53 protein-coding genes and 1 tRNA gene (2 of these 54 cut by a window edge) are annotated in these 55,573 nt (G+C 63.5%); 32 read left to right on the forward strand and 22 right to left on the reverse strand.

Annotated features, from left to right (window positions below; all coding sequences use genetic code 11):
* Positions 1-421, reverse strand: the 5' portion of a protein-coding gene (locus tag M3465_RS09585; RefSeq protein ID WP_249501497.1) for a very short patch repair endonuclease. It extends 44 nt beyond the left edge of the window; only the first 421 of its 465 coding nucleotides appear in the window; its start codon is at positions 419-421; its stop codon lies beyond the left edge, outside the window.
* Between the two features lie 67 nt (positions 422-488).
* On the opposite strand from M3465_RS09585, the gene M3465_RS09590 reads away from it, so the two are divergent.
* Positions 489-2,033 carry a DNA cytosine methyltransferase gene (locus M3465_RS09590; RefSeq protein ID WP_249501498.1) on the forward strand — a complete coding sequence of 515 codons (1,545 nt, stop codon included), beginning with the start codon at positions 489-491 and terminating at the stop codon, positions 2,031-2,033.
* 1 nt (position 2,034) lies between these two features.
* On the opposite strand, the gene M3465_RS09595 is transcribed toward M3465_RS09590, so the two are convergent.
* Genes M3465_RS09595 through M3465_RS09625 form a run of 7 tightly spaced genes read right to left on the reverse strand, consistent with a single transcriptional unit; the run spans position 2,035 to position 13,157 of the window.
* Positions 2,035-2,922, reverse strand: coding sequence for a DUF2971 domain-containing protein (locus M3465_RS09595; protein WP_249501499.1), 888 nt, complete (start codon positions 2,920-2,922; stop codon positions 2,035-2,037).
* Between the two features lie 20 nt (positions 2,923-2,942).
* Positions 2,943-4,748, reverse strand: coding sequence for an AIPR family protein (locus M3465_RS09600; protein ID WP_249501500.1), 1,806 nt, complete (start codon positions 4,746-4,748; stop codon positions 2,943-2,945).
* Between the two features lies 1 nt (position 4,749).
* Entirely contained in the window at positions 4,750-5,754 is a 1,005-nt protein-coding gene (locus M3465_RS09605; protein ID WP_249501501.1) for a PD-(D/E)XK motif protein, read from the reverse strand.
* On the reverse strand, positions 5,738-8,605 hold the full coding sequence (locus M3465_RS09610) for a Z1 domain-containing protein (protein ID WP_249501502.1): 2,868 nt from the start codon (positions 8,603-8,605) through the stop codon (positions 5,738-5,740). The genes M3465_RS09605 and M3465_RS09610 overlap by 17 nt, the downstream gene beginning before the upstream one ends.
* The gene (locus M3465_RS09615) at positions 8,602-10,068 is read right to left on the reverse strand and encodes an ATP-binding protein (protein WP_249501503.1); all 1,467 of its coding nucleotides are present in this window, start codon (positions 10,066-10,068) and stop codon (positions 8,602-8,604) included. Before M3465_RS09615 ends, M3465_RS09610 begins: the two co-directional genes overlap by 4 nt.
* A gap of 40 nt (positions 10,069-10,108) precedes the next feature.
* A complete protein-coding gene (locus M3465_RS09620; RefSeq protein ID WP_249501504.1) occupies positions 10,109-12,313 on the reverse strand; it encodes a sigma-70 family RNA polymerase sigma factor in 2,205 nt (734 codons plus the stop codon).
* A complete protein-coding gene (locus M3465_RS09625) occupies positions 12,297-13,157 on the reverse strand; it encodes a BrxR family helix-turn-helix transcriptional regulator (protein WP_249501505.1) in 861 nt (286 codons plus the stop codon). Before M3465_RS09625 ends, M3465_RS09620 begins: the two co-directional genes overlap by 17 nt.
* Before the next feature lie 445 nt (positions 13,158-13,602).
* On the opposite strand from M3465_RS09625, the gene M3465_RS09630 reads away from it, so the two are divergent.
* From M3465_RS09630 to M3465_RS09655, 6 genes are all read left to right on the forward strand, one after another.
* Entirely contained in the window at positions 13,603-14,157 is a 555-nt protein-coding gene (locus M3465_RS09630) for a DUF2478 domain-containing protein (protein WP_249501506.1), read from the forward strand.
* A complete protein-coding gene (locus M3465_RS09635; RefSeq protein WP_249501507.1) occupies positions 14,154-14,642 on the forward strand; it encodes a hemerythrin domain-containing protein in 489 nt (162 codons plus the stop codon). The genes M3465_RS09630 and M3465_RS09635 overlap by 4 nt, the downstream gene beginning before the upstream one ends.
* An 88-nt stretch (positions 14,643-14,730) precedes the next feature.
* Positions 14,731-15,261: a ubiquinone anaerobic biosynthesis accessory factor UbiT gene (gene ubiT / locus M3465_RS09640; protein ID WP_249501508.1), complete on the forward strand. Its 531-nt coding sequence runs from the start codon at positions 14,731-14,733 to the stop codon at positions 15,259-15,261.
* Positions 15,258-16,256, forward strand: a complete 999-nt coding sequence (gene ubiU / locus M3465_RS09645; protein WP_249501509.1) for a ubiquinone anaerobic biosynthesis protein UbiU — start codon at positions 15,258-15,260, stop codon at positions 16,254-16,256. The genes ubiT and ubiU overlap by 4 nt, the downstream gene beginning before the upstream one ends.
* Positions 16,257-16,259: 3 nt before the next feature.
* A complete protein-coding gene (gene ubiV / locus M3465_RS09650) occupies positions 16,260-17,171 on the forward strand; it encodes a ubiquinone anaerobic biosynthesis protein UbiV (RefSeq protein WP_249501510.1) in 912 nt (303 codons plus the stop codon).
* A gap of 90 nt (positions 17,172-17,261) precedes the next feature.
* Positions 17,262-18,527 (forward strand): peptidoglycan-binding domain-containing protein, encoded by a 1,266-nt coding sequence (locus tag M3465_RS09655; RefSeq protein WP_249501511.1) that lies wholly within the window; start codon positions 17,262-17,264, stop codon positions 18,525-18,527.
* Positions 18,528-18,596: 69 nt separating this feature from the next.
* Here M3465_RS09655 and M3465_RS09660 read toward each other — a convergent pair whose 3' ends face one another.
* Together M3465_RS09660 and M3465_RS09665 are read right to left on the reverse strand one after the other, a co-directional pair.
* Entirely contained in the window at positions 18,597-19,967 is a 1,371-nt protein-coding gene (locus M3465_RS09660) for a hypothetical protein (RefSeq protein WP_249501512.1), read from the reverse strand.
* A gap of 75 nt (positions 19,968-20,042) precedes the next feature.
* A complete protein-coding gene (locus tag M3465_RS09665) occupies positions 20,043-20,804 on the reverse strand; it encodes a SpoIIAA family protein (RefSeq protein ID WP_249501513.1) in 762 nt (253 codons plus the stop codon).
* A gap of 200 nt (positions 20,805-21,004) precedes the next feature.
* On the opposite strand from M3465_RS09665, the gene M3465_RS09670 reads away from it, so the two are divergent.
* From M3465_RS09670 to M3465_RS09685, 4 genes are read left to right on the forward strand one after another with little or no spacing between them, the layout of a single operon-like run.
* On the forward strand, positions 21,005-21,982 hold the full coding sequence (locus M3465_RS09670; protein WP_249501514.1) for an SLAC1 anion channel family protein: 978 nt from the start codon (positions 21,005-21,007) through the stop codon (positions 21,980-21,982).
* Between the two features lie 29 nt (positions 21,983-22,011).
* Positions 22,012-22,452 carry a DsrE family protein gene (locus tag M3465_RS09675; protein WP_249501515.1) on the forward strand — a complete coding sequence of 147 codons (441 nt, stop codon included), beginning with the start codon at positions 22,012-22,014 and terminating at the stop codon, positions 22,450-22,452.
* A 55-nt stretch (positions 22,453-22,507) separates the two neighbouring features.
* Complete coding sequence (locus M3465_RS09680; protein ID WP_249501516.1) at positions 22,508-23,821, forward strand: NAD(P)/FAD-dependent oxidoreductase; 1,314 nt, start codon at positions 22,508-22,510, stop codon at positions 23,819-23,821.
* A 12-nt stretch (positions 23,822-23,833) separates the two neighbouring features.
* Entirely contained in the window at positions 23,834-24,199 is a 366-nt protein-coding gene (locus M3465_RS09685; RefSeq protein WP_249501517.1) for a DUF5368 domain-containing protein, read from the forward strand.
* On the opposite strand, the gene torT is transcribed toward M3465_RS09685, so the two are convergent.
* Positions 24,196-25,200 (reverse strand): TMAO reductase system periplasmic protein TorT, encoded by a 1,005-nt coding sequence (gene torT, locus M3465_RS09690; RefSeq protein WP_249501518.1) that lies wholly within the window; start codon positions 25,198-25,200, stop codon positions 24,196-24,198. The genes M3465_RS09685 and torT overlap by 4 nt on opposite strands.
* Here torT and M3465_RS09695 point away from each other — a divergent pair.
* Entirely contained in the window at positions 25,169-27,949 is a 2,781-nt protein-coding gene (locus M3465_RS09695) for an ATP-binding protein (protein ID WP_249501519.1), read from the forward strand. The two genes, torT and M3465_RS09695, sit on opposite strands and share 32 nt — an antisense overlap.
* On the opposite strand, the gene M3465_RS09700 is transcribed toward M3465_RS09695, so the two are convergent.
* Complete coding sequence (locus M3465_RS09700; protein ID WP_249501520.1) at positions 27,919-28,623, reverse strand: response regulator; 705 nt, start codon at positions 28,621-28,623, stop codon at positions 27,919-27,921. The two genes, M3465_RS09695 and M3465_RS09700, sit on opposite strands and share 31 nt — an antisense overlap.
* A gap of 115 nt (positions 28,624-28,738) precedes the next feature.
* On the opposite strand from M3465_RS09700, the gene M3465_RS09705 reads away from it, so the two are divergent.
* From M3465_RS09705 to M3465_RS09725, 5 genes are all read left to right on the forward strand, one after another.
* Positions 28,739-31,408: a molybdopterin-dependent oxidoreductase gene (locus M3465_RS09705; RefSeq protein ID WP_249501521.1), complete on the forward strand. Its 2,670-nt coding sequence runs from the start codon at positions 28,739-28,741 to the stop codon at positions 31,406-31,408.
* 81 nt (positions 31,409-31,489) lie between these two features.
* Positions 31,490-32,746, forward strand: coding sequence for a molybdopterin molybdotransferase MoeA (locus M3465_RS09710; protein ID WP_249501522.1), 1,257 nt, complete (start codon positions 31,490-31,492; stop codon positions 32,744-32,746).
* A gap of 7 nt (positions 32,747-32,753) precedes the next feature.
* On the forward strand, positions 32,754-33,761 hold the full coding sequence (moaA, locus tag M3465_RS09715) for a GTP 3',8-cyclase MoaA (RefSeq protein ID WP_249501523.1): 1,008 nt from the start codon (positions 32,754-32,756) through the stop codon (positions 33,759-33,761).
* A 60-nt stretch (positions 33,762-33,821) separates the two neighbouring features.
* Positions 33,822-34,139 (forward strand): carboxymuconolactone decarboxylase family protein, encoded by a 318-nt coding sequence (locus M3465_RS09720; RefSeq protein WP_249501524.1) that lies wholly within the window; start codon positions 33,822-33,824, stop codon positions 34,137-34,139.
* A gap of 82 nt (positions 34,140-34,221) precedes the next feature.
* A complete protein-coding gene (locus M3465_RS09725; protein ID WP_249501525.1) occupies positions 34,222-34,884 on the forward strand; it encodes a rhomboid family intramembrane serine protease in 663 nt (220 codons plus the stop codon).
* Between the two features lie 50 nt (positions 34,885-34,934).
* Here the strand turns inward: M3465_RS09725 and M3465_RS09730 are convergent.
* Positions 34,935-35,024: transfer RNA gene (locus M3465_RS09730), tRNA-Ser, on the reverse strand.
* 151 nt (positions 35,025-35,175) lie between these two features.
* Here M3465_RS09730 and M3465_RS09735 point away from each other — a divergent pair.
* From M3465_RS09735 to M3465_RS09775, 9 genes are all read left to right on the forward strand, one after another.
* Positions 35,176-35,997, forward strand: coding sequence for a DUF2059 domain-containing protein (locus M3465_RS09735; protein ID WP_249501526.1), 822 nt, complete (start codon positions 35,176-35,178; stop codon positions 35,995-35,997).
* Positions 35,998-36,272: 275 nt separating this feature from the next.
* The gene (locus M3465_RS09740) at positions 36,273-36,956 is read left to right on the forward strand and encodes a 50S ribosomal protein L21 (protein ID WP_249501527.1); all 684 of its coding nucleotides are present in this window, start codon (positions 36,273-36,275) and stop codon (positions 36,954-36,956) included.
* Positions 36,957-36,969: 13 nt separating this feature from the next.
* Entirely contained in the window at positions 36,970-37,239 is a 270-nt protein-coding gene (gene rpmA / locus M3465_RS09745) for a 50S ribosomal protein L27 (protein ID WP_249501528.1), read from the forward strand.
* Between the two features lie 114 nt (positions 37,240-37,353).
* Positions 37,354-37,896, forward strand: coding sequence for a GNAT family N-acetyltransferase (locus tag M3465_RS09750; RefSeq protein WP_249501529.1), 543 nt, complete (start codon positions 37,354-37,356; stop codon positions 37,894-37,896).
* A gap of 34 nt (positions 37,897-37,930) precedes the next feature.
* Complete coding sequence (locus tag M3465_RS09755; protein WP_249501530.1) at positions 37,931-38,488, forward strand: GNAT family N-acetyltransferase; 558 nt, start codon at positions 37,931-37,933, stop codon at positions 38,486-38,488.
* The gene (obgE, locus tag M3465_RS09760) at positions 38,485-39,519 is read left to right on the forward strand and encodes a GTPase ObgE (RefSeq protein ID WP_249501531.1); all 1,035 of its coding nucleotides are present in this window, start codon (positions 38,485-38,487) and stop codon (positions 39,517-39,519) included. The genes M3465_RS09755 and obgE overlap by 4 nt, the downstream gene beginning before the upstream one ends.
* Positions 39,507-40,613 carry a glutamate 5-kinase gene (gene proB, locus M3465_RS09765; protein ID WP_249501532.1) on the forward strand — a complete coding sequence of 369 codons (1,107 nt, stop codon included), beginning with the start codon at positions 39,507-39,509 and terminating at the stop codon, positions 40,611-40,613. Before obgE ends, proB begins: the two co-directional genes overlap by 13 nt.
* A 51-nt stretch (positions 40,614-40,664) precedes the next feature.
* Complete coding sequence (locus tag M3465_RS09770; protein ID WP_249501533.1) at positions 40,665-41,930, forward strand: glutamate-5-semialdehyde dehydrogenase; 1,266 nt, start codon at positions 40,665-40,667, stop codon at positions 41,928-41,930.
* An 81-nt stretch (positions 41,931-42,011) separates the two neighbouring features.
* Positions 42,012-43,115: an ABC transporter ATP-binding protein gene (locus M3465_RS09775; RefSeq protein ID WP_249501534.1), complete on the forward strand. Its 1,104-nt coding sequence runs from the start codon at positions 42,012-42,014 to the stop codon at positions 43,113-43,115.
* On the opposite strand, the gene M3465_RS09780 is transcribed toward M3465_RS09775, so the two are convergent.
* The 3 genes from M3465_RS09780 to M3465_RS09790 all read right to left on the reverse strand — a co-directional run bounded on the left by M3465_RS09780 (position 43,112) and on the right by M3465_RS09790 (position 44,949).
* Entirely contained in the window at positions 43,112-44,176 is a 1,065-nt protein-coding gene (locus M3465_RS09780) for a flagellar motor switch protein FliG (RefSeq protein WP_249501535.1), read from the reverse strand. The two genes, M3465_RS09775 and M3465_RS09780, sit on opposite strands and share 4 nt — an antisense overlap.
* A 132-nt stretch (positions 44,177-44,308) precedes the next feature.
* Entirely contained in the window at positions 44,309-44,467 is a 159-nt protein-coding gene (locus tag M3465_RS09785) for a carbohydrate-binding module family 14 protein (protein ID WP_249501536.1), read from the reverse strand.
* Between the two features lie 56 nt (positions 44,468-44,523).
* Entirely contained in the window at positions 44,524-44,949 is a 426-nt protein-coding gene (locus M3465_RS09790; protein ID WP_249501537.1) for a DUF6314 family protein, read from the reverse strand.
* A 106-nt stretch (positions 44,950-45,055) separates the two neighbouring features.
* Here M3465_RS09790 and purB point away from each other — a divergent pair, with 106 nt between their 5' ends.
* Entirely contained in the window at positions 45,056-46,360 is a 1,305-nt protein-coding gene (gene purB, locus M3465_RS09795) for an adenylosuccinate lyase (protein WP_249501538.1), read from the forward strand.
* 66 nt (positions 46,361-46,426) lie between these two features.
* On the opposite strand, the gene M3465_RS09800 is transcribed toward purB, so the two are convergent.
* The 4 genes from M3465_RS09800 to M3465_RS09815 form a co-directional block, all read right to left on the reverse strand.
* Entirely contained in the window at positions 46,427-47,560 is a 1,134-nt protein-coding gene (locus M3465_RS09800) for a saccharopine dehydrogenase family protein (RefSeq protein WP_249501539.1), read from the reverse strand.
* Positions 47,557-48,609, reverse strand: coding sequence for a saccharopine dehydrogenase (locus M3465_RS09805; protein ID WP_249501540.1), 1,053 nt, complete (start codon positions 48,607-48,609; stop codon positions 47,557-47,559). The genes M3465_RS09800 and M3465_RS09805 overlap by 4 nt, the downstream gene beginning before the upstream one ends.
* A gap of 119 nt (positions 48,610-48,728) precedes the next feature.
* A complete protein-coding gene (locus M3465_RS09810) occupies positions 48,729-49,388 on the reverse strand; it encodes a histidine phosphatase family protein (RefSeq protein WP_249501541.1) in 660 nt (219 codons plus the stop codon).
* An 84-nt stretch (positions 49,389-49,472) separates the two neighbouring features.
* The gene (locus M3465_RS09815) at positions 49,473-49,787 is read right to left on the reverse strand and encodes a DUF1476 domain-containing protein (RefSeq protein WP_249501542.1); all 315 of its coding nucleotides are present in this window, start codon (positions 49,785-49,787) and stop codon (positions 49,473-49,475) included.
* A gap of 184 nt (positions 49,788-49,971) precedes the next feature.
* On the opposite strand from M3465_RS09815, the gene purC reads away from it, so the two are divergent.
* The 5 genes from purC to M3465_RS09840 all read left to right on the forward strand — a co-directional run bounded on the left by purC (position 49,972) and on the right by M3465_RS09840 (position 54,888).
* Positions 49,972-50,733, forward strand: coding sequence for a phosphoribosylaminoimidazolesuccinocarboxamide synthase (gene purC / locus M3465_RS09820; protein WP_249501543.1), 762 nt, complete (start codon positions 49,972-49,974; stop codon positions 50,731-50,733).
* 84 nt (positions 50,734-50,817) lie between these two features.
* Positions 50,818-51,048 carry a phosphoribosylformylglycinamidine synthase subunit PurS gene (purS, locus tag M3465_RS09825; RefSeq protein WP_249501544.1) on the forward strand — a complete coding sequence of 77 codons (231 nt, stop codon included), beginning with the start codon at positions 50,818-50,820 and terminating at the stop codon, positions 51,046-51,048.
* Positions 51,048-51,716 (forward strand): phosphoribosylformylglycinamidine synthase subunit PurQ, encoded by a 669-nt coding sequence (gene purQ / locus M3465_RS09830; RefSeq protein ID WP_249501545.1) that lies wholly within the window; start codon positions 51,048-51,050, stop codon positions 51,714-51,716. The genes purS and purQ overlap by 1 nt, the downstream gene beginning before the upstream one ends.
* Positions 51,717-51,785: 69 nt before the next feature.
* Positions 51,786-53,549, forward strand: coding sequence for a sensor histidine kinase (locus M3465_RS09835; protein WP_249501631.1), 1,764 nt, complete (start codon positions 51,786-51,788; stop codon positions 53,547-53,549).
* 4 nt (positions 53,550-53,553) lie between these two features.
* Complete coding sequence (locus M3465_RS09840; RefSeq protein ID WP_249501546.1) at positions 53,554-54,888, forward strand: sigma-54-dependent transcriptional regulator; 1,335 nt, start codon at positions 53,554-53,556, stop codon at positions 54,886-54,888.
* A 66-nt stretch (positions 54,889-54,954) separates the two neighbouring features.
* On the opposite strand, the gene M3465_RS09845 is transcribed toward M3465_RS09840, so the two are convergent.
* Both M3465_RS09845 and M3465_RS09850 read right to left on the reverse strand, forming a co-directional pair.
* Positions 54,955-55,398, reverse strand: a complete 444-nt coding sequence (locus tag M3465_RS09845) for a disulfide bond formation protein B (RefSeq protein ID WP_283255021.1) — start codon at positions 55,396-55,398, stop codon at positions 54,955-54,957.
* Positions 55,399-55,418: 20 nt separating this feature from the next.
* On the reverse strand, positions 55,419-55,573 hold the 3' portion of the coding sequence (locus tag M3465_RS09850; protein WP_249501548.1) for a YqaA family protein. 424 nt of this gene lie beyond the right edge of the window; 155 of the gene's 579 nt are visible here — the last part of the coding sequence; its start codon lies beyond the right edge, outside the window — the gene reads right to left on this strand; its stop codon occupies positions 55,419-55,421.

A 55,573-nucleotide genomic window follows, 5' to 3' on the forward strand; every position in this document is an offset into this window, starting at 1 on the left:
CTTCTGTTCGCAGCCAGATCGACAGGCTTTCCGTCGAGGCTTCTACCTGTTCCGGCTTCCGCAAGGCGCACTCCCATACCGTCGCCACGCGCCACCCGTCTTCGAGGAGTCTTGTGCGAACGGCACTGTCTCGAGCGGTGTTCGCATCGAACTTCGCCCGCCAGAACTCCGGCCGGGTTGCCGGTACGGTCGCGTAGCGGCACCCTTGGTGTCGGTGCCAGAAGCAGCCGTGCACGAAGACCACGGCCCGGTGCTTCGGAAGGACAAGGTCCGGTCGACCGTGAACCTTGCCGGAATGAAGCCGGAAGCGGAAACCGCGCGCGTGCAATGCCCGCCTGAGGGCCAGCTCGGGCTTGGTGTTCTTTCCCCTGATCCCAGACATCATCCGGGAACGGGTCTGCTGGTCCACAATATCGGTCACATCCGTCCTGGTTTTCGTCCCTGAACCTGGTATACACCGGCTGAATGAAATTCGTCAGGAGCCTTATTTGCCTTCCACTTTCGGTATTGTCGATCTGTTCGCCGGCCCGGGCGGACTTGGCGAGGGGTTCGCTTCCCTCGTCGAGGACGGCCATGCGCCGTTCCGGATCGGCATTTCAGTCGAGAAGGAGGCGTCGGCCCATCGGACCCTGACACTGCGTGCCTTTCTGCGCGAGTACCGTGCACGTCATGGCGTCTTGCCGAAAGAGTTCATCGATTTCCATGCCGGGCTGGCATCCGAACCGGACTGGTCAGCCGTCGATGCCGAAGCGTGGCGGCATGCCATCGACGAAGCCCGCGCGCTTGAGCTCGGCACCGGGGCTGCGGCGACCGCCATAGATGGCGCCATCGCGACGCTGAAAGCAAAGTACGACGACACGATCCTGATCGGCGGCCCGCCCTGTCAGGCCTATTCCTTGGTGGGGCGCGTCCGCTCCAGAGGCAAGGTCGGCTACGTCCCGGAGAAGGATGCGCGGCACTACCTCTTTCGGGAGTACATCCGGGTCCTCGACAAGCTTCGCCCGGCCGCCTTTGTTATGGAAAACGTCAAGGGCATGCTTTCGTCCACAGTCGAGAGCCGACTTGTCTTCGAGATGCTGATGGAGGATCTGTCCTCGCTCGGCACGGGTCACGCCCATCACTACGAACTTCGTGCCGTCCGGGTAGAGGATGGCAAGGCCAGCCTGCAGGAGGCGGCGCAGCCCTCGGATTTCATCGTGCGCGCCGAGGCGTTCGGAGTCCCGCAGCGTCGCCACAGGGTGATCATCGTCGGCATCCGTTCGGACATCGCAGGACAGGCAGCCGATGCGGAGATCGCTGTATCGGGGATCGCGCGGACCGTCCGCGATGTCATCGATACGATGCCCGCCTTGCGAAGCGGCATCAGCCGCGGGCGCGACGACGCGGCTGCCTGGCGAGGAGAAGTCCTCGACGCCGCAAAGCTGCTGGCCGGCATCTCCAGGGGGAAGGAGAAACGTCCGCTCCGCGAAGCGTTCCTGACCGTTTCGGAGCGAGTGAAGGAAAACCCGCCTATTGTTCGGGCCGCGGCACGGTTGCCAGACGGCTACGGCACTTCGAACGATGAGTTGCTGCAGTGGATCGAGCGACCCGAACTTCGCGCGATCGCCCAGCACGAGACGCGCGGGCACATGGCATCGGATCTGGGTCGCTACCTGTTCGCTGCCGTGTTCGGGACCGTCCGTGGCTACAGCCCGAAGGCCGCCGATTTTCCTCTGGTGCTCAGCCCCGATCACCGCAACTGGCACAGCGGTGTGTTCAATGACCGCTTCCGGGTTCAGCTGGCGGACGAGGCATCGACCACGGTCACGAGCCACATCTCCAAGGATGGCCACTACTTCATCCATCCCGATCCGATCCAGTGCCGCAGCCTGACCGTGCGCGAGGCAGCCCGCCTGCAGACCTTCCCCGACGATTACCTGTTTCTCGGCAATCGGACACAGCAGTATGTCCAGGTCGGAAACGCCGTGCCGCCGTTCCTTGCAAAGCAGATCGCGCGCCTAGTGTTTGAAAGCCTTCGAGCTAGCAATAGGTAGGTTAATCGATAACCAAAGTGTAAACACCTTTCGCACGACGAGCCGTCCTCAGCGGAACTCCAGGGTAGCGTTTCTTCATCAAGGCCAGAATTTGCACTCGATAGTGGTCCACCATGCGCTCTCCCAGAATGACTTCCTTGATCGCCTCGCGAGGGTACGGCCGAAGGATCGGTGCGGTGTCGCTCTGCGGCGATTGAACCAGAAGACGTCGCTCTCCCTCATATTTCCATTCCGTGGGCTTCGCAGCGAAGACAAGTTGCCATATCTCTTGCATCTGCCGTAACGCGACTGCACCAGCCTGTTCGTAAATTGGGATCCAGCTCATTTCGTCCGTCTTCCCCAAATGCTGGATTCGTGTTTCCGTCTCCTCGATTGCCATCTGATGATACCAGTCTTGGTCCCGAGCGATCGCGTAGACGAAGCTGTCCAAAGTTGGTGGCGCATCGATGTAGGCCACGTCCACAACATAACCTTCTGGCTCGGCTTTGGTGACCAAGTTCTCATCAAAGACAATGCAAAATCCGCGAAGCCCGTCTGCGTAGTGAGACCACATAAGCAGGTTGTCCCGTTGCGAGCCAAAACATGCAATTCTTACTCCGTCTCTCATCTCTTGGAATGGTGGTTGGTAATCCTTGCATTCATTGAAGTATGCAATCACATCCTCGTCCTCGGGTGAACAACCTTCCATGCCCCACGCCCTCAGCGCCGCCGCAAAGCGCTCAGGTTCGCGCGAAGCGTCGGGAATTCCCTCGTAGATGTTGCTCCAGAACTCAAACGGGTCATTATAGGCTGAATAGTGCTGACAATAGATCACACCGTCTGCGAGATTCCTTAGGGAGTATTCCGTCGGACCACAAAACTTTAACAAATCCTGCTTCGATTCTGGCATGCTAGTGCGCCGCCTTCGATTCAGAGAGACTTGATCTCAGGAATAGACAACGAATGAGGCGGGTAGTCAGCCGCTCTGACCTTTGCCCAGGTGTCCGCACGTTTCGCGACTTCTGAAATCTGCTGACCCGGAGCGATCCTGTTGAATTCGGCGTTCACGATCACTGCCCAGTCCCAGAGCAGGTCCCGCAAACCACCCGAAATCCCTTGCCGCATCCATATCTGCTCGAGGTCGAGCCTGTCACCAAGTCGATCGGCAACCACCGATACAACGTAAGTCGCGATGTTGACCCATCCCTGGCGGAACACCTCTTTCGCCTCCTTCGTCTTGATCATGCTCTCGATCGCCTTGAACAGAATGACCTTGGCGATCATCGCCCGATACCAGCGGGCATCGAGCGGGCTTGGGACAATGGTCGGATCGTCATCGAGAGCAGCCATGAAGGCCGCGAAGTTTTTCTCGCCAGCCATGGCGACCTGGTTCGGCTTGCAGCGCCACGCTTCATGGTACTTGGCGATGTCGTTCTTGGTCAGCTTGCGTTTCGGCGGGATCATCTCCTTCAGGTTCCGCCTCTTCGCGGGCGTGGTGCCTTCCCTCAGCAGCATGACGTTGTAGGCGCCAGCTGCGCGCTCGTAGAACCATCGCGTTGCACCGTCGGGGCACCACGTGTCGTTCGCGAGTTTCTCAAGCTCTCGATGGAACGGGCGGTTTGCCGACAGGTCGGACATCTTCACCGCGTTTTGACTGTTCGCATACCGTGAAACGTTGCTGATCAGTCTCTCGCGCGCTTCGTCCTGCGATCCCTTGAGGATGATGATCTTGGCCGGGACCATGACATGGCTTAGATCGATCGTGCGATCATCGCGGGATGAGAAGTAGATGGTCGAGGTCGTCTGGCCGCCGTTCACGATCTGCAGACCTTTCAGGAAGGACAGGCCCAGATTCCCGTCGTCGGTCCGCTCGAAGGCCGCGTCGTCGCAGACAAGCACGAGGCCATTGTTGAAGGCGAGGAAGTGCTCCGGTTCCTTTCGCAGTGTTTCGACGATGCCCTTGTTGACCGCGCGCTTGTTTCCCAGAAAGGTGCGAATATTGGCTTCGAGCAGCGTCGTCCCGTAGCGCAGATAGAGATCCCGAATGAGCTGCCCGGGAATGGCGGTTAGGGCATACTCGTAGTCAGCGTCAGGGTCTGGGACATGTACGCAGGGAAGCGCCCGACCGATCGACTGGACGAAACTTACGGCCAGTTCGTCTCGCGGTTTGCCCTCGGTGTGGCGGAACAGCCTCTCCATATCCATGGCCTCGACAGCCACCATCTTCTGGTGAACCTCTTTGTTCGAGAACCGCTTGGTCTTGGTCTTGCCATCGGTGATCACGAACACACGAAGTCGGTCGATCTCGCCCCAGCGAGAACGAATGGTCGCAACCAGATCCCTGACCGGATGCGTCGGATCGATCCTTGCATCGAGGTTGCCGCTTGCCGCTCGAAACAGAAAGCGAACGCCTTCGCTTGCGGTTGCGGTGGCATCCGAGTCCCTGAGATCGTTCAGTTCTTCGGTCCCGAAATAGTGGGTCACGAAGAGGTCGAGAGCCGTTTCATCGGAGCTGAGCGCATAGCCTGTAATGCGGAGTTTCGCGTTGCCGACCTTGCCGCTCCAGTGGCAAACGGTTGGTGCCTCGCAGATACCGGTTTCTGCAACATGCTCCATGACCATTTCCGCAAAAACGAGCTCATCCGAAGGAAATGGGCCTTCGCCGGCCTCTACGCGCTCGGCGATGATGGTCTGCAGATCGGAACGAAAGTTGCGGTGAAAATCATCGAGGCTCATGTCAATCCAGTCCAAATTCGTTGATCAGCTCCGAAAGTCCGATCGAGGGAACTTCGAGCGCGTCGAGGTCGAGCACATAGGCAGCTGAGCGGATGGCAGCTGGAAGCGCTGCGCGCGTGAGACGCGGCATGTCACCTTCCGCGCGGAACGCCCTTGCGTCCTTCAATGTAAGTGTGCGCCCGTAGAGCGCTGCATGCTCGTCGAGGTACCCCATCACCATGAGCAGTGCTTCGAACCCGCGTTGCACTCCAGCCAGTCCGAACCTTTCTCGGAGTTCAGTCACAAGACCGACGAGCGAGACCCCATCGGTATTCTCCTCGAAGCGAAAGGCGCACAGGAAGTTGGGCGCCCGGTCACCATCCAGCTGTTCGATGCTGTTGATCCGCGCGAGGAAGCTGCCGGTCCGGACCGTGCTCTTCACCTCTATCGCGCCACCCCGAACGTGGAAGTCCTGTGCAGCCCGCAACGGCCCCTGCCAGCAGTCGAGAGCACCAGCTCCGAGGGAAGTGTCCGTGAGCAGCCTGAGCATCCAGAGTTCGCCGAGCAGGCCGATCTGCGCATCGGACGAAAGAGGACGGTGCGTTCGGGCCATGAAAGCCTGCCATTCCCTGACCCGTTCGAGGAAGGCCTCCACAACGTCGCGGCTCGCGCTGTTGGCTGCAGTCTCCAGCGTTCTCAAGACATCCACGACCATTATGGCGAAGATGTCGGGTGAGCCCTCTGGCCGCCTCACGAGGGCGATCGCCGTCTTGCCCGCGAACACGGTTTGACCCTCGATGCAGGAGACGTCGAAACCCTTGCCTTCGGGCAGCCGCGCCGGATTGACCGGCCACGATCCGGGAAAGGAGACGATCAGGGCTTCCCGACCGAGCGGAAAGTGACAGCCTGCTTCAACCGAGACGGCGCCCATCCCAGTGAGGTGGACAAATCGCCAGTCTTCCGCCGCTTCCTGGCGCGCGAGCGCTCGCCAGGCACGCGCAATTCCCTCTTCAGTCCACCCACTCATTGAGGCCTCCCCACAGTACGCTGTTGGCGATGTACCTCGAATTGGAGACCCTTCTCTCGGAGTTGCTTGACGGAAAACTGATTGCCCAGGCGACGACGGGATCGGCATCCTTTAGCTCTTCGACCTCGGCACCCTCGGGATCGAGCAGATAGAGCATCAGGAGACCACGCTCCCGGCGCGCCCGAACGCCTGCTTCGGTGTCTCCTTCCCCGAGAATATGACGGATCTGCGGACCTCTCGGCTCTGACGGAGGCTCCTTGCCCTCATTGCGATCTGTATCGTTGCGCCACGTTTTCTGGCTGAGGTCGAGCGCAGCCTTCCATTCTGCTTCCGTCAGATCGATGGCCTGATCGCGAGGCGAGATGAGGGTCTTGATAGAATATCGATCTGCATGTTCGGTCGTTCTCCTCCGCTTCAGCATGTTGACCGAAGAGCCGCCGACCTTGCGGTACTTGTCGTCCGGGCCCGTATCCTTTCCGATCAGCGCAACTGTCCAGCTCGTGAGCTCGCTATCCTTGTTCATCTCCTCGATGAAGTCCGCAATCAGCGGACTCATGATCCGGAAACTGGCAGGGTGGGTTCTGTAATCCCGCAGGAACGAGATGACGCTCAGGGCCGGCACATCTCGCCAAAGGTGACCGTTCCACTTCTGGCCTTGTGGAACGAAATGCTGATCATTCAGATCCGTCGATGGACCGAGTGCGTCGATGAACCGATCCGTGGCCTTGAAGTTCGCCGTGATGTCGTCCTTGCGGTTGGGGAACACGATAGTTTGCAGAAGGTCGCCCGAATAGGTCAGCTGCATCGCTCGAGCGTTTCTCATCTTGGCCCGAGAGGTCACCGTCAGCACCGAATGCGATTTCACCCGCAGACCGAACTGTTTTGGCGTGGCGCCGGCCGCGACCATGTTGTCGAACTCCTGGCGCAACTCTTCGGCGGCATCGGCGATATGGCCGAACCACTCCACCATTTCCTGCGACGTGTAGAGGCGGCAGACATCAAGGTAGCCGTCGCGGTAGCCGAACCAGCGCCCCATCTGCATCAGTGTGTCGTACATGCGCGCGGTCCGAAGGAAGTAACTTGTGCAGAGACCCTCCAGCGTCAGACCGCGCGCCAGCTTGTCGCCGCCGATGGCAATCACCTTGAGGCCGGTGCCATCATTGTCGGCGTAGTCGAGTGCGTCCTTGGCCGTGCCGTTTATCTCGCGGACGCGAATGTCGGACAGCACGTCTGGGAGGACGGCGCGAATGTCGGCCCACGAGAAGTCCTCCAGCGCTTCGTCTTCGACGAGGGCGGAACGGATACGCTGCATCCCCGGCAGAAAGGTTTCCTCATACTCCGTGCGCATGGACGCCTCGAGGTTGTCGAGCTCGATGCCGCGTGTGTAGCGGCCCTTAAGATCTCGCACGTACTCTGCGACTTGGTTGACGACAGCATTCTGTACCGAGGTGAAGCGGGTAACGTGGATGAGCATCGAGGAGTGTTTGCTGCCCTGTCCGCGCAGCTTCCTCACGGCACAGGCATAGACGAAGGAGCGGATCGCTTCTGCGAGCGAGTCCGGCACACGGTCCTCCCCATGCCATCGCGGCCGGTAGCCGTTCTTGTGTCGTGGCGGCATCCACGGCTGGAACTCATCGTCCGAAAGCGGGCGCACCAGAGGCAGGTCTTCCGGCGTGCTGGAAGCTGATCCGAAGACACGGCCCGGTCCGACATAATTCGATGGCGCCGCAAGGCTGGTGATGAAGGCTGCGGGGAAGAGGTCCGGTCCGTGTTCCTGAGTCTCCCCGCGGTCATGAATGAAGATGTTCGCAAAGGGTGTCGCCGTGTAACCGACATAGGCCTTCCGCGAGAAATGGTGGAGGATCGACCGGATCAACCTGTTGATCGTCTTGGGCTCGTGTTCGAGATCCGGGTTGCCGAACTCGTCCACGACATCTTCACCGGTGTCGACAGATCCGTGATCGGACTCGTCGTCGATCACCATGAGAGGCAGGTTGGTGACGAGTTTGCGCCCTGTTTCTGGGTCGACGTGATTGGCCACACGGTTGCGGATCCAGTGCAGCAGGCGCTCGAGCACCGTCTTGTTCTTCTTGACCACGAACAACCACGGTCGCTGTTCCGGGCTGATGTTCATCTTCGCGGCAACTGCCGTGTTGAAGTCGCCCTTGTCGCTCCGATTCGTTGCAGCATTGGGACGGACCGACATGTCCTTGTCGATCAGTCCGACCCCCACTGCTGGGAGCTCGTCAGCATCCGCGATGGTGGCAAAACCGAGAAACCCCTCGTCCAGGCGGATCTGGGTCTGTGCTCTCAGGTTGTTGTGCAGGCCGGCGAGCACGATGATGATTTTGTAACCTGCGTCGGCGGCCTTGCAGATCAGTCCGGTATAGTTGCCTGTCTTCCCCGATTGGACGTGGCCCACGACCAGTCCGCGACGATCCCAGGCGCCTTCCCGTGTCGGGTCCTCGAGCTGCGAAAGGACTTCGTCAGTGGCGACATCGAGAGCATCTAGGGCCGTCCAGGGGATCCGCGCTTCCATGTACTCCGAGTAACGCTGCCAATAGGTCCAGCCCTTCTTCCTTTCTGCATCAAGCCAGGCGACATGATCCTCACCGCTCGACAGGGTTGCGTTCTCGCCCACAGTGCGGCTTGAACGGCGGATCAGCTCGTCAACGAGCGCGTCCCTATCAACAAGGGCGAAATCGTCCTCCATCATGATCGACAGCTTGGTCAGCTCCTTCTCGATCATTTCCGGAGTGACAGGGCTCTGAGCGCGTTCCGCAGCAAGGCGGAGCATGTTCTGGGCCATGGAAAGGATTGAATCGAAGGCCTTCTGGTTTGAAATCGTCATTGCGTGTCTTTCGCTTCAAGGGCTGCAACCAGGTCGAGGTGCCGGTCGAATGGGGGCGTGCGACCGAGCCGCTCGCGTGCCTCGGTCGGGCTGAGCCCGCGGAACTTCACCAGTGCTTCAAACATCGAGGACAGGGTCTCCATCACCTCGTTCTCGGCCGCTCCGGTGAAGCCAGTTCTCGGCGTCTCCTTGTCTTCCGCCGTATCCAGCCAGATACGCTGCACGGGCACTGTCTCTTCGATAAGCCTCAGAAGAGCGAGGATGTCGGACTTGAGTGGACCGGCGCGATCGAGGATCGAGGCGACAAGATCATGGTCACGAGCGATCCGGTAAGACGTTCCTTGTGCCGAACGCCGCGCTTGCCATGCTTCGGCGACTGCGTTCGGGCGCGTGCCTGAGGCCGGGATCACGTGTCCGCGGTGGGCGAAGACCCGCCGCGCCGTGTCGCGTGTTTCTGTTGCGAGACGATGAAGCTGGGATCGCAGACGCACCGGGGGGCTGGCCGTCGATTTCAGGACATTGATCTTCCAATCGGCATCCGCGCTGTTCGGTATGTCGAGCCGAATACGTGCGAGCCTGTGAGCTTCATCGCGCGGCCATGGTTTGCCGCCATCGCCGAGGCCAAGCCACCCCCCAGCGAGAAGGAGACGCTTGTTGCGGTAGACGTAGAAGCCCTCCTGCTGCGTCCATCCCCCGGGCCCCGCCGCCGCTTCCTGCTCGGCAGGTTTGAGCATGTCGCGATGCGGAAGGACGTGGCATTGCACGGTCACACCGGTGGTGTGGAGGATCCGATACTCCGGACTTTCGAGCGCCTTGCCGGGATGACCGATGAGGTACGGATCCCAAGGCTTCAACCCTCTGCCATTGAGCGAGAGGCGCAGAATAGGCTGTTGGCCATCGATGAGGCGATGGAAGGTCATCGCAAGATGCGCCTCCACGCGATCCGCGAGCTCGATCATGTCGGTGGCCACGAAGCCATCCGTCACGATACGGTCCAGTTTCTCCCAGAGTACGACGGTGCCGTGGGCCATCTGATCAAGCGGCGCGAGCAGATGCTCTGATCCCGGCGCCGGTCCCTCGAAGAGCGGCCAGTCTGCCCCGGGTTCTTGACCGATGAGATCGAGGTCCCAGCGCAGGCAGACGACCGGTCCACCTTCCTTCCGACTGGCGACGGTGAGGCGACGGGCCTGAGAGAAGCTGGCCGTCTTCAAGCCGAGCCCGAAGCGCCCGAGGTCGGTGGCGGCGCGTTCAGCCCTCGGATCGCGAGCGCCAAGACGCATGCCCGTCTCCAGAGCCGCGTCGTCCATGCCGTCGCCGTCATCGACGATACTTACCCAGCTATCTGGACCGGCCCACTCAAGATGAACGGCGACGTCGCGGGCATTTGCGGCGATGGAATTGTCGACCAGATCGGCAAGTGCGGTGGGAGGCGCATAGCCGAGTCCACGAAGGGACTCGAGCATCGACCCGGCATGAGGAGGAGCATTTCTTACACCCATCCCGTCACATCCCCAACAATTCGCGGAGCCTACGCTTGCGGCCCGGATGGGAAAGTCGATCAAGGCCCTTCGCTTCGATCTGACGAATGCGCTCGCGCGTCACGCCGTAGATCTGACCGATTTCCTCGAGGGTCATGTCGGTCTCGCGCCCTATACCAAAGCGCATCCGGATCACATCAGCCTGACGTTCCGGCAGATCAGCCAGCGCTTCTGTCACGATCCTTTCGGTTTCTGCCTGGTCGAAGACATCCACTTCTGAAGGCTCGGGCAGCAGGTTGTCCCAGTCGTCAAGGCTTGCGGGATATTCGGCTTCACGTGGGATGCCGCGGAACTGTCTGACCTCGTCGATTGTCCATTCGAGCTCTTCGGCGAGTTCGAGGTCGGAGACGCCGCCACCGACCCGAACATCCAGCCGCTCGAGCGCGCGATCGAGCTTGGTGATCTTCTCGTTCCGATGCACTGGGATGCGGATCGCCGCGCCTTCATCAGAACGCCATCGCGTAATGGCCTGTCGCATCCAGTAAGTGGCGTAGATGAGGAAGCGATAACCACGCTCGGGATCAAATCGCCTTGTGGAACGCTGCAGACCCATGAACGCCACCTGGAACACGTCCTCTGGATCCTCGCCTTCCTCCACGTTCCGCGAGGCAAACCGCCGCACGTAAGGCAGATGCTCGCGGATTAGGTGCTCGGTAGCAGATTCGGAAATCAGTATTTCGGCTTCCAGCTGACTGGCCTCGGCTTGGCACGCTGGGAACTGTTCCAGTCTACGGACCAACTCCTTGTGAAATGCGAGCGAGAGATCCAATGCCTCGAGCGCAGCAAGTGCCTCTCTTCGTCGTTTGCCATCCATCACACGGCCAGTAGTGTGCCACGACCTCAGGGTGTCCGCGGCGGCCATTACTTGAGACGTCTCCGCATGACCCGGGCGTGAAGGAATGATCGTTCTCAGGGAGACCGAGCCGGGGTCTCGTGAACCGTCGCGGATGCGGTCCATGACGTCGAGGATTGTTTCGACGGCGGTCTCGGAGGCCAAGATGCCCAGCTGGAGTTCCTGCTTGGCCCGCATCATGGGCTCCAGCAACTGCAGCTCTTCCGACTTATCCATGACGAAGCGCTTTGTGCCGGGAAGCAGCGTTCGACGCGTAAGGGCTGCCTCTATCGCGTCAGCAAGGTCATCGGACGATGTGTCCGAGACGGCGTCCCAGAGTTCGACATCATGCCCCGTCGCCTGAGTGAAATCGAAGCCCGCTGCTTCGAGGTTGCGCTGGAGATTGATACGCAGTTCCTCGAGATCACCATTCCCTTCGCAATGGACGACCAAGTGGTCGATATCGTCGAGGGAGCACCGACCCTTTGCCAGAATCTCCTCTGCCCAGGTGAAGCAGAGCTCCGGGTCGATCGACATCCGCGTGCCGGTCTGGACGACAGCGCGTTTGACCGATTGCCGGCCGCGGGTCCGGACTTTCAGGAAGTCGTTCTCTGCACCATGATCGGCCGTCACCGCAGCGCTGGAGCCGATGCCTTCTCCAGCAATCGGCGCAGCTGAAAGGTCGAGATCCCAATCACCGTCCTCGTTATCCGAAACCACTGGTGACGAACTGATGAGCGCTACGAATGTCCCCGATGCCGTATCGCCCGCGTACTGATCGAAGAATTCCTCTGGTTCTGCCTCAGCTTCGAAAGTCAGCAGGTCATCCAGGTCGTCAGCCCTATCCGCGTCGGCATCTCCATCTGCTGGCTCAGTTTCCTGAACCCCGGCGATACGGTGCTCTGGAACTGAGTCGGGCGCGGCAACGACAGTCTCGACCCCGGGTGGAACCTCGCGCTCGCCAACCGTCTCTGTTTCCGTCTCCGTAGACCCCGCAACAAGCGAAGACAGAAGCTGCGCGGCGAGACCGTGACCTTCGGCAAATGCCACATCCGCAGGTGTCTGTCGGTCGTGGTTCAGTGCGGCGGGGTCGGCACCTGACCGAATGAAGAGATCGCAGACGGCCAGATTGCCCATGCGCGCGGCAAGGTGGAGCGGTGTATCTCCTTTCGCGTCGGCGGCGTGGAGGCGAGAAGATGCCGCAAATTCGGCAAGCCTCTCGAGCATCCCTTCGGCGATCAGCCGGATCTCGAAAGGCCCAAGAACATGGCTTTCCGGTTCGCTCTTCGCCTGGTCGCGACTGCCGAGGATGCGGGACAGTCTATCCATGATCTTCATGAATGACCTCCCTGTTGAGAAGCACGATCTGCTGGTCCTGCGGCTTCCTCGCGCCGGGATCAGTATCAAGCCCCAGACGCCTGAGCGCGTAGTAAAGCAGCGCGCGCCGGACCTTGATCTTCGCCTTGCCGCCACGCATCCCGTAGTCGAGCGCGATGACCTTTGCCTGAGTTTCCGACAGTGCGGGGTGGGGACCGACCTCCAGCGTGACCTCGGAATGCCAGTCACTATCATCGTCGGCCGACGCTTCGCTCTCACGCGATCCGCGGATCTCCAGCATCCGTGAGAGGAGGAAGTCCTTGAAGCAATCGTCTGTCAGGCAGAACGCCCGCGTATGCCAGCGGAACCCGTCGAACCCGATGGCGTGCGGAGCGATCCAGCGCCAGCGCGGCTCGAAGCTGGAGAGGGACTGATACTTCACCTCGATCGCCTCGGACCGGCGGATGGCGCCGACGACCGAACGGAGCGTCACCGGATCGACGCCCCGCACAGGCGTCGGGGCAGATGCATAGGGTGGCAGGTCAGGGATCCAGCAGTCGTCGCGCTCCAGCACATCGTCGGCAACCAGGCGGAGCTGGGCGAGGTAATGCGCTGCGTCTGGCGGGCGGAACTTGCAGTCGAAGTCCGGGCCGCGGACATAGGTGCGCGCGCTCTTGTCGTAGAACATGTTGTCCGGCGCCAGCGCGATGTAGCGATTCAGGTCCGAGGATGCCTGGTTCACCGAAACGCCGAACTGCTGCATCACGTCGATGCGGTTGACGTGCCCCTCCCAGAACAGGCGGAATTCGATGAACTCGAGCCGCTGCTCGATCCCCCAGCGAAGTTCAGCCTTGTCCCTGTCCACATTGCGCTCCCGTCCAGCCCCGCGCGCACGCGAACTGTGCGCGCCCAATTTCTGGGCTGCTCACACGCTATCGAAGCGGAAAGGTGCCAGCAATCAAAATTGTACCCGCCAAGAACGGAGAGAGTTCGGTATTCGTTACACTCCCACCGCCACCATCCTCCTAATTCCCGATCCGAGCCGCACCCCACCATCGATTGCGCTTTGCGAGAAGGTTGAATCTGAGCCCAGGGCCGCGCCTGTGGGGTGAGGCGTAAGGTCCCAGTTGGGATTTCTGGTTTGAAGCTGTGGCCGGGTGGATTTAATCGGTAAAAAGAGTACCAATTCTGGATCGGCGGCCAAGCGCTGCCGGAACGCGTCATGAGCGAGACTGACAAGACCGAGCCGGGCGCGTCCTGGCGCTGCTGCCACGCCGGCTCTTTTCTTCAACGATATCAGGGAGACCAATATGCGGCTTGCGACGGTTTTGGCTGAGGAGCGGGGCGAGACGGATCGACTTCTCAATTGCGTCGTCCCGCGGTTGCAGGAAAGCGGCACGCGCGTTGTCGGGGCGCTGCGGGCGGATGCGCCGCAGGGCGAATGCGACTGTGCGCTGACGCTTTTGCCGGGCGGGCCGGTGGTTCGGATCACGCAGGATCTCGGGGCAGGGTCTACCGCGTGCCGCATGGATGCCGGCGCGCTCGAAGAGGCGGTCGGGATCGCGTCGGCGCGGCTGGAGACCAACGGCGCCGATCTGGTGGTGATCAACAAGTTCGGGCTGAGCGAGACGGAAGGGCGGGGGTTCCGCGCGCTGATCGCAGAGGCGATGGGCCGTGATATTCCGGTGCTTGTCGGCTTGTCCGCGGCGCATCGCGAAGGCTTCCTGCGGTTCGCCGGAGAACTGGCAGAGCCGCTTGCGCCGACCGAAGCGGCGATCTTCGAATGGTGCCTGGCGGCTGTGGGCGCGCGCATGGACCGGGCGGCGGGAGGCCGGCACTCGCAACTGGAGGATGAAACACAATGACGATGACGGATGATCCCGGAGATGCGCAAATCCCTACCGATGCATTGATCGATCATATCCGGACGCGCTATCACGAGACACACCGGCGCGAACTGCCCGAATTGATCGCGCTGGCGCGCAAGGTGGAGGCCATGCATGCCGAAGATATCCACGCACCGCACGGTCTGACAAAGGCGCTCGAAACGATCGTTGCGGAGCTTGAAGCGCATATGCGGGCTGAGGAAGCGGAAGTCTTCGCGGCATTTGCCGGCGATACCTCGGCCGTGCCGAATGAGCGGCTCGGGGCGCTGCGCGACGATCACGACGCGCAGGAAGCCGCGCTAAACCGGATTGCAGCGATCACGCATGGCTTGCGGTTGCCCGCCGGCGCCTGCCGGTCCTGGAGGCGGCTTTATTCGGGGCTCGGCAAGCTGGCCGAAGATCTCGATGAGCATCGCCACCTTGAAAACCACGTGCTTTTCCCGCGTTTGCAGGAGCCGTCCTGAACGAAGGTCGCGGATGCGCGCCTGACCAGCACGCTTTTCGGCTGCGCAACCGCGCAGCGCCCATTCCAGAATATTACCGGTAACCAATATGAGCCTGAACGCCGATCCCATTCCGACCGCCCCGCGCCGCGCGAGCCCCGTCCTGTCGCGGCTCGCCTGCACGGTTGTCCAGCCGATCCTGTCGCGCGTCGTTCGCCGTATCGCTGAGCGGCATCCATCGCTTTTCGCGCGGCTCGGGCCGCATCAGACGACAGATTTCCTGATCGATCCGATCGAGTTGCCTTTCGCGCTGCATTTGCGGCCCGACCCGGAAGCGCTGGTGTTCCGTGCCGTTCCGCGCGCCGATGCCCCGCCGGCCGGGGCGACGATCCGGGGGAAGTTCCTGTTGCTGCTCGAACTCGTGGATTCCGAAGAGGATGGCGATGCCGCGTTCTTCTCGCGCGATCTGGACGTGTCCGGCGACACCGAGGCCGTGGTGCGCTTGCGCAATGCGCTCGATGACGTGGACGGCTCCATCGCGGAAGAAACCGCAGAGATGTTCGGCCCGCCCGGACGCGCGATCCTGGCGCGGCTGCGCAAGACCTATACGAACGATAATGAAGGACACCCCGCCCGATGAGCCTTGCCGAACTGATCTGTCCCGCCGGAACGCCAGCGGCGCTGCGCACCGCCGTCGATGCTGGCGCCGATGCCGTCTATTGCGGTTTCCAAGACGCCACCAATGCGCGCAACTTTCCGGGGCTGAATTTCACGCCGGATGAGATGCAGGCCGCTGTCGCCTATGCCCATGCGAAGGGAACGAACGTGCTTCTGGCGCTCAATACCTATCCTCCGGCAGGCCAGGTGGATCTGTGGCGGCAGGCCGCCGATGCCGGGGCGCGGTTCGGCGTCGATGCCTTCATCGTGGCCGATATGGGGGTCGCCGATTACATCGCGCGCACCCATCCGCAGGTTCGGCTGCACCTGTCGGTGCAGGCCGCCGCGTCCAGCCCCGAGGCGATCCGCTATTATTGCGAGAATTTCGGCGTCAAGCGCGTGGTGCTTCCCCGCATCCTGACGATCCCCGAGATCCGCCAGATCCGCACGGAAATCCCTTGCGAGATCGAAACGTTCATCTTTGGCAACCACGGGCTTATGGTCGAAGGGCGCTGCAGCCTGACCAACTACCTGACCGGACAATCGACGAATATGGATGGCGTCTGCTCTCCGGCGTCCGACGTGCAATACCAACGGCATGAGAACGGCTCTATGTCCTCGCAACTGGCCGGGTTCACCATCGATTGCTTCGGCGCCGAGGAAAAGGCGGGCTACCCGACGATCTGCAAGGGCCGCTATACCGCGCCGCATCGCAAGGAAGGCTATTATGCCTTCGAGGAGCCGGTGAGCCTCAACCTGTCGCGGCTTCTGCCCGAACTGATCGACGCGGGTGTGCATGCGTTCAAGATCGAGGGGCGGCAACGCTCCAAGAGCTATGTGCGCGGGGTCGTGACGGCATTCCGCAAGGCGGTGGACGACATCCGCGCCGGCCGACCGGCAGACATGGCCGATCTCGTTGCGCTGACCGAAGGGCAGAAACAGACGCAAGGCGCGTTCGAAACGAAGAAATGGCGGTAAAACATGACGAAACTGACACTGGGCCCGATCGCTTATCACTGGTCCGCAGAAAGACGGCGCGATTTCTATGCGCGCATCGCCGATGAAGCGCCGGTCGATGAGGTGTATCTCGGCGAGGTCATCTGCTCGAAACGCGCTCCGTTTCACGAGGCCGATCTGCCCGCCACCATCGAACGGCTGGAGCGCGCGGGCAAGACGGTGATTCTGTCCAGCCTTGCCGAAGTCATGCTCAGGCGCGAGCGCAAGGCGACGGAGGATCTGGCCGCGATGGACAGCCCCGAGATCGAGATCAACAATGCCGCCGGGCTCTATGCGCGGGGTAAGCGGGCGCATCGCATCGGGCCGTTCATGAACGCCTATAACGAGGCGACCATCGCCTGGACGGCCGGGCAGGGCGCGACCCATGTTTGCCTGCCGGGCGAATTGCCCGCGCAATCCATCGCGGTCGCGGCGCAGGCCGCGCGCGGTCTGGGACTCGGGGTGGAAGTTCAGGTGTTCGGTCGCGCGTCGCTGGCGGTCTCCGCGCGCTGCTATCACGCCCGCGCGCATGGCCGCACCAAGGACAATTGCCAATTCGTCTGTGAAGAGGACGATGACGGCATGCCCCTGCGCACGACCGACGACCGGCCCATCCTGCGGGTCAACGGGATCCAGACTCAATCGGAAAGCTATGTCGATCTCCTGCCGGAGATCGGACAGCTTGCGCAGCACGGTGTCACCCACCTGCGCCTCATGCCTCAGGATGTCGATATGGTCGCGGTTGCCGAACTGTTTCGTGCCGTCGCGGACAAAAATCAGGCTCTGGACGAGGCGGAAGCGCGCATGCGGCAGCTTTGCGGCGATGTGCCATTCAGCAACGGGTTTTACCACGGCACGGCCGGGTATCGGAGAATTGCGTCGGCGGCAGCCGGTTAGGCCATAGCCAGGCCGCTTCAAAGGGACGCCGGACTGGATTTTGAACGGGTTTCGTGTATCCTACGGTCATTGCCACAGGGGGATTTGAGCATGAAACGTCATTCCATCGCGGCGCTCGTCGCGGCTTCCATGGTGGCCTCCGTGCCGGGCTCCGCTTCGGCGGACGCCAAGGACGCGCTGATCGGCGGTATCGTCGGTGCCATCATTCAGAAGGGTATTTCCGACAGCCAGCGGGCCAAGCCGCAGCGGAAGGTCTACCAGAAATCCTCGAAATCCAAAAAGAGGACCTACACGGCGCCGAGCCTGAACAGCCAGTATTCGCGCTCCGAGCGCATCCAGATCCAGAGCGCCTTTCGGGATTTGGGGTATGGCATCGGCACGGTCGACGGCGTTCTCGGCCAGAACAGCCGGCGCGTGATCCGCCAGTTCCAGGCTTCGCGCGGAGAGGCGCAGACCGGACAGCTCACGCGCGCGCAATACGTTGCGCTTTTGAGCCAGACGCCCGGCGCCACGCCGGTCTTCGCGCAGCGTCCGCTTTCGGGCGATGAAGTGCGCATGTTGCAGCAGGGCTTGCAGATGCTCGGCTATTATCGCGGACGGATCGACGGCGCCAAGGGGCCGGGCACGCGCGGCGCGCTCAATGCCTTTCTTGCGCAGCAGGGGTTGAACCCGGTTCAGGTGACGCCGGTTCAGGGGCTTGTGCGCGCGCGCACCGCCGCCGGATTGCAGACGCCGCGCTATCTCCAGCAGGAAGCCGGCAACCAGATGGCCGGGGCGCAGCCCTTCGGCCAGCAGCCGCAGCAAGCCTTCGGTCAACCGCATATGCAGCAACCGGGTTTTGCAGCGCCGGGCCAGCCGCAGGCGAACCCGTTCGGCACACCCGCGCAGAATGTGCCGCAGGGCTATGGCGTGCCGGGTCAGGCGATGCCGGGGCAGGGCGGACAGTATGTCTCTGCGCCGGGGCAGGTCGCACCGGGGCAGCAGCAGATGTTCGGTGTGGCGCAACCGCAGCCTCAAATGCAACGGCCCGGCGCGGCACAGCCGGTCGCGACATCGCTCTTCGGTGCGCCGCAGCCGCAGCCGCAGCCACAAGTGCCCGGCGCTGCCGCGCCCGTCGCAAATCCGCAGCAAAACCTCTTTGCACCGGCCGCGCCTCAGCAGCAGCTCGCACCGCAACCGGCTGCGCCGCAAAACGGTCAGGGCGGCACCGCACTCTTCGCCTCGGGCGGAGCGGTCGCGCCGCAGGCAGTCGCTCCGGCGCAGCAAGCCTCGCAGAGCAGCCTCGATATCTTCACCGGATCGGCGCAGGGCACGACCATTGCGCAGCCGAACGAGGTCGCCGGTCAGTCCCAATAGGCGGCTGGAACCAAAGCCCGCAGGTTGCGAAGGTCATCGGAAGACGCCCGCCATTCAGGCGGGCGCTTTTTATTCCGATGCCGCGCCTTCGGGAGGTTCCGCGTCCTGTGACCCGGCATCGTCGCCTTGCTGCTCTTCGTTCGGTTCCGGCGACGCAGCAGCCGACGCCTCGGGAGCATCTTCGATCGCTGTGAAGCGCCCCCTGAACTGGAACGCGCCGGTCTCGCGCATCTCGCCGCTTGGATCGATTTCCAGAACCACGGCGCGACCTTCGACCGGTGCCACGGACGCCGTGACGTTGTTGAAATCGATCCCGCCGAAGAGCGTCAGGAACCTCTGTGCGCCGGGGTTGTTGCGTAGCCCGCTCACATTGGTCATCAGTTGCGGCGCCGCAATTCGCATGATGAAGCTCGTCGCCCCCACGGCAGCCGAGCCCGAAACCGGATAGGTCGCGCCCACTGTCACGCCAGTGCTGCGCCCCTGCGCCGTGCCGTTTGCCACCGCGCGAAACCCGTCCTGTTCGAACCGCACCGTCGCATCGAGGCTGAGCGGCTCGGACTGGAGCGCCAATTCGCTGGAAATGTCGAGATAACTCGGCTGGCTCAGCGTCGGATGCGCGAAGGTCTTGACCCGCACGACCGCGTTGTCCGACAGGCCGAACAGCTGCGCGTCGGTCGGGATCACCTGCGTGCGATGGGTGCCGTCATTGGCCGCCTGCATCCGGTAGCCGACGATGGAGTAAAGCTGCCGACCGAAGGTTTCGAACAGCGTGCGCGCGTCATTGCTGCTCAGTTGCAGCGTCCGGGTGAAGGGAAAGGCCGGTCCGGCGCGCTGGCCTTCCTCGTTCTCGACGGTGAAATTCCACGGAAACGTGCTGGTATCGACCTCGGTGCCCTGAAGCATCTGGCGCGCGCATTGCTGACCCTGCTGCGCCGTGATGGTCGAGCCGAGCTGTTCCCCGACGCTCTGGATCGACGTGAACGGCAATTGCCCGGTGGTGAAATCATATTGTCCGGTATCGACCTTGTAGCTGACTTCGAACCGCTGGGTGATCGCCTTTCCGGCGATGACCTGCTGCAGCTGCGGCATCACCTCGAAGGAGCGCGTGAAAAAATCGCGCCGCTCGAATTCGTTGGAAAACGCGTCGCGGCAATAATTGTCGAGCTTGGTCGAGATGAGGTAAGACACGAGGCTGACATAAAATTGCGGATCGCTCAGATAATTCGGATTGGCCTTGAGATAGAGGAAGAGGGATCTGGGATAGGCTTCCTGCATCGAAAGGTCGTTCGCGGCGGCCACGATATCGACCTTGGCGGCGCGCCCGGTCTGTGCCGAAAGAACCTGCGCCTCGGCGCCTTGTTGGGCGCCGAAGGCACTCATGAGGACGACGGCCGCCGCCAATCGCCGAAGCGAAGCGCTCGTGTTACGGATTGCACGCATGAACCCCTCCCAGGTTAACCTTGCGTCAAAGGTTATCAGGGATCTCCGTCGGGTCCAGAAATTTCGCGCGCCGGCTCAGGTCCAGCCGACCCAGGTATGGGCCTCCGCCTCGCTTTCGGCATCGAAAAAGCGCATCTCGAAGGGCATCATCGGCGCCATGGTCTGCACGAGCGAGCGCATCCAGCCCGGCGCGCCGACAATGGCATAGCGTTCCATGTGGCCGATCATCCCGAACTTGTTGCTCATCAGGCCGCTATCCATGAATAATGCGGGGTCGAACCCGTCCCAATTCCTGAAGACGGCAAGCAGGTTCACCTTGCGATCGCTCTGCAGCACGCCTTGCAGGGGGGCGAAGACGGCGTCCACATCGCTTTTCGTGATCCGCCCGTCCACTTCGAAGGCCACGACCCCGTCGCTGCCATCGGCGAGAAGACGGATGCCCCGACCGCTTGCATCCGGGCTTGTCCCCGGCAGGTCGGAGGCGAAGGCACGAGCTGCCTCGATCTCGGTCGATGCAAAACTGCGCATGTCGATCATCGGCAGCACAGGGTCTATCCATTTCAGCAGCGCAGAGAAGGCCTGCAGATCCGTGACCATCGCGAGTTTCGCGATCTTGGCCCATTGCGGTAGCTGGCCGAATTCGAACTTCATGTCCTCGGCGATTGCATCCGCGGTGGCATCGGCCCAATCCTCCGCACGGATCACCAGACCGATCGGGCCTTCGCTTTCCAGAACGGGCGTCAGCTCGCGCTTCATCGTGTCGATATCGTCCTTGGTCACGATGCCTTGCAGCGTCACCTCGAACACCTGCGGTTTGAGTTTCTGCACAGTCAGCATGATGTCTCCTTTCCGGCTCTGGGATCAAGATATTCGAAAAAATCTATATGATATTAATCCAGGTCAATGCCCCGTCCGATCCGTATCGCAAGATATTCCGTAATTGGAATTCGATCCGTCGGCAGAGGCTTTGGGTTCACAGCCGAAACGCTTGTCGACCGAACCATGTTCCAGCCTGACGGCAAGAGGAAAGGCACAGGATGACAGCACAGGCCACCGACGCAGCGCCCCATTCGCAATTGGCGCATTTTCCGATCACGTTCTTTGCCATCGGCATGGGAATGATGGGCCTGACGCTCGCCCTGCGCGCGGCGGAGACGAGTTTCGGGCTGGCGCATGGGGCATCGCTCGCTGTGCTGGGCGTGTCGGTTCTGATGCTCTTTGCGGTGTCCGCCGGCTATGTCGCCAAAGCGGTCCGCCATCCGGGGCAGATCGCCGCCGAATGGCACCATCCCGTGCGGATCGCGTTCTTCCCCGCGGTCTCGATCTCGCTTCTCCTGCTTGCGACCGCGCTGCTCGATACGGCGCCGGGGCTCGCCGAAGCGATCTGGGTCTTGGCGAGCGCCCTGCAGGGCGCGCTCGCGCTCGCGGTCCTGTCGGCCTGGATCGGGCACCGCCCGTTCACCTTCGCATCGATGACACCGGCATGGTTCATCCCTGCGGTGGGCAACGTGATCGTCCCGCTCGCCGGTGCGCCGCTCGGCTATTTGGAGATTTCCTGGCTGTTCTTTTCGGCCGGTCTGATCTTCTGGCTTCTGCTGCTGACGCTGGTCATGAACCGGCTGATGTTCCACGATCCTCTGCCCGGAAAGATGGTGCCTACGCTGATGATCCTTGTTGCCCCGCCCGCGGTCGCCTTCACCGCCTGGACACGCATGGCGGGCGATCCGGGCGCGTTCGGGCATTTCCTGCTCAGCGTCGCCTATGTCTTCGCGCTCCTCGTGGCACTGCAAGCGCCCAAGCTGCGCAAGCTGCCCTTCGCGCTGTCTTGGTGGGCGCTATCCTTCCCGCTCGCGGCGCTCTCCATCGCGAGCTTCGGCTACGCCCATGCGAGCGGATCGGAGCCGCATCGCTGGATCGGCGCGGGGCTGCTGGCGCTGCTCGTGGCGGTGGTCGTGCTTCTGGTCATCCGCACCATCGGTGCGATGCGGGCGGGGCGCATCTGCGTGCCCGAATGATTGTCCCAACGCATAAAAGGAGTATCCCCATGCGTATCACGAAATTTCTCGCCGCTTCGGCCCTCGCGCTCGGTCTTGCGACCGGCGCGCAGGCACAGGATGCGAACAAGCTCGTCACGATCCTGACCGCGCCGGAGCCGCAGACGCAGCTCATGGCGATGGTGCTGACCATGAACGCGATGGCCGCCGGGGCCGAAGCCGAGGTTCTGCTCTGCGGCCCTGCCGGCGATATCGCTCTCAAGGACGCGCCCGCATCGGCCACGGCGGGCCAGCCGCCCAAGGACGCCAGCCCGCAAGGTCTCATGAAAATGATGATCGAGAAGAACGCGCTCAAGGTGCAGGTCTGCGCGATCTACCTGCCGGGCAAAGGTGCGGATGCGTCGGTTCTGGTGGACGGCGTGACCGCAGCCGCGCCCGACGCGATGGGGGCGGCGATCGTCGCGCCCGGCACAACGGTGATGAGCTTCTAGGCAATGATCGGCGCTCTGGCCCGGTGGGCCGGGGCGCTAAGAAGGGGAGGGGAACATGACTACCGACAACTACAATACTTCCCGGAGGGCGTTTCTGGGCCTTATGGCCGGTGGTGCCGCGCTTGCCGCATCGCCGCGTCCGGCGCCGGCGCAGCCCATCGACACCCGAGCGCGGATCGTCATCATCGGCGCGGGCGCGGGTGGAACCGCGCTGGCCAATCGTCTGGTGCGGCGGCTCGACGGCGCCAGCATCACGATCCTCGATCCAAGCGCCGATCACCTCTACCAGCCCGGTCTGTCGCTCGTGGCGGCCGGGCTGAAGCCTGCGTCCTATGTCGTGTCCGGCACGGCGGAATGGCTTCCTTCGGGCGTCACGCTGATTGCCGAAGCGGCGGCGGCCATCGATCCCGAGGCCCGAACGGTCAGCACCGAAGGCGGGCAGAGGCTCGATTATGATTTCCTCGTGCTCGCGCCGGGTCTGGTGCTGGATCACGACGCGATAGAGGGCTTCTCGCTCGATCTGGTAGGGCAGAACGGGATCGGCGCGCTTTATGCGGGGCCGGACTATGCCGCGCGAACCTGGCAGGCCGCATCGAAATTCGCCGAAGAGGGCGGCGTCGGTGTGTTCACGCGCCCGGCGACGGAAATGAAATGCGCCGGAGCGCCGCTCAAGCACACGTTCCTGATCGAGGATATCGCGACCCGCACTGCCGGGCCGGGCAAGCACGAGATGCATTACGCCGCCCATGACGGTAATCTCTTCGGCGTGCCCATTGTGTCGGAGAAGGTGCGCATGCTGTTCCAGGATCGCGGGATCGCGGCGCATTACAGCCACGTTCTCAAGGCCGTCGATCCGGGGCGCAAGATCGCGACGTTCGCCACGGCGGATGGCACGACCGAGATGGAATACGACTACCTGCACGTCATCCCGCCGCAGCGCGCGCCCGAGGTGATCCGCCAGTCGGGGCTCAGCTGGCCCGACAAATGGACCGATCAGGGCTGGGTCATGGCCGACATGAAAACCCTGCGCCACCTGCGCCACCCCGAGATTTTCGCGCTGGGCGATGTGGCGGGCGTGCCCAAGGGCAAGACGGCGGCGTCGGTGAAATGGCAGGTGCCGGTGGTCGAGGATCACCTCGTCGCGGCCATCGCGGGCCGGGAGGGCACAGCGGTTTATGATGGCTATACGTCCTGTCCGCTCATTACCCGCGTCGGGCGGGCGATGCTCGTCGAATTCGACTATCACAACAATCTCGTGCCGTCCTTTCCGGGGATCATCGCACCGCTGGAGGAGCTCTGGATTTCCTGGCTGATGAAGGAAATCGCGCTCAAGGCGACCTATAACGCGATGCTGCGCGGCAAGGCATGAGGGAGGACCGACATGCAAGACCTGACATTCGAAACCCTGATCGCCGTCTTCGAGGAGATCTTCGGCACGGCGCTTTTCTGGCTGATGGTCGTCGCGGCCGTCGCTATCACCGCCGGATATCTTTACGTGCTGATCCGCGACCGAGAGATGTCGATGCGGAAATTCCTGCTCGCGCAGCTGTCGATGCCCGTCGGGGCGCTGGTGGCCGTGCTGATCGTCATGCTGGCCACCCATTCGCATCTGCGCGATATCGGCGGGCCGATCGACGTGGTCGTTCTTCTGGGCGTTGCCGCGCTTGGCGCGGTGGGTATGGCGATCCTCGTCTATACGCTGCAATCGCTCTTCTGGCCGCCCTCCGAAGAGCCGCCGCGCAGTTAGCGCACGCTGGGAAAATATTCCGCCGGTGACAGACGCACATCCGCAAGGGCCGGGCTTCGCGGGGTGAGAACCGTGATCTCGGGGCCGGTCCTCTGCGCGGTTGTCGTGCCGTTCAGGGCCATGCGTATGGCAAGGATGCCCTGCTCGACCGGATCGTCGAACACGGCGGCGCGCACCCGGCCGCCCAGAAGCCCGCGCAGGATCGAATGGCCGAAATAGGTCGATACCAGAACCGGGGGATCGGCCCGTTCGGTATTGGCGAAATAGCCCATCGCCGCCTCGATCGCCGGGGCACTGCCGATCAGGTAATCGGTCTCCGGGTAGCGGTCGAGCGCGGTTTCGACGAGTGCGAGTTGCTGGCGAAGCCCGGTATCGGCGCCGAACACCTCCGCGATGCTCACGGCGCTTCCCGCCAGTCCGGCACGCAGCCCGGCCTCGAGCGGGCCGGTCCAGCCCGCCTCGGCGGGTCCGGAGATATAGATCGCCGTTCTGGGATCGCTGCCGGCAGGATGACGGCGCGCCAGATGATCGCCGATGGCGCGGCCCATGTCGCGCCAATCGACGCCGACCCGCCCGGACAAGGCCGGCGCGTCGAGCGCGTTCACCAGACCGAACACCGGCGCGCTTCGGGCCGCGCGCTCGATGGCGGTGGCCAGCTCGGGATCGTCCGACGCCACCGCGCCGATCAGGATGGCATCGACATCTCGCTCGGCGCAGGCCTCCAGCTGGGCGATCTGTGCCGTCAGCGCACGGTAGCCGCCCGCTTCGAAGAACAGCAGATCGGCCCCCTCGCGCGCGGCTTCCTGCTCCAGCCCGTAGGCCACGCTGAGCCAGTATTCATCCTTGAAATGCGGCACCAGCACGCAAAGCACCGGCCCCGCCGCCCGCGCTTGTCCGGCCAGAAACACCGCGAAGCACAACGCAAGAGCGGCGATTGTGCCGCCCGCGCGGCCCCCGTAATGTTCGCCCATGAAGCGCACCCGATTTGATACCCGGCTCATCCAGATCCTTTCGGCCTTGGCGGCGCTTGCCATCATCGTGGGACTGGCCGCAATCGGCGTCAACCGGTATCTCATGCGCAGCCAGAGCGCCATGATCGAGACGGCGTTGCCCGCCGTGCAGACCACCAGCCGTATCGGCGCGTCGGCCGAAGTGGTCGGCTCCCTGGCGGCCGCGTTTGTCGAACAGGCCGATACCGGCGACGATCTCGGCCAGATCACCGGGGCGTTGAGCCGCGCGGTGGGGGAGCTTGAAGCCGGGGCACAACGTCTGTCGGGACTCACGCCGGAAGGCGGGGCGATCACCACGTCCGGTGCGAGCGGCATCGTGGAGCGCATGGCACAGGCCGGACAGGCGCGGCTCGAGCTTTCGGCGCGGATCGACGCGGCTGCCGCCGCGGCCGGGCGCAGGGGCGAGGCGCTCGATGCGGTGATCGCCGCAGCGACCGATCTGGCGCGGGTGCGAATCACCGCCGGTATTGCGCGGCTCTATTCGGGCGCGGAGGACAGCCGCCGCGCCGCGCTCGATGCGCTGGCCGACGAATATGTCTTCGCCTTCGAGCGGTTGACGGAATTCGGGCGGCTCGTTGATGCGATGCGTCTGGAATTGCAACAGGTTCCGGGCATCACGACGCTCGGCGATCTGTCGCGTGCCCGGACCGATCTGGCAAGCCGCCTGGAGGTTGCCGAACGCCGCATCGCCTACCTGCCGACCGAAGCCGCGCAGCGCGATGTGCGCCGGCTGCTGGACGCGCAGCGCACGGTGCTTGCGGGGGGCGGTCTGCTCGATCTGCAACGCGAGCGCATCCTTCTGCGCGATGCGATCGCGTCGGACAGCGCGGCCCTGCGCGACGTGATCGGTCGGTTGACGGAGGAGGCCCGCGCCGCGCGCGACGCGACGCAAGCCGCTGCGCTGGCTCGGATCGCGGATGCCGAACGCCGCGCGGCGCTCATGAGCGCCGCGCTGCTCGCGCTGGTCATCGTCGCTGTCGGGCTCGGTGCGGTGCTGTGGCTCTATGCGCGGCGGCAGCTGGTCGCGCGGCTGGCGGCCCTGTCGCAGCGCATCGTCGCCGTGGCGCGTGGCGATTACGGCGCGCCCATGCCGCTGAGCGGACAGGACGAGATCGGGCGGATGGAAAAGGCGCTCAACATCCTGCGGCGGCGCACGATGGAAGCGGAGCGTCTGCGCGACAGCCTTCAGGACGCCGTGATCGCCCGCACCGGCGATGTCGTCGCGCAGATGAAGGAAGCCGACGCTGCCCGCGACCGCGCGGAAGAGGCCGACCGGAGCAAGACGGAGTTCCTCGCGCGTATGAGCCACGAAATCCGCACGCCGCTCAACGGGATCATCGGGATGCTGTCGCTGCTCGAAAGCGAAACCGACGATCCGGGCCGGCTCGCACGCGTGCGCACGGCCACCGCTTCGGCGCGGGATTTGCTGGAAATCACGAATGACATCCTGGGCTATGCCAGCGGCGAAGTGCGCAGTGGCGGCGAGCCCATCCATTTCGCGCTGCGCGAGCTGGTTGGCCAACTCGGTCATCAACTTCAATCTCTGGCGTCCGACAAGGGGCTCGAAAGCGTCGTCGATCTGGCCAACCCCGAACCGGTCATCCTTTACGGCGATCTGGTCAAGATCCGGCAGATCGTGGGTAATCTCATCTCGAACGCGGTGAAATACACCAGGCATGGCAGCGTGGTTCTGACGGTCGATCACGCGGCAGGCGCGGGCGATGACGAGATCGTCGTGAGCTTCGCCATCGCCGATACAGGGGTCGGCATGACGCCCGAAACCGTCGCGCGGGCGTTTGACGCCTACAGCCGCACCGAAGATGCCCGCCGCGCCGGGATCGAGGGGCTGGGACTCGGCCTAGCCATTTCGCGCAAGCTGACCGAAGCGCTGGGCGGCGCGCTGGATGTCGAGAGCGAGCCGGGCGTGGGCAGCCGGTTCACGCTGACGGTGCCGTTGAAGCGGGGCGACGCGTCCCGTATGGAAGACGCCGGAGCGGTCCTTTCGGCAGAACCGGTGTGCCGCGACGTTTTGGTGATCGACGATCACGCGGTGAACCGCATGGTCGCGCGGGGCTATCTCGAACGGCTGGGGTGCCGGGTGACGGACGCGGCCACAGGCGCCGCCGGGCTTTCCGCGGCGCGGGAGCATCCGGTCGATCTCGTGCTGATCGACATGGACCTGCCGGACATGACCGGCGCCGAGGTCGCGGCGGAACTGGGGGCGTCCGAGAGTGGGCCGGTGCTGGTCGCGCTCACCGCGCATCTGATCGAGGACACGCCTTTTGAACGCGCGCGGCTCGGCGTGGCGCGGGTTCTGGGCAAGCCGATATCCCCCCATGCGCTGATCGAAGCGTTGAAGCTCTGCAACCAAGAGGAGCCGGAGATGGGCGAAACAGACGTGCTGCAAAGCCTGCAAGCCGATATCGAGGATATTGGCCCGGAAATCACCGCGCAGATCGTGACCGAGTTCCTCGGCGATTTGCGGGATGCGACGACGCGCCTTGAAGCGGCTGACCCCGATGCACAGCGCAAGGCGGCGCACAGGCTCAAGGGGGCGGCATCGAATTTTCGGCTGAACGCCCTTTGCGAGGCGCTGGCCCGGATCGAGGCCGGGAAAGGCGCGATCGACCCGAGCCTCGTGGATGCTGCGAAGGCAGAGGCGGAGCGGGCCGAAACGACATTGCGCGATGCTGCGCGCGCGGCGAGGCTTCAGACCGAGGCGGGATCGACGAAGCGATAGCCTTGGCCGTGATCGGTCAAGATCCATTCGGGATCGTTCGGATCGCGCTCGATCTTCTTGCGCAGCCGCCCGACCACCACATCGATCATCCGGTCATTGGCCCGGTGTGCCGGGCGCCCTATCATCTCCGACAGGCGCGCGCGGCTCAATGTCTGGCCGGGGTGATCGGCCAAGGCGCTGAAAACATCGAATTCCTGCGGAGTCAGGCTTTCGGTGCGCGCCGCCGAGACGAGCCTGCGCCGGATGCGGTCAAAACACCAGACGCCGAAATTCTCAACCGGAGGCGGGCCTTGCGGCGCCTGTCCGATATCGGCGATCCGCGCCAGCAGGTTCTTGATCCGCGCGGACAGTTCGCGCTTGTCGAAGGGCTTGGTGACGTAATCGTCGGCCCCCATTTCAAGGCCGACGATCTTGTCGACCTGATCGTCGCGCGCGGTCAGCAGGATGATCCCCACGCGGGATGTCGCGCGTTGTTCGCGGGTGATCGTCAGCCCGTCCTTGCCTTCGAGATTGATATCCACCAGCAGGAGCTCAGGCGGATCGATGGCGATGATCCCTTCCATTTCGTCCGCATCTTCCGCCTCGCTCACCCGGTATCCCAGCGTGCGCAGGTAGGCGGCGAGCCGCATCCGGGACGTCCGGTCGTCTTCGACGATGAGGATATGCTGTGCCATGAGGCGTTATTACAAATCTTTACATCATCGAACAACCCGTCTTGAGCCGCGTCAAGGCCGCAAGGGCATGCCAGTCCTAGATTACGGGCAAGACTTCAAGCCACAGGAGAAAGCCATGTCTTTCATGAAACCCAGCCGCCGCGCGTTCCTTCAGGGGGGCGCTGCCGCGTTCGGCGCGTCCAACCTTCTCGGCACGACCGCGATGGCCGCTCTCGACCCCAACTCCTTTACCGGCCGCACCTTCCATGCGACCCATTTCGGCCCGTTCGAGGCCGTTGTGCGCGACGGCGAGTTGATCGGCATCAACCACATCATGGAAATCGACGCCCGCCCGACCGAGATGCTGGCCCGCGGCGTGATGGACCGGACCTATGACAAGTCCCGCATCAACTATCCGATGGTGCGTAAATCCTATCTCGACGGCTGGGAAAGCGGCGACATCAAGCCCGAGCTTCGCGGCAAGGAGCCTTATGTCAAGGTCGATTGGGACACTGCCTGGAGCCTCGCGGCCAAGGCGCTGCTCGACACGGCAACGAATTACGGCAACGAGGCGATCTTCAGCTCGTCCTATGGCGGCTGGTCGAATGCCGGCACCTTCCGTCCGAACGTGCTGCAAGGCCGTCTTCTCAACCTGATGGGCGGCTGCACGAACACGTCCGGCGACTGGTCCGCCGGCGCCTCGCAGGTATCGCTGCCGCATATCATCGGCGATATGGAGGTTTATTCGGCGCAATCGGCTTGGCAGACCATCCGTGACAACACCGAGGTGTTCGTCCTCGTCGGCTGCGATCCGATCAAGAACAACCGTATCGAATATCGCGTCGCCGATCATGGCATGTATGCCCATTGGGAAGAAATCCGCGACGCCGGCGTCAAGTTCATCTCGATCAACCCGCAGAAAACCGCGTCCGATGAATATCTCGATGCCGAATGGGTCAAGATCGTTCCGAACACCGACGTCGCGCTTTTCCTCGCGATGGCGCATCACGTGCTCGAAAAGGGCCTCGAAGACCGCGCTTACATGGACAAGTATACCGTCGGTGCGGACAAGTGGATCGCCTATGTGAAGGGCGAGGAGGACGGCACCCCCAAGACGCCCGAATGGGCCGCCGAGATCACCGGCATGGATGCCGACAAGATCCGCGAGCTGGCCGAGCTGATGGCGACCTCCAACACCGAAGTCGCCGGCGCATGGTCGCTGCAGCGTGCCCAGCACGGCGAGATGACCCATTGGGCCATCATCAACTTCGCCGCCCTGACCGGCAAGATCGGCAAGCCGGGCTGCGGTGTCGGTTTCTCGTGGCACTACGGCAATGGCGGGATGCCCGCATCGGGCAAATCCACCCCGTCCGGCCTCAGCCAGGGGCGCAACTTCGTCAAGACGGTCTGCCCGGCCAGCCGCATCACCGAGATGCTGGAAAACCCCGGCAAGAACGTCTTCTACAACGGCAACACGCACACCTATCCGGATGTGAAGGTCATCTTCAACTCGGGCAACAACTTCATGTCGCACCAGCAGGACACCAACCGGCTGATCCGCGCATTGGAGAAGGTGGAGACGATCATCAGCGTGGACGTGTGGTGGACCGCCGCCGTGCGCTGGGCCGATATCGTGCTGCCCGCCGCCTCGACGCTGGAGCAGGACGACATCACATCGGGCGGGACCTATTCGAACGACAAGGTCTACGCGATGAAGAAGGTGATCGAACCCGTGGGCGACAGCCTGCCGGATTACGAGATCTTCGAAGGACTCGCCGACAAGCTCGGCCTCTGGATGCAGTTCACCGAGGGTGAAGACAAGATGTATCACATCCAGCAAGCCTATGAGCGTTCCACCGCGGCCAAGCATACGCCGTTCGAGGAGTTCTGGGAAAAGGGCTATGCCCGGATGGAGGTGCCGGAGGAGGCCCGCCACTGGACGCGCCACGGTGAGTTCTATCAGGATCCCGAAGCCAACCCGCTGCACACGACATCGGGCAAGATCGAGATGTTCTGCGAGGATTTCGCGGTCATGGAGATCGACGACATGCCGCCGATGCCGAAATGGATGGAGAAGCACGAATACCTCGGCAATGCCAAGGACGGCCAGTTGCACGTGGTCTCTCCGCACCCGTGGTTCCGCCTGCACAGCCAGATGGACCAGTCCGAGAACCTGCGCAAACTCTACAAGGTGCAGGGCCGCGAGCCGGTGCGGATCAACACCGAAGATGCCGCCGCGCGCGGGATCGAGGATGGCGATCTGGTCGAGCTTTACAACGATCGCGGCACGGTCATCGCCGGTGCGGTGGTCAGCGACGGCATCATGCCGGGCGTGGTCTCGATCTACGAAGGCGCGTGGCCATCGCTCGACAGCAAGGGGCGCTGCAACTCCGGTCTGGTCAACTTCCTGACCTCGACGCAGCGGTCCTCGGGCCTGTCCGAAGCCACAACGGCCAACACCGTCCTGTGTTCGCTGCGCAAATGCGAGGATCCCGAAGGCCCGAACATGGCCTACGAGAAGCCCGAGATCATCGAGGACCAGGAACTGGCCGAGATCGACGAGGACAAGCTGGGGCTCGAACGGCTCGATGCACTGACGGCAAGCCTCTATGCCGACATGGAGCCGGGCGAGAAGATCTTCTTCGAGCGCTGCACCGTCTGCCACGCACCGCGTGAGGTGAGCCACTTCACGCAGCAGCAATGGCGCGGCATCACGCCGTCGATGTTCCCGCGGGCCGGTCTGGACGAGAACGAAGCCGCTCTTGTCACTGACTACCTGATGAAGAACGCCGCTGACGCGATGTAACGCGTCGCAGCACAGCAGGTGGCCGCCCTCCCTCGGCCGCCTGCGAGCTTTCCCAAGATTTCCACAAGAAGGATCAGGCGGATGCATATGGACCGAACCATCGAGGGTTGCGGATGCGACCGCGCAGGGCAGGGCGGCGATCTGATCGCGCTGGGCGATGCGATCACCTGCGCCACCGCTCAGGTTTCACCGATTGCGCAGACCGAAGAGGTGCCGCTGGCCGCCGCCACCGGGCGCACCGCCGCGCAAGATATCCTTGCCCCCGCCGCGATGCCCTTCTTCGACAATTCCGCGATGGACGGGTTCGCCGTTCGGCGCGCCGATCTTGAAGGCCGTTGTTGCCTTCCGGTCGCCGGAACCGTCGCCGCAGGCGATCGGCCGCGCGATCTGCCCGAAGGGGCCGCGCTGCGCATCTTCACCGGCGCGCCGCTGCCGCGCGGCGCCGATACGGTCGCCATGATCGAGGCCTGCGTCGACAAGGGTCACAAGGTTCACTTCGAAGAAAAACCGCCCCTCGGCAGCAATATCCGCCGCAGGGGCAGCGATCAGGCCAAAGGCGCGGTGATCGCCGCCGCGCATACAAAGCTCGCGCCGCATCACATCGGCCTGCTGGCCGCGAACGGGATCACCGGCATCGAGGTGCTGCGCCGCCCGCGCGTGGCCGTCTTTTCGACCGGCGACGAGGTGCAGGCGGGCGTCTGGCGCGACGGACAGATCCCCGATGCCAACCGCCCGATGCTCTGCGCGCTTCTGCGCGGAGCCGGCGCGGAGGTGAGCGATCTGGGGATCCTGCCCGACGATGCCGCCGCGACCGCCGCCGCGCTGGAGGGGCTTGGCGACAGGTTCGATCTGATCGTGACATCCGGCGCGGTGTCTATGGGAGGCAAGGATCACGTCCGCTCGGCCTTCATCGATGCGGGCGGCACGGTCCAGGGGTGGCGCGTCGCGCTGAAGCCGGGCAAGCCGGTGATGTTCGGCAAGCTTGGCCGCGCCGCGTTTACGGGCCTTCCGGGCAATCCCTTCGCCGTGCATGTCGGCTTTCACCTCTTCCTCGCTGCGCAGATCGACCGGCTCATGGGCCGCGCCCCGCGCTCCTTCGCGCGGGTGCCGGCCATCGCGGGTTTCGACTGGTCCCGCACACCCGGTCGTGCAGAGGTGTTTCCCGCGCGCCTTGCGCGCTACGATGCGACTGGCCGCCCCGTTCTCGAACGGCTGGGGCGCAGCGTGTCTGCCACGCTCCTTCCGCTCAGCGCCGCCGATGGCCTGGCGATGGTGCCGGCGGATGCGTCCGAAATCGCGGTTGGTGACGGGCTTGCCTGGCACCCGTTCTGCATGTGAGCCCGATATGCCATTCGATGCCACATCCGCCCCGCTGACCGACGGTTTCGGACGCACCGTCAGCTATCTGCGCCTATCGGTCACCGACCGCTGCGATCTGCGCTGCACCTATTGCATGGCCGAAAAGATGATCTTCCTGCCCAAGCGCGACGTGCTGACGCTGGAAGAACTCGCGCGGCTGAGCGATCTTTTCATCCGCCACGGCGTGCGCAAGCTGCGCCTGACGGGCGGCGAGCCGCTGGTGCGCCGCGACGTGATGGATCTCTTCCGCGATCTGTCCCGTCATCTTTCGAACGGCGCGCTGGACGAGCTGACGCTGACCACGAACGGAACGCTCTTGGCCCGTCACGCAGAGACCCTTGCGGCCTGCGGCGTGCGCCGAGTCAATGTCTCGCTCGATACGCTCGATCCCGAACGCTACCGCGCCATCACCCGGCTGGGCGATATCTCCCGCGTTCTGAGCGGGATCGCCGCCGCGCAGGACGCCGGGCTGAAGGTCAAGCTGAACGCGGTCGCCAGCCGCGGCGCCTTTGAGGGCGAACTCGATACGCTGATCCGTTTCGCCCATGAGCGCGGTATGGATCTGACCCTGATCGAGGAAATGCCGCTCGGCGAGACCGGGCAGGACCGAAGCCGGACGGCGCTGCCGCTGTCCGATCTGCAACGGGATCTTGCCGAACGCTGGACCCTGACGCCGCATCGCCACGCAACCGGCGGGCCGGCCCGCTTCATGCAGGTTCGGGAAACCGGTGGGCTCTTGGGGTTCATCCAGCCGATGTCCTGCAATTTCTGCGCGCTGTGCAACCGCGTCAGGCTCAGCTGCACGGGGCGGCTCTACACCTGCATGGGCGACGAAGGCTCCGTCGATCTGCGTGCGCCGTTGCGGCACTCGGAGGCTGCCGCGCTCGAAGCGATCCGCCGCGCTATCGCGGCGAAACCCGAGCGCCACCGCTTCGACGCGGCCCGCATGGACAGCCCGGCCATCGCGCGTCACATGTCGACGCTTGGCGGCTGACGCATCTGCAGCTAGAAGCCTTTGTTATCGCTACGGCAGTTTCACAAGAAGGAATACGACATGAGCAAAAATCTTCCCGGCGCGGCAGGCGATCTCGCCAAGGCCTATCCCGACGTCTGGTCCGCCTATTCCGATCTGGGCGAAGCCACCGCAAAGGCCGGCGATCTGACCGAACGCGAACGCCGTCTGGTCAAGCTCGCGCTTTCCATCGGCGCGGCCTCCGAAGGCGCGGTGCATTCGCACACCCGCCGCGCGCTGTCCGAAGGGATTCCCGCCGCCGATCTGCACCAGGTCGCGCTCATGGCCATCGGTCCGCTCGGCTTTCCGCGCGCTGTCGCAGCCGGAACCTGGATTTCGGACGAAACCGAGAGCGACTGACCCGGCATGGCGCCGGCTTCGCTCGGCGCCAATTCGGCTTTGGCCCCTTGGCGCTGGAGGGTCGCGGGGCTATCTGCGGTCCATGACGCATCCTCGTTCCGACCCCCCGCCGTCGCGGGCTCCCGAGCCGCAACCGGGCGCGCCCGGCTTTCTCTGGGCGCTTGTCGGCGTGATGGCGGCAATAGAGGCGGTGCTGAGCCTGTCATCGGCCGGTATGTTCGGAAGCGGCGATCTGCGATGGCCGGCCTTCGCACTGGGCGCGTTCTGGGCGCCGCTGCTCTGGGACGCGGCGCCGGCGATCTATCCCGGCCAGACGGTGCTGATGTTCATCACCTATGCGTTCCTGCATGGCGGGCTGCTTCATCTCGCGATGAACAGCGTCGTCCTCCTGTCGCTCGGAAAATTCATCGCCGCGGAGATCGGCGCGCGCCGGACCCTGCTGGTCCTTTTCGCGGCAGCGGTTACCGGCGCGGCCTGTTTCGGCCTGTTGTCGACCAGCCCCGCCCCCATGATCGGCGCCTCCGGAGCCGTCTTCGGCCTGATCGGCCTCTGGCAGGCGATGGATTACCGCGCCCGCAAGCAAGCCGGATTGACCGTTCAGCCGGTCGTCATGGCGATCCTCGGGCTCGCGCTCGCCAATATCGTTCTCTTCGTTATCCTGTCGGGAGGTCTCGCCTGGGAAGCGCATCTCGGCGGATGGATCGCCGGCTGGCTTTACGGCATGCGCACCACCCGGCGGGCATAGATGCCCCAGCGCGCGCTGCTGATGGAGTATTACAAGGCTGAGAGTGTGAATGGCGGAGAGACAGGGATTCGAACCCTGGGACCCCGTGAAGGGTCAACGGTTTTCGAGACCGCCCCGTTCGACCACTCCGGCACCTCTCCGCGGGGGTCTGGTGGGGCGGCGTTTAGCGGCTCCGGGAGGGCTGTGCAACCTCTTTTCTCGGCTGCGGCGGACCGCCGATTTTTGCGTGTCGGCTTGGCAAGCGCCGATGCGCGCCATAGGTAACGGGGGCGCAACACCGGGAGACCCGAAATGATCCGCACTCTGACGAAGGCTGCCGCGGCCGGACTCTTCGTTCTCGCCTCCGCCGGGGCAGGGGCGGCGCAGCAGATCGATGACCTGCTGGGCGCGCTCGGTGTTCCGCAGATCGTCGAGATCATGCGGGCCGAGGGGCTCGATTATGGCAAGACCCTGGGGGACGACATGCTTCCCGGCGGCGCGACCGACAGATGGCGGCAGACCGTCGACCGGATCTATGACGACGCGCGGATGCTGGAGACCGTGAAACGGGGATTTGCCGAGGAGTTCGGGGAAGCGGATGCCGATCCGCTCATCGCGTTCTTCACGTCGGACACGGGTGAGCAGATCGTCGATCTGGAGCTCAGCGCCCGACAGGCAATGCGCGACGAGGAGATAGAGGAGGCCGCGCGCGGCGCTTATCGGGACTTGGTGGGGACGGACTCCGATCTGCTCGAAACGCTGCGCGATTTCGTGACCGTGAACGATCTGGTGGAGGCGAATCTCGTCGGCTCGCTCAACGCCAACTACAAGTTCTATCTCGGCCTCGTGGATGGCGGCGGCATCGACATGTCGGAGGCCGATATCCTGACCGAAGTATGGTCCTCCGAGGAGGACACGCGCGAGGATACGCGCGAATGGGTCTATGCGTTTTTGCTGATGGCCTATCGTCCGCTGCCAGAAGGCGCGATCGAGGACTATACCGCCCTGTCGGAAACTGAGCCCGGCAAGGCGCTCAATCGTGCGCTGTTCGCAGGGTTCAACGAGATGTATGAAGACATCTCATACGCGTTGGGGCTCGCCATCGGGCGGCAGATGCAGGTTCAGGAGCTCTAGCGACGGCGTTCGCACATCTGCTGCGCCGGCGGGGGGCCGGCCCCCCGCACCCCCCGGAGTATTTCCGACGAGAAGAAAGCGGGCATGCCCGGCGGAACGGGCATTGACATGCCGGGCTTGGCGCAGCATAAGCCGCGCAGGAAAGAGCGGGGCTTCGGCCCTGCCTTTCGTTTTTGTGAAACAACGCCATCATGGCGCGCTGTTCGCGGCGGGACGATCCCGAAACGCCCGGTTCTCCGGGGGCCACAGGACGCGGAAGACGAAGGAAGATACAGATGTTCGCGGTGATGAAAACCGGCGGCAAGCAATACAAGGTCCAATCGGGCGATACTTTGCGCGTCGAAAAACTGGCAGCCGATGCAGGCGAAACGGTCCAGTTCAACGAAATCCTGATGCTTGGCGGCGACAGCACCGTCGTGGGCGCGCCTCTTGTGGATGGTGCGGCGGTTCAGGCCGAGGTTCTGGATCAGATCAAGGGCGAGAAGGTCATCAATTTCGTCAAGCGCCGCCGCAAGCACAGCTCGAAGCGGACCAAGGGCCATCGTCAGCAGCTGACGCTGGTGCGCGTTACGGATATCCTTTCCTCCGGCGCCGATAAGTCCGGCGTAAAGGCGGCGCAGGGCGCAGGCATCCTGCCGCGCGGGTTGGGTGAGGATCGCTATACCGCGAACCGGACCGAACAATCCGAGATGAAGGCGCGCGTGGCGGGCAACGCCGCCAAGGCCAAGCCGGCCGCGAAAGCCGGTGTCGCGCCGGGCGCGAAGGACGACCTGAAGAAACTGTCGGGCGTCGGCCCGGCGCTGGAGAAGAAGCTGAACGACGCCGGTATCACGAGCTTTGCGCAGATCGCCGCATGGACCGAGGCCGATATCGAGGAATTCGGCGAGAAACTGTCGTTCAAGGGCCGGATCGAACGTGAAGGCTGGATCGAACAAGCCAAAGACCTGGCATCGAAGTAAGGAGATCTGACCAATGGCACATAAAAAAGCAGGCGGTTCATCCCGCAACGGTCGCGACTCTGCCGGTCGCCGTCTTGGCGTCAAGCTCTATGGCGGGCAGGCCGCGATCCCCGGTAACATTATCGTGCGCCAGCGCGGCACGAAATTCTGGCCGGGTGAAGGCGTCGGCCTCGGCAAGGATCACACGATCTTTGCGACCGTCGATGGCAACGTGACGTTCCACAAGGGCCTCAAGGGCCGCACCTTCGTATCGGTTCTTCCAGAGGCGGAGGCCGCCGAGTAAGCCGACCCGAAGGGTTTTGAAAAATCAGGGGGATCGGCACGCCGCCGGTCCCCCTGTTCTTGTTCTGTCGCGGACCCTTCCATATATCCCATATCTGCCATGAGGAGAGAGCAGATGAGCGTCAACATCCTGAACGCGAGCCAGCCGGTCGTGACGACCGACCGTTTCGCGCTTCGACCTCTGCGCAAGTCGGATATGGGGTTGATCGAGCATTACATGAGCGAGCAACGCATGGCCGCGATGACCTCCACCGTGCCGCACCCCTATCCGCCGGGCGCGGCGCAAGCGTTTGTCGAACGCGTTTCGGCTGCCGAGCGGGACGAGGATGCGTGGGCGATGGACGGCACCGCCGATGGCGGGCCGGAGGTGATGGGGGTGATTTCGCTCAAGCGGATGGACCGCAACCAGTCGGAGATTTCCTACTGGGTCGCGCCGCCCTTCTGGAACACCGGGCTCGCGTCGGATGCGGTGCGCGCATTGGTGAACGCGAACCCCCTGGGAAATCGCACGATCTTTGCCACGGTCTTTCAGGACAACCCGGCATCGGCCCGTGTGTTGACGCATTGCGGCTTCGAATATATCGGCGATGCCGAGTCCTTTTCGGTGGCGCGCGGCGCGAATGTTCCGACCTGGACCTATATCAAGCGGATGGATTGATGCGCCGGACCGGCACCCGGGGCGAGGTGGCGGCATGAGCAGTGGCGTTGCCCTGCGCGCATTGCACGACGGCGATGCCGTCTGGATCGCGCGCGAGATCGTCCGGCCTGCGGTGCATCGCTGGCTGACGGGCGTGCCGCATCCCTACCGGCTCGAGGATGCTGAAGCCTTTTTCGCCCGCTATCGCAGCGATCCGTTCTATCGCGTCATCGAGCAAGCAGGCGCGCCGCGCGGCATTGTGTCGATCGATAGGGGCACCGCAAGGCCGGAGCTTGGCTATTGGTTGGAAGAGCCGGCATGGGGGCGCGGTTTGATGACGACCGCCGCGTCAATGGTGATCGTGCGGTTCACGCGTGCATCGCGTGCGGCGCTGGCGAGCGGTTGGATCGAGGGCAATCACGCGTCCGCGCATGTGCTCGCCAAACTGGGTTTCGTGCCGACCGGCCAAGTGGTCCAGACCTATTCGCATTTCGTGGGCCGCAAGCTCCCGGTTATGCGCGCTCAGCTTGACCGCGCACACCGGACACAGGTAGAGCGCAAGCAGGATGTCACCACGCCCGGCCGGACCGGCTTTGAAAGAGACGCGACATGAAGTTCCTCGATCTGTGTAAGGTCTACATTCGCTCGGGCGCTGGCGGGAATGGCTGCATCAGCTTCCGGCGCGAGAAATATATCGAGTTCGGCGGTCCCGACGGCGGCGATGGCGGCGATGGCGGCGATGTTTGGGCCGAGGCGGTTGATGGGCTCAACACGTTGATCGATTTTCGCTACCAGCAGCATTTCTTCGCCGATAACGGCGTGCCCGGAGCGGGGCGCCAGCGCACCGGCGCGGATGGGAAGGATATCGTTCTGAAAGTGCCGGTCGGCACGGAGGTGCTGGACGAGGATCAGGAGACCGTGATCGCCGACCTCGCGGAACTCGGTCAGCGCGTGTTGCTTGCGAAGGGTGGCAATGGCGGTTGGGGCAACCTGCATTTCAAGACCTCCACCAACCAGGCCCCGCGCCGCGCGAATCCCGGTCAGCCCGGCGTCGAGCGCACGATCTGGCTGCGGCTCAAGCTGATCGCGGATGTGGGGCTTCTCGGCCTGCCGAATGCGGGCAAGTCGACCTTTCTGGCCGCGACCTCGAACGCGCGGCCCAAGGTGGCCGATTACCCTTTTACCACGCTGCACCCGAACCTTGGCGTGGTCGGCGTGGATGATGCCGAATTCGTCGTTGCCGATATTCCGGGCCTGATCGAGGGCGCGCATGAGGGGCGCGGCCTGGGCGATACGTTTCTTGGCCATGTCGAACGCTGTGCGGCGCTGCTGCATCTGGTCGATGGCACGTCGGGCACATTGCTCGAGGATTACCGGACCATCATTCACGAGATCGAGACCTATGGCGCGGGGCTGTCCGAAAAGCCGCGCATCACCGTGCTCAACAAGATCGACGCGCTGGACGAGGAGGAACGCGCCTTCCTCCGCGAAGAGCTCGAACGCGAGGCGGGCCATGAGGTGATGCTCATGTCTGGTGTCTCCGGCGAGGGGCTGACAGAGGTGCTGCGCGCGCTCCGCCGGCATGTTCGATCCGCCAGAAAGCGCGACCTGCCCTCCGCGGAGCATGAACCGTGGCAGCCCTGAGCGAGGCGCGCCGGCTCGTCGTAAAGATCGGCTCCGCGCTGCTTATCGATCGTAACAAGGGCGATTTGCGAAGAGAATGGCTCCTGTCGCTTGCAGAGGATGTGGCGCGGATCAAGGCACGCGGCACCGACGTGATACTTGTTTCTTCGGGATCGATCGCGCTGGGGCGCGGGGTCCTGAAACTGCCGAATACGGCGCTGCCGCTCGAGCAGTCCCAAGCCGCCGCCGCCGTGGGGCAGATCCGTCTGGCGCGCGCCTATGAGGAAGCGCTGGCGCCGCACGGGCTGAATACAGCGCAGGTTCTGGTCACGCTCGAGGACAGTGCCAATCGCCGCCGCTATCTCAACAGTCGCGCGACCCTGGAAACGCTGGTCGGCTTCGGGGTCGTGCCGATCGTCAATGAAAACGATACCGTCGCGACGGATGAAATACGCTATGGCGACAATGACCGGCTGGCCGCACAGGTCGCCGCGACGGTCGGGGCGGACCAGCTTGTTCTGCTCTCCGATGTCGACGGGTTCTACAGCGCCAATCCGATGCAGGATCCGGCGGCGCGCCACTATCCTCTGATCGACCGCATCACACCCGAAATCGAGGCGATGGCCGGCGACGCTGGCTCCGGCCTGTCCAAGGGCGGCATGAAGACCAAGCTGCTGGCGGCGCGAACGGCAACGGCTTCGGGTTGCGCGATGGCGATCACCGAGGGCGCCCGGCCTAATCCCCTGTCCGCCCTGGAACAGGGCGCGCGGGCGACATGGTTTACCCCGCAGCTCGATCCGCATGCTGCGCGCAAACGCTGGATCGCGTCGATGAAGCCGCAAGGCACCCTGACGGTGGACGAGGGCGCGCGTCATGCGTTGATCCAGGGCCGCTCGCTGCTTCCACCCGGCGTGACCCAGGTATTGGGCCGTTTCGGACGCGGCGATCCGGTGACGATCCGCGATGCCGCGGGCGGAGATCTCGGCATCGGGCTCAGCCGCTACACCGCGGATGAAGCCCAGGCGATCAAGGGTCATAATTCCGCGAAGATCGAGGAAATCCTGGGCTATCCCGGCCGCGCCGTGATAATACATCGCGACGATATGGCAATTTGATCTTCTTCTCTTTCCAGATACTTCAATTCCCGGCGGACGAGGGCGATACCGATGAAAGACCATTCCGACATTGCCGCATTGATGCAGGATATCGGCGCGAGGGCGAAGGCGGCCGCTGCGGAGCTTGCCTTTGCGACGCCGCAAAATAAGCAGGCCGCACTGGTCGCCGCGGCCGATACGATCCTCGAGCGCCGTGCGGAGATCATGGAGGCGAATGAACGCGATCTGGCGTTCGGCCGCGACAAGGGACTGAGCGACGCAATGATGGACCGGCTCGCGCTCGATGACGCGCGGATTGACGATATCGAAAAAAGCCTGCGCGCAATTGCCGAACAAGACGATCCGGTCGGGACGGTCATGGCGGAATGGAATCGTCCGAGCGGGCTCGATATCAAGCGCGTGCGCACGCCGCTGGGCGTGATCGGCGTGATCTACGAATCGCGCCCGAACGTGACCGCCGACGCCGGTGCGCTTTGCCTGAAGGCCGGAAACGCCGTGATCCTGCGCGGCGGCTCCGAGAGTTTTCATTCCTCCGCCGCGATCCACGCCTGTCTCGTCCAGGGTCTTGCGGCCGCCGGACTTCCCGAGGACGCGATCCAACGCGTCCCGACGCGGGATCGCGCGGCTGTCAGTGAGATGCTGACCATGACGGATGTGATCGACGTGATCGTGCCGCGCGGCGGCAAGGGGCTCGTCGGGCTCGTGCAGCGCGAGGCGCGGGTGCCGGTTTTTGCCCATCTCGAAGGGATCGTGCATATCTATGTCGACAAGGAGGCCGACCCGGTCAAGGCGCTCGACGTGATCTTGAACGCCAAGACGCGCCGCACCGGGATCTGCGGCGCGGCCGAATGTCTGCTGATCCACCGCGACGTGGTCGATACCATAGGGCAGGGGGTGATCCGCGCCCTGCTCGATGCCGGCGTCGAAGTGCGCGCGGATGCCGAGCTGCGTTCCATCGCGGGCACGGTCGAGGCGAACGAGCCCGATTGGGGCTGCGAATATCTCGATAGTATCATCGCCGCCCGCGTGGTCGAGGATCTGGACGCGGCCATCGCGCATATTCGCCGGTTCGGCTCCAATCACACCGATTGCATCCTGACAGAGGACGATTCGGCAGCCGAACGCTTCATCCAGCGCGTCGACAGCGCGATCGTCATGCGCAATGCCTCCACCCAGTTTGCCGATGGCGGCGAATTCGGTATGGGGGCCGAGATCGGGATCGCCACCGGCAAGCTTCACGCGCGCGGGCCGGTCGGGGCAGAGCAGCTTACCAGTTTCAAATACATCGTCACGGGTGACGGCACGACGCGCGGCTAGGGGCTTGCCGCGAGCGGTGCCGGCTGATACCTGCTGCATGCTAATCCGATCATTTATCTCGGAATAACTGATGAGGCAGGCGTGACCGGATCGCATCCCCGGCTGGAAATCCGCAATATCGTTCGCGATTTCGATGGCAGGCGCGTTGTCGATGACGTGTCTTTGGCGATCGATCCGGGCGATGTGACCTGCCTTCTGGGCCCTTCGGGCTGCGGTAAATCCACGACGCTTCGGATCATCGCCGGTGTCGATATGCAGGACGCGGGAACGATCCATGTCGATGGCGCGCTCGTTTGCGACACGGTGTTTCGCGTCCCTCCCGAGCAGCGGTCCATCGGGCTGATCTTCCAGGATTTCGCGCTCTTTCCCCACCTCACGGTCGGCGACAATGTCGGCTTCGGTCTCAAGGGTTCGCGGCGCGAGAAACTGCCGCGTGTCGGATCGCTTCTCGAACGTGTGGGGCTTTCGCATTACATCGATGAATTTCCGCACCAGTTGTCGGGCGGCGAACAGCAACGCGTCGCTTTGGCGCGCGCCATTGCGCCCGGCCCGTCGATCATGCTGATGGACGAGCCGTTTTCCGGGCTCGACAACCGTCTGCGCGACGGCATCCGCGATGAAACGCTGGCGCTTTTGAAGGAAGAGGGCACGTCCGTCCTTCTTGTCACGCACGAGCCCGAAGAGGCGATGCGCATGGCCGATGAAATCGCCCTCATGCGCAAGGGGAAGATCGTTCAACGCGGCGCGCCATACAACATCTACAACGCCCCTGCCGACAAGGAAGCGGTCGCGTTCTTTTCCGATATCAACCTGCTTGAGGGGACCGTGCGCGGCGCGCTGACCGACACGCCTTTCGGCCAATTCCTCGCGCCGGGTGTTCCCGATGGCGGCGAGGTCGAAATCGTGTTCCGCCCGCAGCATGTCGGTATCGATTTCGACCGTCACGGCCGCGGCCCCAACCCGACGCCGCTTGCCGGAACGCCCGCGAAGGGTGTTGTCGAGCGCGCGCGGTTCATGGGCTCGGAAAGCCTTGTCGATTTCCGCATGGAGCATGACGGCAGCGTGATCCGGGCCACGGTTCCGAACGTGTTTTTGCCGAACGCCGGCACCGTCATGTGGCTGACGGTGCGGCGGGATCGGTGTTTCGTGTTCCGCAAGGATAGTGGCTCGGTCATTCGGGCCTAGTCCTCCTCGCTTTCGGGTTCGACCAAGGTGATTTCGCCGCTATCGGTCAAATCGCGGATCACGCGCACGGCATCTCCCATCGCGGCTTCGGCTTGTTTCGGCTTGACCTCCCCCAGTTCCTCCGCAGCCTCTCGCAAGGCGGTGGCCATGCGGCCCGAGATATTCGACAGGATGAACTCCACCGCCGCGTTGTCCCCCTCCGACGTCGCGCCGGAGATGATCTGCGCGAACACCTCCTGATCCAGATCGCGGGTCAGCTTGGGCACGTCGATCGGTTTCATGCGTTCGGGGATATGCGCGAATGTGAAAATCGATTTGCGCACCTCGCTGGCGAAAGCCTCGTCCTCCTCGTCGAGCGCGGTCAGAATCTCGTCCCGCTTGGCTGCGCGCGAGAAATTCAGGATCGCGCCGACGCGTTCGGAGGGCTGGGCCTTAAATGCCTTTGGCGGTTCGGCATCGATCTGCGCGGCGAGACTCAGGCCGATCCTATCGACCGCATCTGGCGTGACCGCATCGGTCATGGACATCGCGTAGGTGATCCGCCGCGCAACTTCCCCCGGCAGGGAACTGAGAAGCTCCGCCGCCTTTGACACATCGAGCTTGGAGACCATGACAGCAACGACCTGGATCGATTCGGACGCGACCAGCGCCTGAAGCTTGGCGAGCGGGAGGGCGGCGATGCGGGACCAGGGATCGCCGATCTGGCGCACGCCGGCTTCCTTGCGCAGGCGCATCGCCGTGCGGTCGCTGATCTTGCCGTCAAGCGCCGAGAGCGCGCCGGCGATATCGCCGGGAAAGGAGAGGCCAACGGATTCAAGCTCCGTCATGAATTCCTCGATCACAGAATTCATCGTCGCACGGTCGATATAGCGCATCTCGCCCAGAAGTTGGGTCAGTTGAACCTGCAGATCTTCGGGCAATGCGCTGAGCGGCACATCCGCGCCTTCCTTGAGAATGAATTGCACGATAATGGCCGCCTTGGCACGGCGCGGAAGTTGTGCGGCCGCGCCTCGAGCATTGGCGGCGATCTGCGTTCCGGATATTGCGGCAAGCTGCGTCATCGACCCGTCTCCGTTCTTCTGGTTTCGGGATAGGGCCGGGAAGTTAACAAAGGGTCAGCGTGAACAAAAAACGAACAAAAAAAAGACGGCTCAAGCGCCGCCTTCAGGGATGGAGCGCGATAGCGCCAGCTTTCAGCCGCTCAGCGCCTTGCAGCTTTTCGTTTCCGCATCATAAACGGTGCCTTCGGCGCAGGTCATGACGGCCTGCTCATGGCCCCACTTGCACTCAGCCAATCCAGCGGTCGCGGTGGCGACAAGAAGGGCGGAGCTTGCCAGAACTGTCTTGATCATCGGAATTCTCCTCTCTTGTGCGCGAAAAGATAGCACGGTTTGCCCATGCGGCAAAATCACGATGCGTCCGGCCGGTATGTCGTGACCATGCGATAGGATTTGCGCGGGCCGCGTACGATCCATGTGCTGCGCCAGATCGGCCAGTTTTCAAAGTGATAGGTGACGCTATAGCTGTCGGGGTCGCAGAAATGCGCGGCGCGTGGATCGGCGGGATCGAAAGTGTGAAAAGCTGCACCATTCGAGAATTTCACCTCGATGCGATTGCCGCAACTTTGCCAAAGATACTGCCGTTCGGCCCGGATCGGAGCATGGTCTGGCAGGTAAAGCCGCCCCGCCTCGCTATAGTGCAGGCCAAAAGATGTTGATGAAAACTGGGCCGTCCCGTCAAAACGGCAAGGCCCGGCGGTGCGATCCAATATCACCCGCGAGACGGCCCATGAGCCTTCGAAATCGCGCAGTGATGGGAGGTCCGCAATTGTCATGGCAGGGCAAAGCGTCTCATTGATGGCAGGCTCCCTTGCCGGGTCGAATTCTGCAGTCTAGGAGAGCGGACAAAACCCGCAAGCCCGTTTCAAGAAAGGATCGCGCATGATCCCCCGCTATTCTCGCCCCGACATGGTCTCCATCTGGGAACCGGCCACCAAGTTCCGCATCTGGTTCGAGATCGAGGCCCATGCCTGCGACGCGATGGCCGATCTGGGCGTGATCCCGCGAGAGAATGCGCAGGCGGTGTGGAAGGCGAAGGACGTGGAGTTCGACATCGCCCGCATCGACGAGATCGAGCGCGAGACGAAACACGACGTGATCGCCTTTCTGACCCATCTGGCCGAGCATGTGGGCAGCGAAGAGGCGCGGTTCGTGCATCAGGGCATGACATCCTCTGATGTGCTGGACACCACGTTCAACGTTCAACTGGTGCGCGCCGCCGATATCCTGATTGCCGATCTGGAGGCGCTCTTGGCCGCGCTAAAGCGCCGCGCCTATGAGCACAAGGACACGATCCGCATCGGGCGGTCCCATGGTATCCATGCCGAACCCACGACCATGGGCCTGACCTTCGCGCGTTTCTACGCGGAGATGGACCGCAACCTCAGCCGCATGCGCGATGCCCGCGCCGAAGTGGCGACAGGCGCGATTTCCGGTGCGGTCGGCACCTTCGCCAATATCGATCCGGCGGTCGAGGAACATGTCTGCGACAAGCTCGGTCTCGTGCCCGAGCCGATCAGCACCCAGGTGATCCCGCGTGACCGCCACGCCGCCTTCTTCGCCACACTGGGCGTGATCGCCAGCAGCATCGAGAATATCGCCATCGAGATCCGCCATATGCAGCGGACCGAGGTGCTGGAGGCGGCGGAGTTCTTTTCGATGGGGCAAAAGGGCTCCAGCGCGATGCCGCACAAGAAGAACCCGGTGCTGACGGAAAACCTGACCGGGCTCGCGCGCATGGTCCGCTCGGCCGTGATCCCGGCGATGGAAAACGTGGCGCTCTGGCATGAGCGCGATATCTCGCATTCGAGCGTCGAGCGGATGATCGGCCCGGATGCGACGATCACGCTGGATTTCGCGCTCGCCCGTCTGACCGGGGTGATCGATAAGCTGCTGGTCTATCCCGAGAACATGCTGGAGAACATGAACAAGTTTCCCGGCCTCGTCATGTCGCAGCGGGTGCTGCTGGCGTTGACGCAGGCCGGCGTGTCGCGCGAGGATGCCTACCGTCTGGTGCAGCGCAACGCGATGAAGGTCTGGGACAACCGGACCGATTTCCGCGAGGAACTGCTCGCCGATGAGGAAGTGCGCGCGGCACTGTCGGCCGAAGAGATCGAGGAGAAATTCGATCTCGGCTATCACACCAAGCATGTCGACACGATCTTTGCACGCGTGTTCGGGGAGTAAGCCCGTTCCAGCGCGCTTTCAGCTTTTGACGGAGAGTTGGCAAGGCTTTTCGAAGAGCCTTGCCGTCTAGCGCATATGATCGACAACCATCAGATGCTGCGCCAGCGTCTGAACCTCGCCGAGCCAGCGCTGCACCAGTTTCGGATCGCTTGGCGCGGGCGTCACGCCCGGCGCGATCTCGCGGTCAAGCACCGCCTCCACCGCTAGCGACACCGGCACCGACACGAGCCGCGCCATGGCCGTTCCGCGCTCGTCCCCCCAGGCATCCATGACATAGGTCTTGTGCCAGACCGGCGCGCCATCGCGCTCGGCCAGCAGATCGACACAGAGCACGACGCGATCCGCCTCTCCCTCGCCATAGGCGTTCTCGGTCAGAAGCTGATCGGCCATCTCCTGGAGGCGCGCGTCACTTGCGCTGCCGACCTCGGCGAAGATATCGGCCCAGGCCTCGGCCCAGCCGTTCAGGCGCAGCGTGCCGCGCACGAATTCCTTGACCTTCCAGCGCGGATCGAAGCGGTAATCCTCCATGAAGGGCAGGCTGTCGCGGTTGGGATAGACCTCGAAGCTTTCGGGCCGGGGCAAAGGCGCGTCATAGCGGCTGATCGCGTCCCAGGGGCGGGCGACATCGAGCTCGGTGAAATGACGGATCGATTTCGAGGGCGAGCGCAGCGCCTTGAGCACGCCCACCGGCGCCCAGCTGAACTTGTAGCGCCGCGCGTTCGGCTCTTTCGGAACGCCGCCGCAATAGGAGCGGAAGGAGATCACGTTGTCCGCGTCATAGGCGGCGCTTGCGCGGTATTCGGCCACCAGATGATGCGCCATCAGATGATCGATGCCCGGATCGAGCCCCACCTCGTTGACCAGAGCGACGCCGGCGGCGCGCGCCTTGCTGTCGAGCGCGCGCATCTCGGGCGCGATATAGGAGGAGGAGACGAAATGCGCGCCATTGTCGATCGCCATTTCTGCCAGCGGAACATGCCAGTCGCCGGGTAGCATCGAGACGATCACATCGCCCGCCGACACCGCATCGGCAAGCACGTCCAGATCGAAGGCCCGGATGTCATCCGTCAGATCGCCCACCGCTTCGCGCGCCTTCTCCACCGTCCGGTTCCAGACCGTCACCTCATGCTCACCGGCCCCAATCAGCCGACGCAAGCCGGGAACGGTCGAAAGACCTGTGCCGCACCAATGAACCGTCATGTCGTCACCTTCTTCAAATGCTCGTCGAAATAGGTTCGCGCCCGGCCCCAGACGCCGGACTCCAGACGATCCAGCCCTTGCAGATAGGGCAACAGCTGCGCCGCGAAATCCTGCGAGGATTCGCGCGGCAGCAGCGATGGCAGATTGTCGATCGCCATCACGTCGAGCGGGGGATCGTCGCAGGCGCGCACCACCGGCGCATCCCAGCGCGTGACGGCGTCATAGACTTGGATCGGTGAAAAATCGCTGCCCGGATCGCAGGCGATATCGCCGATCACGCGCAGGCCGCGTTCCGCCTCGCAGGCATCGTCGGGCACGAAAACCGGCGTTCCGGGGCGCGCGAGGATGCAGTTGAAGAGAAGCGGATAGTCCAGAACCTCGAAGAACGGGCCGCCATGCGCCGTGTCTTCCATGTCCCAGCGCGTCACGTCCAATCCCATCGCCTCGCAAAGATCGCCCGCGCCGGTGCCGACGCGGCCCAGAGCGCCGATCACCAGCGCCTTGGGGCGCAATTCCCCAAGCGCCGCGCGCACATCCTCCTGCATCGCATATGCGTCATGCCAGGTGGTCACCGGCGGACAAATCCCGCCGCGGTGCTGCGCGGCATAGGCCAAGAGGGTGACGGCCGCTCCGGCATAGCCCGCCCAATAGCCGAAGGCCGCGACACGTCGGCCCTCGCTGTCCTCGAGATATTCCAGATCGTAGAGCGCTCCGCCGCCGGCGGCAAAGCGCTCCAGCAAGCGGCGGCCGTCGGCCTGTCCCTTGTAGGCGTGGCCGAACATGATGTGACGATGGCGCAGCGGCGTTCCGTCTGCCGGCAGTTCCTTGAGACCGAAAACGATGGCGTCATCCGGCGCATCGACCCAGGCCCCGGGCTCCGCGATCTCGGCCCCGGCCTCGCGATAGAGCGCGGTAGGCACCACGCGCGCAGGGCTGTCCTCGACCGTCACGCGCATGCCGCTCTCGATCAAATCGGCCACGCCCTCGGGCATGATGCCCACCCGTTCCTCGTTCTCCCGGCTCTCTGCCCGGACCCATAGGTGCTGCATGCGCTTCCTCCTGCCTCGCCCGGCGCCACCCTAGCCGCGCCGCGCCGAGGACAAAAGCCCGCGATTCTGGTTTCTTTGGGCTCCAAAATACCTCCGCCGGAGGCAATAAAATTCTGGCCCTAGATATGCGTTTGCGCGAAGAGCCGGTCTGGAGCGTCCAGATGCGGCAGGGCGTTGAACTGCGTCAGCGCCAGCTTGTCGTCGATCGGCAGCCAGCTGCTTAGCGAGGTGTTCTGAACCGAAAGGCAGACCGTGCTGAACGCTGCCATATCGAGCCCGAGCGTAACACGCATGGCCATGCCGATCAGCCCGCCTGAGGTGACCACCAGCGAACGGCCGCGCGTCGCGGCGATCTCGCCCAGCACGTCGCGCACGCGGGCTTCGAAATGCTCGAACCGTTCGGGTGCGCCTTCGAGCTTGCCGTCCTTCCAATGCGAAAACAGGGTCGGCAGATGCCGTACGAACCCCTCGCGCGAGTCGGGCAGGGGGATATCGTGTTGCTCGGCCAGAAGGCGGGCCAGAGTGAAATATTCCAACTCGTTGAGCCGTTCGTCGCGGATCGCCGCGGCGGGGCTCTCGGCGTCGATCGCGCCCGCGGTTTCGACATGGCGCTGCAGCGTTCCGGTCCAAATCTGCGCGAAGACATCGCCGCGCTCGCGCAAATGCTCGCCAAGCCATCTCGCCTGACGATGCCCGAGCTCGCTCAGCCGGTCATAGGTGATATCGTCGCGCGCGACGGTATTGGCCTGCCCGTGACGGACCAGAACGATTTGGGACATGAAACCTCTGCACAGGGAAGAAACGCTGTGTGGAAACGCGAACGCGCCCGGCGGGGCGGGCGCGCACAGGACAGGACAAAGAGCTTACGACTCGTCCAGAATCTGTGCCTTGGCCTGTTTCATCAGCTCGGCCATCTTGGCGCGGATCTCGTCATCGCTGGCCTTGTCGCCCAGATCGCCCGACACCTTGCGCACCACGTCCTCGTGACCCGCCTCTTCGAAATCGGCCTTGACGACTTCCTTTGCATAGTCGTTCGCTGCCTCGCCCGTCTTGCCCAGCAGTTCGGCCGCCCAAAGACCCAGAAGCTTGTTCCGCCGCGCTTCGGCCTTGAACTGCATTTCCGCATCATGGGCGTATTTGTTCTCGAAGGCGCTTTCGCGATCGTCGAAAGTGGACATGGGGGCGGTCTCCTGGAAGTGAACTCAAGTCGCTTCAGATATGACGCGCCGCGGCGCGCGGTTCAAGTGCGCGCGTCGCTTGCGGCAGGCAGGCGGTTGCACTAAGAGGCTTCCAACACCGCCGGACCGGGCGGCGTTGCAATTTCTCCCGCGCCACCCGGCGCCGCTGTCAGGATGTAGTCGCATGGCCCGAGGCAAGAAAATCTACGAAGGCAAGGCCAAGATTCTCTACGAGGGCCCCGAGCCGGGAACGATCATCCAGTATTTCAAGGACGATGCGACAGCCTATAACGCCGAAAAGCGGGATGTGATCGACGGCAAGGGCGCGCTGAACAACCGCCTGAGCGAGTTTTTCATGGTCGGCCTGAACACCGTCGGCGTGCCCACGCATTTTCTCAAGCGGTTGAACATGCGCGAACAGCTGGTGCGCGCTTGCGAGATCATTCCCCTGGAAGTGATCGTGCGCAATTTCGCCGCCGGGTCGATGGCCAGCCGCCTGGGAATCGAGGAAGGCACAGCGCTGCCGCGCCCGGTCGTCGAATATTGTCTGAAGGACGACAAGCTGGGCGATCCGCTCGTTACCGAGGAGCATATCGCCGCTTTCGGCTGGGCCAGCCAACAGGACATGGACGATATCCTGAGCCTCGCGCTCAGGGTCAACGATTTCATGTCCGGGCTGATGTATGGCGTCGGGATCAAGCTGGTCGATTTCAAGATCGAGGTCGGGCGTGTCTACGAGGGCGATTTCCAGCGCCTTATCGTGGCCGACGAGATCAGCCCCGACAGTTGCCGCCTGTGGGACATCGAGACCGGACGCAAGCTCGACAAGGATGTGTTCCGGCGCGACCTGGGCAATCTGGCCGATGCCTATACCGAGGTCGCGCGGCGGCTCGGCGTGATGCCGGTCAATGCCACGCGGATGGAGAAGCCGAAGCTCATCAACTGACGGCGCGCCCATGGCGACCGTTCCGTTCGAGTATTTGGAAAGAGAAGAAGCAGGGGCGGCGGCCCCGACCATACGGAGAGCGCGATGAAGGCACGGGTTCATGTGATGCTGAAGGACGGGGTGCTCGATCCACAGGGCGAAGCGGTCCGTCATGCGCTGGGCGCGCTCGGGTTCGAAGGCATCCGGGGAGTGCGGCAGGGTAAGGTGATCGAACTCGATCTGGCCGATGGCACCGGTGAGGACACCGTGCGCGAGATGTGTGACAAGCTGCTGGCCAACACCGTGATCGAAAGCTACCGGATCGAGATGCTCTGATGCGCGCCGCTATCGTCGTTTTCCCCGGATCAAACTGCGACCGCGATCTGGCGGTGGCGTTCCGCGCGGCCGGGTTCCGTGTCGAGATGGTCTGGCACAAGGATACCGCGCTGCCCAAAGGCGTGGATATTGTCGGGATCCCCGGCGGGTTTTCCTTTGGCGATTATCTTCGCTGCGGTGCGATCGCCGCCAATTCGCCCATCTGCGCCGAGATCAAGACGCATGCGGAGCGGGGCGGGCATGTCCTCGGCATCTGCAACGGGTTCCAGATCCTGACCGAGACCGGCATCCTCCCCGGCGCGCTGCTGCGCAATGCGGGGTTGAAATATATCTGCCGCAGCCTTCCGCTCATCGTGGGATCATCGGCGTGCGTTTACACCTCCGGCTATGAGGCCGGCCAGCGGATCGATATTCCCGTTGCCCATCACGACGGCAACTACACCGCCTCGAACGAGATCGTGATGCGGCTGAAGGATGAGGATCGCGTGGCGTTCCGCTATGCCAGCCCGATGAACGGATCGGTGGACGATATCGCCGGCGTGCTGTCCTCCAATCGCCGCGTGCTTGGGATGATGCCGCATCCCGAACGCGCCGCCGAAGAAGCGCATGGCGGCACCGATGGACGGGCGCTCTTTTCCGGTCTGGCGTCGATGTTTGCGGCGGCATAGCGCCGGTTTGCCCGAACCAAATCAGCGCCTTGCTTGAGTGCGCATCGCGATGGGCGTATCCTGAGCGCCATGGCCAGCCGTTTTCCCTTCCTGAGATCCGCCGCGCGTTCGGGCACCGCCTCCTGGCGGGTGCGCTCGGCGCTCGGCGTTCTGCTGATCGTGGCCATTGCGACGGTGTTCTTCACCAATCGCTACCTCACCGACAGGTTCACGGAATCCACCCGCAACCGCGCCGAATTGCGCCTCGCGCTGTATTCGGGGAACCTGATCTCCGAGCTGCGCCGCAATTCCATCGTGCCGCAATTGCTGGCACGCGATCCGGCGCTGATCGGCGCACTCAACTCCGGCGAGTTCACGCAAAGCTCGCAGCGGCTCATCTCCTTCGTCGACGAAATCGGCGCGGCTTCCCTGATGGTTCTGGACCGGGACGGGCGGACGGTGGCCGCCACCAATCGCGAGCGATTGGGTGAGCAACACCGCAACGCGGCCTATTTCGTCGAGGCGCTGCGCTCCAATGCCACGGTCTTCACTTCGCAGCGCGAAGAGGTGGGCAGCTATTCCTTCACCTATTCGCGGCGCATGGAGAGTCAGGGTCAAACCATCGGCGTGATCGTCGTCGAGGTCGACCTGGCCAAGTTCGAGCGCGCCTGGGCGGGCATTTCGGATGCCGTTCTCGTGACGAACAGCGAAGGCGAGATCATTCTGGCGACCGAGCCGCGCTGGCGCGGGCAGACCGTCGCCACCGCGCTGCAGCGCGAGCCGGCCGACAGCGCCATCGAGCGCGCCATTCGCGCGACCGCGGATTGGACGGTGCTGCCGGCCGACGCCTATTTCCAGGGCGAGGCGGTGATGCGGATCGAAGGACGCATCCCGTTTCGCGGCTGGAACATGACCACCTTCACGACCTATTCCAGCGTGCGCGAACGGGTCAACGCGGTGCTGGCGCTCGAGATCATGGGCTTCGCGATTCTGCTGGCGCTGGCCTTCTATGTCCTGAGCCGGCAGGCGGCGTTCCGCATGGCGCTCTTTCAACGCGAGTCGGCAGAGCTTCGCGCATTGAACCAGCGCCTGCAGCGGGAAATCGCCGAGCGCGAGCGGGTGCAGGAGACGCTTGCGGTGGCCGAGCAGACGCTGGCGCAAAGCTCTAAACTGGCCGCCTTGGGCGAGATGTCGGCGGCGGTGAGCCACGAGCTCAACCAGCCGCTGGCAGCGATGAAGACCTATCTCGCGGGCGCCAAGCTGCTCTTGCGGCGCAACCGGCCGGAAGAGGCGTTTTCGGCCTTCAGCCGGATCGACGATCTGATCGAACGCATGGGCGGCATCACGCGGCAGCTCAAGAGCTATGCCCGCAAGGGGCAGGAGGCGTTTTCCCCTGTGAATATGGGCGATGCGCTGGCTGCCTCGCTGACGATGATGGAGCCGCAGCTGAAATCGCGCAAGGTCAAGATCACCAAGATCCTGCCGAGCGAAACGGTTCTCGTAATGGGCGACCGGATGCGGATCGAGCAGGTGATGATCAACCTTCTGCGCAACGCGCTCGATGCCACCAAGACGGTGGACGATCCGCAGATCGAGATCATCCTCGCGGGCGGCGAGACCGCAAATCTGACCATCCGTGACAACGGCCACGGGATCGACGATCTGGATGCGCTCTTCGAGCCCTTCTACACGACCAAGCAACCGGGCGACGGGGTCGGGCTCGGGCTTGCCATTTCCTCGGGGATCGTCAACGACCTCGGCGGGCGGCTGCTGGCCCGCAACGCCGAACAGGGCGGGGCGGTGTTCGAGGTCCAGTTGCCGATATTGAACGACCAAACGCAGGCTGCGGAGTAGAGCCATGGGAAAAGCCATGAAAATCGCGATCGTCGACGACGAGAAGGACATGCGCCAGTCGATCAGCCAATGGCTGGCATTGTCGGGCTATGACACCGAGACTTTCTCCAGCGCCGAAGAGGCCCTGGGGGCGGTCGGTCCGGATTATCCGGGCATCGTCATCTCGGATATCAAGATGCCGGGCATGGACGGGATCGCGCTCTTGCGCAAGCTAATGGGATCGGACAGCGCGCTTCCGGTGATCATGATCACCGGACACGGCGATGTGCCCATCGCCGTCGAAGCCATGCGCATCGGCGCGTTCGACTTCCTGGAAAAGCCGTTCAACCCGGACCGCATGTCGGAACTGGCCAAGAAGGCGACCAATGCGCGCCGCCTGACGCTGGACAACCGCGCGCTGCGGCGCGAGCTTGGCGACGGCACGCAGATGATGCGCAAGCTGATCGGCGCGAGCCCCGCGATGGAGCGGCTTCGCGAGGACATTCTCGATCTCGGTCAGGCGGATGGGCATGTCCTGATCGATGGAGAAACCGGAACCGGCAAGACGCTGGTGGCTCATGCGCTTCATGCCGTGGGCAGCCGGGCGGGCAAGAAATTCGTCCTGCTTTCCTGTGCGGCGATGGATGAGGATACGCTGATCCAGCGGCTCTTCGGCCCGATGCAGCCTGACGATCATCGCCTCCCGGCGATCGAGGAGGCGCGCGGCGGCACCTTGGTTCTGGAGGATATCGAGGCGCTCTCGGACAGCGCGCAGGCGCGGCTGCTGACCGTGATCAACGATCAGGGCAATCCGCCAGAGACGCGGATCGTGGCGATCTGCAACCTTCAGGACGAAGGCCGCACCTGCGAGGACGCGCTGCGCTCCGATCTCTACTACCGGCTGGCCGCGCTCAAGATCACCACACCCCCCTTGCGCAACCGGGGCGAGGATATCCTGACGCTCTTCACCGCGCTCGCCGAGCAGTATGCCGATGAATATGGCTGCGACGCCCCCCAGGTCAGCGCGCAGGAGGCCGCTCAGCTGTTGCAGGCGCCCTGGCCCGGCAATGTGCGCCAGCTCATCAACCTGGCCGAACGCGCGGTTCTCCAGTCGCGTCGCGGCACCGGCACAATCGCGTCGCTGCTGATGTCCGATCATGACGAGATGCAGCCGGTGATGACGACCGAAGGCAAGCCGCTCAAGGAATATGTCGAGGCGTTCGAGCGGATGCTGATCGACAACACGATGCGGCGGCATCGCGGATCGATCTCCTCGGTGATGGACGAGCTGTGCCTGCCGCGCCGGACGCTGAACGAGAAGATGGCGAAATACGGGCTGCAGCGCGCCGATTACCTATAGGCGCGCCCGATGCGTCGACGCATCGGACTGTTTGCGTTGACGCAAACAGGCGCCCGGCGCGGCCCGTTAAGCCGGTTTGCGGGCCGCGGCGATCCAGATCGCGACCAGAACGCAGGACGCGATCATGTTCCAGCTCGCCATCGACAGCCCGAACATCTCCCACGGCACCTCGTCGCAGCGCACCACCGGGGCGGTCATGATGCGGTCGAAAAGCTCGTCGCTGCTCAGCCCGCCGATGGGCTGTGCCGAACAGGAGGTAAAGCCCGGCCACCAGCCGCGTTCCACCCCGGTGTGCAAGCCGGCGATCGCCGCGGAAGTGAACGCCATCGCCGCGCCCAGCCAGGCCAGCGCCGCCTCGCCGTAGCGCAGCGCGATCAGGCCGATGGCGATCGCGATCAGATGCGGATAGCGCTGCCAGAGGCACATCTCGCAAGGCGCCATTCCGCCGATATACTGAAAGCCCCAGGCGCCGATCATCAGCGCGAGCGAGCCTCCGGCGGCAAGCAGCATCAGGGGTTTTCGCGTCCGCGTCACATATACCTCACGATATAGAATCCGCCGATCAACAAACCGATAAACCCGGTGAACACAAGGCCGAGCCGCCGTTCTATGAAATCACGAACCGGTGTGCCGAACGCCCGCAGCAGTCCGGCAACGACGAAGAAGCGCAGCGCCCTGGCGATGA

This window comes from Marivita sp. GX14005 (assembly GCF_023370775.1).
Taxonomy (GTDB): Bacteria; Pseudomonadota; Alphaproteobacteria; order Rhodobacterales; family Rhodobacteraceae; genus Marivita.

What these genes read in the sequence shown, in the direction of transcription:
- M3465_RS09595 (WP_249501499.1), bottom strand. Translation starts at nt 2,922, where the DNA reads ATGCCAGAATCGAAGCAGGATTTGTTAAAGTTTTGTGGTCCGACGGAA.
- M3465_RS09600 (WP_249501500.1), bottom strand. Translation starts at nt 4,748, where the DNA reads ATGAGCCTCGATGATTTTCACCGCAACTTTCGTTCCGATCTGCAGACC.
- M3465_RS09605 (WP_249501501.1), bottom strand. Translation starts at nt 5,754, where the DNA reads ATGAGTGGGTGGACTGAAGAGGGAATTGCGCGTGCCTGGCGAGCGCTC.
- M3465_RS09610 (WP_249501502.1), bottom strand. Translation starts at nt 8,605, where the DNA reads ATGACGATTTCAAACCAGAAGGCCTTCGATTCAATCCTTTCCATGGCC.
- M3465_RS09615 (WP_249501503.1), bottom strand. Translation starts at nt 10,068, where the DNA reads ATGCTCGAGTCCCTTCGTGGACTCGGCTATGCGCCTCCCACCGCACTT.
- M3465_RS09620 (WP_249501504.1), bottom strand. Translation starts at nt 12,313, where the DNA reads ATGAAGATCATGGATAGACTGTCCCGCATCCTCGGCAGTCGCGACCAG.
- M3465_RS09630 (WP_249501506.1), top strand. Translation starts at nt 13,603, where the DNA reads ATGCGGCTTGCGACGGTTTTGGCTGAGGAGCGGGGCGAGACGGATCGA.
- M3465_RS09635 (WP_249501507.1), top strand. Translation starts at nt 14,154, where the DNA reads ATGACGATGACGGATGATCCCGGAGATGCGCAAATCCCTACCGATGCA.
- ubiT (WP_249501508.1), top strand. Translation starts at nt 14,731, where the DNA reads ATGAGCCTGAACGCCGATCCCATTCCGACCGCCCCGCGCCGCGCGAGC.
- ubiU (WP_249501509.1), top strand. Translation starts at nt 15,258, where the DNA reads ATGAGCCTTGCCGAACTGATCTGTCCCGCCGGAACGCCAGCGGCGCTG.
- ubiV (WP_249501510.1), top strand. Translation starts at nt 16,260, where the DNA reads ATGACGAAACTGACACTGGGCCCGATCGCTTATCACTGGTCCGCAGAA.
- M3465_RS09655 (WP_249501511.1), top strand. Translation starts at nt 17,262, where the DNA reads ATGAAACGTCATTCCATCGCGGCGCTCGTCGCGGCTTCCATGGTGGCC.
- M3465_RS09660 (WP_249501512.1), bottom strand. Translation starts at nt 19,967, where the DNA reads ATGCGTGCAATCCGTAACACGAGCGCTTCGCTTCGGCGATTGGCGGCG.
- M3465_RS09665 (WP_249501513.1), bottom strand. Translation starts at nt 20,804, where the DNA reads ATGCTGACTGTGCAGAAACTCAAACCGCAGGTGTTCGAGGTGACGCTG.
- M3465_RS09670 (WP_249501514.1), top strand. Translation starts at nt 21,005, where the DNA reads ATGACAGCACAGGCCACCGACGCAGCGCCCCATTCGCAATTGGCGCAT.
- M3465_RS09675 (WP_249501515.1), top strand. Translation starts at nt 22,012, where the DNA reads ATGCGTATCACGAAATTTCTCGCCGCTTCGGCCCTCGCGCTCGGTCTT.
- M3465_RS09680 (WP_249501516.1), top strand. Translation starts at nt 22,508, where the DNA reads ATGACTACCGACAACTACAATACTTCCCGGAGGGCGTTTCTGGGCCTT.
- M3465_RS09685 (WP_249501517.1), top strand. Translation starts at nt 23,834, where the DNA reads ATGCAAGACCTGACATTCGAAACCCTGATCGCCGTCTTCGAGGAGATC.
- M3465_RS09695 (WP_249501519.1), top strand. Translation starts at nt 25,169, where the DNA reads ATGAAGCGCACCCGATTTGATACCCGGCTCATCCAGATCCTTTCGGCC.
- torT (WP_249501518.1), bottom strand. Translation starts at nt 25,200, where the DNA reads ATGAGCCGGGTATCAAATCGGGTGCGCTTCATGGGCGAACATTACGGG.
- M3465_RS09700 (WP_249501520.1), bottom strand. Translation starts at nt 28,623, where the DNA reads ATGGCACAGCATATCCTCATCGTCGAAGACGACCGGACGTCCCGGATG.
- M3465_RS09705 (WP_249501521.1), top strand. Translation starts at nt 28,739, where the DNA reads ATGTCTTTCATGAAACCCAGCCGCCGCGCGTTCCTTCAGGGGGGCGCT.
- M3465_RS09710 (WP_249501522.1), top strand. Translation starts at nt 31,490, where the DNA reads ATGCATATGGACCGAACCATCGAGGGTTGCGGATGCGACCGCGCAGGG.
- moaA (WP_249501523.1), top strand. Translation starts at nt 32,754, where the DNA reads ATGCCATTCGATGCCACATCCGCCCCGCTGACCGACGGTTTCGGACGC.
- M3465_RS09720 (WP_249501524.1), top strand. Translation starts at nt 33,822, where the DNA reads ATGAGCAAAAATCTTCCCGGCGCGGCAGGCGATCTCGCCAAGGCCTAT.
- M3465_RS09725 (WP_249501525.1), top strand. Translation starts at nt 34,222, where the DNA reads ATGACGCATCCTCGTTCCGACCCCCCGCCGTCGCGGGCTCCCGAGCCG.
- M3465_RS09735 (WP_249501526.1), top strand. Translation starts at nt 35,176, where the DNA reads ATGATCCGCACTCTGACGAAGGCTGCCGCGGCCGGACTCTTCGTTCTC.
- M3465_RS09740 (WP_249501527.1), top strand. Translation starts at nt 36,273, where the DNA reads ATGTTCGCGGTGATGAAAACCGGCGGCAAGCAATACAAGGTCCAATCG.
- rpmA (WP_249501528.1), top strand. Translation starts at nt 36,970, where the DNA reads ATGGCACATAAAAAAGCAGGCGGTTCATCCCGCAACGGTCGCGACTCT.
- M3465_RS09750 (WP_249501529.1), top strand. Translation starts at nt 37,354, where the DNA reads ATGAGCGTCAACATCCTGAACGCGAGCCAGCCGGTCGTGACGACCGAC.
- M3465_RS09755 (WP_249501530.1), top strand. Translation starts at nt 37,931, where the DNA reads ATGAGCAGTGGCGTTGCCCTGCGCGCATTGCACGACGGCGATGCCGTC.
- obgE (WP_249501531.1), top strand. Translation starts at nt 38,485, where the DNA reads ATGAAGTTCCTCGATCTGTGTAAGGTCTACATTCGCTCGGGCGCTGGC.
- M3465_RS09770 (WP_249501533.1), top strand. Translation starts at nt 40,665, where the DNA reads ATGAAAGACCATTCCGACATTGCCGCATTGATGCAGGATATCGGCGCG.
- M3465_RS09780 (WP_249501535.1), bottom strand. Translation starts at nt 44,176, where the DNA reads ATGACGCAGCTTGCCGCAATATCCGGAACGCAGATCGCCGCCAATGCT.
- M3465_RS09785 (WP_249501536.1), bottom strand. Translation starts at nt 44,467, where the DNA reads ATGATCAAGACAGTTCTGGCAAGCTCCGCCCTTCTTGTCGCCACCGCG.
- M3465_RS09790 (WP_249501537.1), bottom strand. Translation starts at nt 44,949, where the DNA reads ATGACAATTGCGGACCTCCCATCACTGCGCGATTTCGAAGGCTCATGG.
- purB (WP_249501538.1), top strand. Translation starts at nt 45,056, where the DNA reads ATGATCCCCCGCTATTCTCGCCCCGACATGGTCTCCATCTGGGAACCG.
- M3465_RS09800 (WP_249501539.1), bottom strand. Translation starts at nt 47,560, where the DNA reads ATGACGGTTCATTGGTGCGGCACAGGTCTTTCGACCGTTCCCGGCTTG.
- M3465_RS09805 (WP_249501540.1), bottom strand. Translation starts at nt 48,609, where the DNA reads ATGCAGCACCTATGGGTCCGGGCAGAGAGCCGGGAGAACGAGGAACGG.
- M3465_RS09810 (WP_249501541.1), bottom strand. Translation starts at nt 49,388, where the DNA reads ATGTCCCAAATCGTTCTGGTCCGTCACGGGCAGGCCAATACCGTCGCG.
- M3465_RS09815 (WP_249501542.1), bottom strand. Translation starts at nt 49,787, where the DNA reads ATGTCCACTTTCGACGATCGCGAAAGCGCCTTCGAGAACAAATACGCC.
- purC (WP_249501543.1), top strand. Translation starts at nt 49,972, where the DNA reads ATGGCCCGAGGCAAGAAAATCTACGAAGGCAAGGCCAAGATTCTCTAC.
- purS (WP_249501544.1), top strand. Translation starts at nt 50,818, where the DNA reads ATGAAGGCACGGGTTCATGTGATGCTGAAGGACGGGGTGCTCGATCCA.
- purQ (WP_249501545.1), top strand. Translation starts at nt 51,048, where the DNA reads ATGCGCGCCGCTATCGTCGTTTTCCCCGGATCAAACTGCGACCGCGAT.
- M3465_RS09835 (WP_249501631.1), top strand. Translation starts at nt 51,786, where the DNA reads ATGGCCAGCCGTTTTCCCTTCCTGAGATCCGCCGCGCGTTCGGGCACC.
- M3465_RS09840 (WP_249501546.1), top strand. Translation starts at nt 53,554, where the DNA reads ATGGGAAAAGCCATGAAAATCGCGATCGTCGACGACGAGAAGGACATG.
- M3465_RS09845 (WP_283255021.1), bottom strand. Translation starts at nt 55,398, where the DNA reads ATGCTGCTTGCCGCCGGAGGCTCGCTCGCGCTGATGATCGGCGCCTGG.